Origin of the sequence: Planomonospora corallina (genome assembly GCF_042650625.1) — a bacterium.
GTDB classification, from domain to species: Bacteria; Actinomycetota; Actinomycetes; order Streptosporangiales; family Streptosporangiaceae; genus Planomonospora_B; species Planomonospora_B corallina.
The window spans coordinates 464771-520641 of the sequence record NZ_JBHSBM010000017.1 but is presented as its reverse complement, the minus strand read 5'-3'; the positions used below and the strand labels follow the sequence as shown (position 1 = coordinate 520641).

General features: G+C 74.2%; 46 protein-coding genes and 1 pseudogene. 22 read left to right on the top strand and 25 right to left on the bottom strand.

The features are described from left to right. Both ACFOWE_RS15510 and ACFOWE_RS15505 read right to left on the bottom strand, forming a co-directional pair. Nucleotides 1–563: hypothetical protein (locus ACFOWE_RS15510; RefSeq protein WP_377288235.1), on the bottom strand; the 563-nt coding region annotated here is incomplete at its 3' end. A 156-nt stretch (nucleotides 564–719) separates the two neighbouring features. Continuing rightward, on the bottom strand, nucleotides 720–1958 hold the full coding sequence (locus ACFOWE_RS15505; protein WP_377288233.1) for a serine/threonine-protein kinase: 1239 nt from the start codon (nucleotides 1956–1958) through the stop codon (nucleotides 720–722). Nucleotides 1959–2103: 145 nt separating this feature from the next. On the opposite strand from ACFOWE_RS15505, the gene ACFOWE_RS15500 reads away from it, so the two are divergent. The 4 genes from ACFOWE_RS15500 to ACFOWE_RS15485 all read left to right on the top strand — a co-directional run bounded on the left by ACFOWE_RS15500 (nucleotide 2104) and on the right by ACFOWE_RS15485 (nucleotide 5111). Continuing rightward, the gene (locus tag ACFOWE_RS15500) at nucleotides 2104–2961 is read left to right on the top strand and encodes a 3-methyladenine DNA glycosylase (RefSeq protein ID WP_377288231.1); all 858 of its coding nucleotides are present in this window, start codon (nucleotides 2104–2106) and stop codon (nucleotides 2959–2961) included. Nucleotides 2962–3025: 64 nt separating this feature from the next. After that, nucleotides 3026–4054, top strand: coding sequence for a DUF6745 domain-containing protein (locus tag ACFOWE_RS15495; protein ID WP_377288229.1), 1029 nt, complete (start codon nucleotides 3026–3028; stop codon nucleotides 4052–4054). Between the two features lie 10 nt (nucleotides 4055–4064). Next, on the top strand, nucleotides 4065–4502 hold the full coding sequence (locus ACFOWE_RS15490; protein ID WP_377288227.1) for a hypothetical protein: 438 nt from the start codon (nucleotides 4065–4067) through the stop codon (nucleotides 4500–4502). Between the two features lie 186 nt (nucleotides 4503–4688). Then, nucleotides 4689–5111: a PPOX class F420-dependent oxidoreductase gene (locus ACFOWE_RS15485; protein WP_377288225.1), complete on the top strand. Its 423-nt coding sequence runs from the start codon at nucleotides 4689–4691 to the stop codon at nucleotides 5109–5111. A 75-nt stretch (nucleotides 5112–5186) separates the two neighbouring features. Here the strand turns inward: ACFOWE_RS15485 and ACFOWE_RS15480 are convergent, their stop codons facing one another. From ACFOWE_RS15480 to glnA, 3 genes are all read right to left on the bottom strand, one after another. Next, complete coding sequence (locus ACFOWE_RS15480; RefSeq protein WP_377288223.1) at nucleotides 5187–5885, bottom strand: response regulator; 699 nt, start codon at nucleotides 5883–5885, stop codon at nucleotides 5187–5189. Beyond that, a complete protein-coding gene (locus tag ACFOWE_RS15475; protein ID WP_377288221.1) occupies nucleotides 5882–7093 on the bottom strand; it encodes a sensor histidine kinase in 1212 nt (403 codons plus the stop codon). The genes ACFOWE_RS15480 and ACFOWE_RS15475 overlap by 4 nt, the downstream gene beginning before the upstream one ends. A gap of 351 nt (nucleotides 7094–7444) precedes the next feature. Next, complete coding sequence (gene glnA, locus ACFOWE_RS15470; RefSeq protein WP_377288219.1) at nucleotides 7445–8806, bottom strand: type I glutamate--ammonia ligase; 1362 nt, start codon at nucleotides 8804–8806, stop codon at nucleotides 7445–7447. A gap of 252 nt (nucleotides 8807–9058) precedes the next feature. On the opposite strand from glnA, the gene ACFOWE_RS15465 reads away from it, so the two are divergent. Next, nucleotides 9059–10048: a hypothetical protein gene (locus ACFOWE_RS15465; protein ID WP_377288217.1), complete on the top strand. Its 990-nt coding sequence runs from the start codon at nucleotides 9059–9061 to the stop codon at nucleotides 10046–10048. On the opposite strand, the gene ACFOWE_RS15460 is transcribed toward ACFOWE_RS15465, so the two are convergent. Then, nucleotides 10003–11148 carry an ArsR/SmtB family transcription factor gene (locus tag ACFOWE_RS15460; protein ID WP_377288215.1) on the bottom strand — a complete coding sequence of 382 codons (1146 nt, stop codon included), beginning with the start codon at nucleotides 11146–11148 and terminating at the stop codon, nucleotides 10003–10005. The two genes, ACFOWE_RS15465 and ACFOWE_RS15460, sit on opposite strands and share 46 nt — an antisense overlap. A 48-nt stretch (nucleotides 11149–11196) precedes the next feature. Between ACFOWE_RS15460 and ACFOWE_RS15455 the strand changes: the two genes are divergently transcribed. From ACFOWE_RS15455 to ACFOWE_RS15425, 7 genes are all read left to right on the top strand, one after another. Next, the gene (locus tag ACFOWE_RS15455) at nucleotides 11197–12408 is read left to right on the top strand and encodes an MDR family MFS transporter (RefSeq protein WP_377288213.1); all 1212 of its coding nucleotides are present in this window, start codon (nucleotides 11197–11199) and stop codon (nucleotides 12406–12408) included. A gap of 84 nt (nucleotides 12409–12492) precedes the next feature. Next, on the top strand, nucleotides 12493–13818 hold the full coding sequence (locus ACFOWE_RS15450) for a sensor histidine kinase (RefSeq protein WP_377288211.1): 1326 nt from the start codon (nucleotides 12493–12495) through the stop codon (nucleotides 13816–13818). Between the two features lie 164 nt (nucleotides 13819–13982). Further along, nucleotides 13983–15458, top strand: a complete 1476-nt coding sequence (locus tag ACFOWE_RS15445; RefSeq protein ID WP_377288209.1) for a BTAD domain-containing putative transcriptional regulator — start codon at nucleotides 13983–13985, stop codon at nucleotides 15456–15458. 71 nt (nucleotides 15459–15529) lie between these two features. Further along, nucleotides 15530–17569 (top strand): sensor histidine kinase, encoded by a 2040-nt coding sequence (locus tag ACFOWE_RS15440; protein WP_377288207.1) that lies wholly within the window; start codon nucleotides 15530–15532, stop codon nucleotides 17567–17569. A 253-nt stretch (nucleotides 17570–17822) separates the two neighbouring features. After that, nucleotides 17823–18095: a hypothetical protein gene (locus ACFOWE_RS15435; protein WP_377288205.1), complete on the top strand. Its 273-nt coding sequence runs from the start codon at nucleotides 17823–17825 to the stop codon at nucleotides 18093–18095. A gap of 254 nt (nucleotides 18096–18349) precedes the next feature. Next, the gene (locus ACFOWE_RS15430) at nucleotides 18350–20134 is read left to right on the top strand and encodes an NAD+ synthase (protein WP_377288203.1); all 1785 of its coding nucleotides are present in this window, start codon (nucleotides 18350–18352) and stop codon (nucleotides 20132–20134) included. A gap of 61 nt (nucleotides 20135–20195) precedes the next feature. Continuing rightward, entirely contained in the window at nucleotides 20196–20843 is a 648-nt protein-coding gene (locus ACFOWE_RS15425) for a Uma2 family endonuclease (RefSeq protein WP_377288201.1), read from the top strand. 153 nt (nucleotides 20844–20996) lie between these two features. Here ACFOWE_RS15425 and ACFOWE_RS15420 read toward each other — a convergent pair whose 3' ends face one another. From ACFOWE_RS15420 to ACFOWE_RS15410, 3 genes are all read right to left on the bottom strand, one after another. Continuing rightward, complete coding sequence (locus tag ACFOWE_RS15420; protein ID WP_377288199.1) at nucleotides 20997–21614, bottom strand: TetR/AcrR family transcriptional regulator; 618 nt, start codon at nucleotides 21612–21614, stop codon at nucleotides 20997–20999. Nucleotides 21615–21621: 7 nt separating this feature from the next. Then, nucleotides 21622–23181 carry an MFS transporter gene (locus ACFOWE_RS15415; RefSeq protein WP_377288197.1) on the bottom strand — a complete coding sequence of 520 codons (1560 nt, stop codon included), beginning with the start codon at nucleotides 23179–23181 and terminating at the stop codon, nucleotides 21622–21624. Between the two features lie 119 nt (nucleotides 23182–23300). Beyond that, nucleotides 23301–24554, bottom strand: a complete 1254-nt coding sequence (locus tag ACFOWE_RS15410; RefSeq protein WP_377288195.1) for an MFS transporter — start codon at nucleotides 24552–24554, stop codon at nucleotides 23301–23303. 169 nt (nucleotides 24555–24723) lie between these two features. Here ACFOWE_RS15410 and panB point away from each other — a divergent pair, with 169 nt between their 5' ends. Continuing rightward, the gene (gene panB / locus ACFOWE_RS15405; RefSeq protein WP_377288193.1) at nucleotides 24724–25569 is read left to right on the top strand and encodes a 3-methyl-2-oxobutanoate hydroxymethyltransferase; all 846 of its coding nucleotides are present in this window, start codon (nucleotides 24724–24726) and stop codon (nucleotides 25567–25569) included. A 162-nt stretch (nucleotides 25570–25731) separates the two neighbouring features. Here panB and ACFOWE_RS15400 read toward each other — a convergent pair whose 3' ends face one another. Both ACFOWE_RS15400 and ACFOWE_RS15395 read right to left on the bottom strand, forming a co-directional pair. Next, nucleotides 25732–26697 (bottom strand): threonine/serine dehydratase, encoded by a 966-nt coding sequence (locus ACFOWE_RS15400; protein ID WP_377288191.1) that lies wholly within the window; start codon nucleotides 26695–26697, stop codon nucleotides 25732–25734. A gap of 33 nt (nucleotides 26698–26730) precedes the next feature. Further along, nucleotides 26731–27912 (bottom strand): trans-sulfuration enzyme family protein, encoded by a 1182-nt coding sequence (locus tag ACFOWE_RS15395; RefSeq protein WP_377288189.1) that lies wholly within the window; start codon nucleotides 27910–27912, stop codon nucleotides 26731–26733. A 9-nt stretch (nucleotides 27913–27921) separates the two neighbouring features. On the opposite strand from ACFOWE_RS15395, the pseudogene ACFOWE_RS15390 reads away from it, so the two are divergent. Beyond that, nucleotides 27922–29067, top strand: a pseudogene (locus ACFOWE_RS15390) (ATP-binding cassette domain-containing protein); the annotation flags it as partial. A 134-nt stretch (nucleotides 29068–29201) separates the two neighbouring features. On the opposite strand, the gene ACFOWE_RS15385 reads toward ACFOWE_RS15390, so the two are convergent. Then, the gene (locus ACFOWE_RS15385; RefSeq protein ID WP_377289136.1) at nucleotides 29202–30170 is read right to left on the bottom strand and encodes a TetR/AcrR family transcriptional regulator C-terminal domain-containing protein; all 969 of its coding nucleotides are present in this window, start codon (nucleotides 30168–30170) and stop codon (nucleotides 29202–29204) included. Between the two features lie 173 nt (nucleotides 30171–30343). On the opposite strand from ACFOWE_RS15385, the gene ACFOWE_RS15380 reads away from it, so the two are divergent. Then, nucleotides 30344–31978, top strand: coding sequence for a carboxylesterase/lipase family protein (locus tag ACFOWE_RS15380; RefSeq protein ID WP_377288187.1), 1635 nt, complete (start codon nucleotides 30344–30346; stop codon nucleotides 31976–31978). Nucleotides 31979–31995: 17 nt separating this feature from the next. Here the strand turns inward: ACFOWE_RS15380 and npdG are convergent, their stop codons facing one another. Beyond that, the gene (gene npdG, locus ACFOWE_RS15375; RefSeq protein ID WP_377288185.1) at nucleotides 31996–32661 is read right to left on the bottom strand and encodes an NADPH-dependent F420 reductase; all 666 of its coding nucleotides are present in this window, start codon (nucleotides 32659–32661) and stop codon (nucleotides 31996–31998) included. A 177-nt stretch (nucleotides 32662–32838) separates the two neighbouring features. Between npdG and ACFOWE_RS15370 the strand changes: the two genes are divergently transcribed. Then, complete coding sequence (locus tag ACFOWE_RS15370; protein WP_377288183.1) at nucleotides 32839–33429, top strand: hypothetical protein; 591 nt, start codon at nucleotides 32839–32841, stop codon at nucleotides 33427–33429. Nucleotides 33430–33483: 54 nt separating this feature from the next. On the opposite strand, the gene ACFOWE_RS15365 is transcribed toward ACFOWE_RS15370, so the two are convergent. Next, the gene (locus tag ACFOWE_RS15365; protein ID WP_377288181.1) at nucleotides 33484–33672 is read right to left on the bottom strand and encodes a hypothetical protein; all 189 of its coding nucleotides are present in this window, start codon (nucleotides 33670–33672) and stop codon (nucleotides 33484–33486) included. 65 nt (nucleotides 33673–33737) lie between these two features. Here ACFOWE_RS15365 and map point away from each other — a divergent pair, with 65 nt between their 5' ends. After that, nucleotides 33738–34586 (top strand): type I methionyl aminopeptidase, encoded by an 849-nt coding sequence (map, locus tag ACFOWE_RS15360; RefSeq protein WP_377288179.1) that lies wholly within the window; start codon nucleotides 33738–33740, stop codon nucleotides 34584–34586. A gap of 177 nt (nucleotides 34587–34763) precedes the next feature. On the opposite strand, the gene ACFOWE_RS15355 is transcribed toward map, so the two are convergent. The 4 genes from ACFOWE_RS15355 to ACFOWE_RS15340 form a co-directional block, all read right to left on the bottom strand. Continuing rightward, nucleotides 34764–35156: a sensor histidine kinase gene (locus tag ACFOWE_RS15355; RefSeq protein WP_377288177.1), complete on the bottom strand. Its 393-nt coding sequence runs from the start codon at nucleotides 35154–35156 to the stop codon at nucleotides 34764–34766. A 199-nt stretch (nucleotides 35157–35355) separates the two neighbouring features. After that, complete coding sequence (locus ACFOWE_RS15350) at nucleotides 35356–37449, bottom strand: cytochrome c oxidase assembly protein (protein ID WP_377288175.1); 2094 nt, start codon at nucleotides 37447–37449, stop codon at nucleotides 35356–35358. Nucleotides 37450–37563: 114 nt separating this feature from the next. Beyond that, the gene (locus ACFOWE_RS15345; RefSeq protein ID WP_377288173.1) at nucleotides 37564–38193 is read right to left on the bottom strand and encodes a copper resistance CopC family protein; all 630 of its coding nucleotides are present in this window, start codon (nucleotides 38191–38193) and stop codon (nucleotides 37564–37566) included. A 69-nt stretch (nucleotides 38194–38262) separates the two neighbouring features. Beyond that, complete coding sequence (locus ACFOWE_RS15340; RefSeq protein WP_377288171.1) at nucleotides 38263–39555, bottom strand: helix-turn-helix domain-containing protein; 1293 nt, start codon at nucleotides 39553–39555, stop codon at nucleotides 38263–38265. A 1012-nt stretch (nucleotides 39556–40567) separates the two neighbouring features. On the opposite strand from ACFOWE_RS15340, the gene ACFOWE_RS15335 reads away from it, so the two are divergent. Together ACFOWE_RS15335 and ACFOWE_RS15330 are read left to right on the top strand one after the other, a co-directional pair. Then, nucleotides 40568–42796: a molybdopterin cofactor-binding domain-containing protein gene (locus ACFOWE_RS15335; RefSeq protein ID WP_377288169.1), complete on the top strand. Its 2229-nt coding sequence runs from the start codon at nucleotides 40568–40570 to the stop codon at nucleotides 42794–42796. Between the two features lie 90 nt (nucleotides 42797–42886). Then, nucleotides 42887–44263: an NCS2 family permease gene (locus ACFOWE_RS15330; protein ID WP_377288167.1), complete on the top strand. Its 1377-nt coding sequence runs from the start codon at nucleotides 42887–42889 to the stop codon at nucleotides 44261–44263. Nucleotides 44264–44387: 124 nt separating this feature from the next. On the opposite strand, the gene ACFOWE_RS15325 is transcribed toward ACFOWE_RS15330, so the two are convergent. Then, nucleotides 44388–45377 (bottom strand): SecDF P1 head subdomain-containing protein, encoded by a 990-nt coding sequence (locus ACFOWE_RS15325; protein WP_377288165.1) that lies wholly within the window; start codon nucleotides 45375–45377, stop codon nucleotides 44388–44390. Between the two features lie 511 nt (nucleotides 45378–45888). On the opposite strand from ACFOWE_RS15325, the gene ald reads away from it, so the two are divergent. Next, entirely contained in the window at nucleotides 45889–47004 is a 1116-nt protein-coding gene (gene ald, locus ACFOWE_RS15320; RefSeq protein WP_377288163.1) for an alanine dehydrogenase, read from the top strand. Between the two features lie 18 nt (nucleotides 47005–47022). Here the strand turns inward: ald and ACFOWE_RS15315 are convergent, their stop codons facing one another. Both ACFOWE_RS15315 and ACFOWE_RS15310 read right to left on the bottom strand, forming a co-directional pair. After that, the gene (locus ACFOWE_RS15315) at nucleotides 47023–48057 is read right to left on the bottom strand and encodes a TerC/Alx family metal homeostasis membrane protein (protein WP_377288161.1); all 1035 of its coding nucleotides are present in this window, start codon (nucleotides 48055–48057) and stop codon (nucleotides 47023–47025) included. Between the two features lie 572 nt (nucleotides 48058–48629). Next, nucleotides 48630–49328, bottom strand: a complete 699-nt coding sequence (locus tag ACFOWE_RS15310) for a DUF3105 domain-containing protein (RefSeq protein ID WP_377288159.1) — start codon at nucleotides 49326–49328, stop codon at nucleotides 48630–48632. A gap of 120 nt (nucleotides 49329–49448) precedes the next feature. Between ACFOWE_RS15310 and ACFOWE_RS15305 the strand changes: the two genes are divergently transcribed. Both ACFOWE_RS15305 and ACFOWE_RS15300 read left to right on the top strand, forming a co-directional pair. Then, nucleotides 49449–50147, top strand: coding sequence for a DUF305 domain-containing protein (locus tag ACFOWE_RS15305; protein ID WP_377288157.1), 699 nt, complete (start codon nucleotides 49449–49451; stop codon nucleotides 50145–50147). Between the two features lie 111 nt (nucleotides 50148–50258). Next, nucleotides 50259–50555 (top strand): DUF3467 domain-containing protein, encoded by a 297-nt coding sequence (locus ACFOWE_RS15300; RefSeq protein WP_377288155.1) that lies wholly within the window; start codon nucleotides 50259–50261, stop codon nucleotides 50553–50555. Between the two features lie 121 nt (nucleotides 50556–50676). Here the strand turns inward: ACFOWE_RS15300 and trpS are convergent, their stop codons facing one another. From trpS to ACFOWE_RS15280, 4 genes are all read right to left on the bottom strand, one after another. Continuing rightward, nucleotides 50677–51642, bottom strand: a complete 966-nt coding sequence (trpS, locus tag ACFOWE_RS15295) for a tryptophan--tRNA ligase (RefSeq protein WP_377288153.1) — start codon at nucleotides 51640–51642, stop codon at nucleotides 50677–50679. Nucleotides 51643–51806: 164 nt separating this feature from the next. After that, entirely contained in the window at nucleotides 51807–52895 is a 1089-nt protein-coding gene (locus ACFOWE_RS15290) for a threonine aldolase family protein (RefSeq protein WP_377288151.1), read from the bottom strand. Continuing rightward, nucleotides 52892–53530, bottom strand: coding sequence for an SDR family NAD(P)-dependent oxidoreductase (locus ACFOWE_RS15285; protein ID WP_377288149.1), 639 nt, complete (start codon nucleotides 53528–53530; stop codon nucleotides 52892–52894). The genes ACFOWE_RS15290 and ACFOWE_RS15285 overlap by 4 nt, the downstream gene beginning before the upstream one ends. Continuing rightward, nucleotides 53527–55686 (bottom strand): DUF6421 family protein, encoded by a 2160-nt coding sequence (locus ACFOWE_RS15280; protein ID WP_377288147.1) that lies wholly within the window; start codon nucleotides 55684–55686, stop codon nucleotides 53527–53529. The genes ACFOWE_RS15285 and ACFOWE_RS15280 overlap by 4 nt, the downstream gene beginning before the upstream one ends. Nucleotides 55687–55871 lie beyond the last annotated feature (185 nt).

Here is a 55871-nt window from a genome sequence, read left to right as displayed (position 1 = left end):
ATCCGGCCGAGCAGCGCGGACTCGCCGGGACCGAAGTGGGCCCAGCCGGTGGCGCAGTCGAGCGCCGCCCAGACGATCGCGTCGGGGACGGAACCGCCCTCGTCGGCGGCGGTCATCGGCACGCGCCAGCCCGCGGCGACCAGCTCGGCGTCCCCCACCGGGCCGGGGAAGATCCGCAGGCCGTCCCCGGGGGCGCGCAGGCCGCAGACGAAGCAGTCGGGGAAGGCGTGCGCGGCCAGGCCGGGGAAGCCGAGCTCGGCCCGGGCCGCGTCGGCGAAGGGCACGAACTCGGGGGCCTCGATCTCCTCGGCGACGTCGATCGCCTCGACCAGGAGGGTCTCACCGTGGGTCAGCGTGGCGGTGTTGGCGAGCTGGCGCAGGTCCAGCGGGGTCTCCAGCGGCGTGGGGGCGTGGAGCGTGACCTCGACGGCCGAGCCGTGATCGGCGCCGTTCAGCGCCTCGGAGACCGTGCCCGCGATCCATCCGCCGTTCGCGATGCCCTCGGGCCCGCGGAAACGCGCCGGAACGGTCACCACGGTCTGCAGACCGGCAGCCGTCGTCATGCCGTACCTCCCTATAGCCACGTATGGCGTTTAAGTCTGAAATTTCAGAGTCATAGAGACCGACCGATTTTACCGAAGTGGTTGCACGTACAGCCAACCAGGGGGCTGTGGCGATGCTGCGGGCCACCGGTAACGGGGGTATGACGCCGTGCGAGCCTATCCGGAGCACACGCACCGGACGGCGTTTGCCGACACTTGCCGGAACGGAGGCCGGGGAACGACGGCCTCCGGGACGTCCCGGGCCGCCGTGGTCCCGGCGGCCCGCCCTCCCCCGGCGACGTGGCGCGCCCGGCTCGCCAGGAGCGCGGCCGCGACGACCGCCAGCGCCACCAGTGCCGCCAGTGCCGCCAGTGCCGCGGCGAGCAGCCGGCTCCGCCGTACGGCGCGCGGGGCCTCGGCCGCCCCCGGCCCGGCACGTCCTGCCCCCGGCGCGGCACGTTCGGCCTCCAGCCCCAGGTGGACCTCCTCGGCGATCTCGCCGAGCGTGCGGGAGGCGGTGAGCTGCGCCGCCACCGGGCCGGCGGCCGCCCGTGCGCCCTCTTCGAGCGCGGCCGCCAGAGCGTCCTCGCCGGGCAGGGCGTGCCCGCGGCGGCCGGGCGGCAGCAGGCCGAGCAGCAGGTCGCGGGAGGAGGGCCGGGCCTCGGGGTCCTTGTCCAGCGCGGCGGCGGCCAGCGAGCGCAGCGGCTCGGGCAGGACGTCGGTCGCGGGTTCGCAGGTGAGCACCCGCTGCAGGACCGCGCCCACGCTCCCGGCCTCGAACGGGCTGCGCCCGGTCGCGGCGAACAGCACCACCGCGCCCCAGGCGAAGACGTCGGCGGCGGGCCCTACCTGGGCCGCGGTCAGCGCCTCCGGCGCCATGTACGGCGGGGAGCCGACGAGCCGCACGGAGAAGGCGGCCGACGTCCCCTTCGTCCGGGTGACGCCGAAGCCGGTGACGCGGGGGCCGTCCGGGCCGAGCAGCACGTTGCCCGGTTCGAGGTCGCGGTGGACGACGCCCGCCTCGTGGACGGCGGCCAGCGCGGTCGCGATCGCCACGGCCAGCCGGACGAGCCGGTCCCCCGCCAGCGTCCCGCCGGCCGCCACGGCCTCGCGCAGGGAGGGGCCGTCGACGTACTCGCTGACGACGTACGGCTCCGGCCCGGCGGTGCCGGCCGCGATCAGGCGGGCCGTGCAGAACGGCGCGACCCGCTGCGCGGCGGCGACCTCCCCGGCGAAGCGCGCCCGGGCCCCGGACCCGGCGGCCACGCCGGCGTGGAACACCTTGACCGCGACCCGCACGCCCGCCTCGTCGTATGCCTCGTAGACGACCCCCCGGCCGCCCGCTCCGAGCCGCCCCGCCAGCCGGTAACCGCCCAGCCGCTCGGGATCCCCCGGAGCGAGTCCCGTCCGTCCCACCCGCGCACCTCCATGACATGGACCTGGTCCGGCTGTCTTGGACGCGCGGAATCACAGGTTTGTTCGGCCCCGGCGCCGCCGTCCTCGGACCACCGGCCACCACGCCGCCGTCCTCGGACCACCGGCGCGCGAATACCATTCGACGGTGGAGTTTCTGGAACCGGAGGTGTGGCTGGCCAGGGCACAGGCCCACCGGCGGCGGGTCGGGGCGTGGACGGAGCCGCACCTGGAGCGCAGGGCGCGGGGCGAGTCCCATCCCGTCGAGGACTTCCTGTTCACCTACTACGGGCACCGGCCTGCGCGGCTGCGGCAGTGGCATCCGGGCGCCGGGGTGGTGCTGAGGGGAGCGAGCGGCTTCGGCCGCGACTACCTCGACACCCCGGAGGGGGCGACGCTCGACACCGCGGCGCTGGCGGAGCGGCGCGGGTCGTCCATCGAGTGGATCGCGCGGCTGCTGGCCGCCACCGCGGCCCGCCCGGCGTACCTCGGCTGCTTCGGCCTGCACGAGTGGGCGATGGTCTACCGGACCCCGGAGGTACGGCACACCGCCTGGCCGCTCCGGCTCGGCGGGGAGGGGATCGCCCGGGTCGTCGAGGAGCGGGGGGTACGGTGCAGCCACTTCGACGCGTTCCGCTTCTTCACCCCCGAGGCGCGCCCGCTCAACGTGCTGCAGCCGACGCGGGAGCGGCAGCGGGAGCTGGAGCAGCCGGGCTGCCTGCACGCCAACATGGACCTGTACAAGTGGGCCTACAAGCTCTCGCCGCTGGTCAGCGGCGAGCTGGTGGCCGACTGCTTCGCGCTGGCCCGGGACATCCGCGCCGTGGACATGCGGGCGAGCCCGTACGACCTGAGCGCGCTCGGCTACCGGCCGATCCCGATCGAGACCCCCGAGGGGCGGGCCGAGTACGCCGCCGAGCAGCGGCGGTTCGCCGAGCGGGCGCGGCCGCTCCGGCAGCGCCTGCTCGACGCCTGCGAGCGGCTGCTCTCCGGCGCCGCCCGCTGAGGCGACTGTCGCGGAACCGGGTCAGGCCCTGCCGACCACGCTCGCGGGCTACCGGGAGAACGGCGTGCCGCGGCGCCCCGCCGGCTTCACCGCCGCCTGGTCGCTCGCGGCCGCCATCTCCGGGCTGTACCGCCTGATCGGGCTCGCCCCGCCCCGTTTCCACTGGGTCGCCTCACCGGCCGCGGCCGTGATGACCGTCCCCGTCGGCGTGCGCCCGCGGCCGTCGGAAGCCGTCGAGCGCATGGACGACTGGCCTCTGCCGCGCCGGTTCTCGTCGCTGACGAACCGGCTGTGCTGGGAACTCGACGCCCGGGTCGGCCGGGTCCACCGGCTGATGGAGCAGCTGATCCGCCGGCAGGTCCGCGACTCGCTCTCACGCTCCGCCGACCGTACGCTCCGCGGGGCGCTCCACCTGGCGCAGGGCCTGCCGTACCGCCTCAGAGGCGTCTGGGAGGCGCAGTGCGTCTCCTGGATCGCCCACTACGACGCCCTCCACCGCGTGGCGGGCGTGGTCTTCACCCCCGGGCAGACCCGGCGTCTCGGCCTGTGGGCGGCGGCGGCCCGGTCGTGCGGCCCGTGGTGGCCCCGCCAGGACGTGTGCGTCGTCTCCGAGCGGCCGGTCGCCGTGCACACGGAGGTGTGGGGCGACGACGGCGAGGTACGGCTGCACCGCCCGGACGGCCCCGCGCTGCGGTACGCCGACGGATGGGAGCTGTACGCCTGGCACGGCACGGACGTGCCCTCCTGGGTGATCACGGATCCGGGCGTCCGGCGGATCGAGCGCGAGCCCGACGTCGAGGTCAGGCGGTGCGCGATCGAGCGCATCGGCTGGGCCTCCTACATCGGCCGGGCCGGGCTGCGGCTGGTCGCGACCGCGCCGGACCCCGGCAACCCGGGTGCGGAGCTGCGGCTCTACGACATGCGGCGGGAGACCAGGGTGCTCCTCGCGGTCAACGGGTCCGTCGAACGCGACGGGCGCCGCCGCCGGTACGGGCTGACCGTTCCGGGATTCCTCGACGACCCGGTCGCCGCCGCCGGCTGGACCTACGGCCTCTCCGCCGAGCAGTACTCCCTTCTCGCCCGCCGAACCTGAGGTGATCCCCATGACCGTGACTCTCGCTTCGCTCTCCCGGCAGACCGGGCTCGCCGTGCTCGACCACCTCGAGCAGTCGGCGGGCATCCCCGTCGTCGACGGGCTCCAGGCCCAGGGCGACCTCATCGTCATCCCGCTCCCCGTCGTCGCGGCGTCCGTGCGGACCCGGCATGACCCCCGCTGGACGGACGTGCCCGGCGAGGGGGTCGAGCTGCTGCGCGACGGGTCCGGGAACAACCCGCACACGCTCGTCGCCGACCCGGGCACCTGCCGGTGGACGACCGACGTGCTGGACGCCGACAGGCTGGCGATCGGCCTCTTCGAGGCCTCGGCCGTCGTCTATCTGCTCCATCCCGAGCACGGGGCCACCGGCTGCGCGCCGGGCGCCTACGTCGTCCGGCGCCAGCGCGAGCAGGAAGGGCGCAGGGCCCGACTCGTCGAGGACTGATCCCCGGCGCGGCCGGTGGTGCCTCCCCGGCGCGTCGCCGGGGAGGCGCTCCGCCCGTGCCGCGGGCCGCACCGGCCCGGCCGCTCCCGCGCCTCCGGTGAAACGGGGAAGGCCCGTGGCAAGATCGTCCTTGTCCCGTGACGTCCCGCGACCGCCGTATCCCGTATCGCGCATCCCGGAGGAACCATGTCGAGGCCCCCGCTGCCCGCCGAGGCCGTGGCCATGCTCGCCCGGCCCAACCCGTGCACCGTCACCACGCTCCGCTCGGACGGCGCGCCCGTCTCGACCGCCACCTGGTACCTGTGGGAGGACGGCCGTGTCCTGCTCAACATGGACGAGGGCCGCGTCCGCCTGAACCACCTGCGCCGCGACCCCCGCCTGACCCTCACCGTCCTCGACAAGGACGACTGGTACACCCATGTGAGCCTGATCGGCCGCGCCGTCGAGCTCCGCGACGACGAGGACCTCGCCGACATCGACCGCATCGCCCGGCACTACACCGGCTCGCCCTACCGTGACCGGGTCCGCGCCAGGGTCACCGCCGTCGTCGAGATCGACCGCTGGCACGGCTGGGGCGCGTTCAAGGACAGCGGCCAGGCGTCCCCCTGACCGCCGGGGCGGCCGACGGTCCCGGGGGCCCGGCGGCCGTCCGCAGCGCCGCCGTCCGCGGGAAGGGCGGGCCGGTCACCGATGACCGTCCGGGGCGGCGACGAGCCCGCTCTCGTAGGCGGCGATGACGAGCTGGGCCCGGTCCCGGGCCTGCAGTTTGGCCAGGAGACGGCCGATGTGGGTCTTGACCGTACCGACGGTGAGGTGGAGGTGCTCGGCGATCTCGGCGTTGGACATCCCCCTGCCGATGAGGGTGAGCACCTCGCGTTCGCGCTCGGTGACGCCGCCGAGGTCCCGCACCGCCGGGGCGGGCCGGGGACCCTGCAGGAACTCGGTGATGAGCCGGCGGGTCACGGTGGGAGCGAGCAGCGCCTCGCCGGAGGCGACGACCTGGACGGCGGTCAGGAGCTCGGTCGCGGTGGCGCTCTTGAGGAGGAAGCCGCTGGCGCCCGCCCGCAGCGACGCGTACACGTACTCGTCCTGGTCGAACGTGGTGAGGATCAGCACGCGGACACCGTCGCCGTCCGGGTCGGCGCAGATGCGCCGGGTCGCCTCGATGCCGTCCATGTCGGGCATGCGCACGTCCATGAGGACGACGTCGGGGCGGTGCCGCCAGGCCAGGAGCACGGCCTCGGTGCCGGTGCCCGCCTCGCCCACGACGGTCATGCCCGGCGTGGCGTCGATGAGGACCTTGAAACTGTCGCGGATCAGCACCTGGTCCTCGGCGAGCAGGACCCGGATCGGCGGGCGGGACGGAAGGGCGCCGGCGGTCATGCCGTGGTCCCCTCCGGGTCGTAGGGCAGTCGAGCCGACACGTGAAAGCCTCCTTCGGGCAGGGGTCCCGCGCTGAACGAGCCTCCGTACATCCTGGCCCGCTCGCGCATGCCGATCAGGCCGTGACCGCCCCGGACGGCGCGGCCCGCCCGCGGCGGCCGGCCGGAGCGGGGACCGTCGTCGACGACCTCGATCACGGCCTCGCGCCCGCCGGCGTCCACGGTGACCGAGCAGCGGGTGGGCCCGGCGTGGGTGACGACGTTGGTCAGGGCCTGCTGCACGATCCGGTACACCGACAGCGCGACCGCGGCGGGCAGCCCGGCCTCCTGCCGGACGGTCAGATCCACCTCGACCCCGGCCGATCGGGCGTGCGCGACCAGCTCGGGCAGGCCCTCCATGCCGGGCGCGGGCAGACGGGCCTGCTGAGGATCGCCGTCGGAGCGCAGCAGGTCGAGCACCCGGTGGATCTCGGCGAGCGTGCTCCGGCTGGTCTGCTCGATGACGGCCAGCGCGGCGCGGACCTCCTGCGGGCGGGTGTCGGCGACGTGGTTGGCCACGGTGGCCTTGACGGCGATCAGGCTCATGCTGTGGCCGATGACGTCGTGCAGTTCCCGGGCGATGCGCCTGCGCTCGTCGGTCACCGCGGTCTCGGCGAGGTGGCGGACGAGGCGGGCGGTCGTCTCCCGCTTCCAGCGCACGACCGCCCCGGCGGCCCATGCGACGGCCAGCAGGACGGTGATCACACCGATCTCGATCGGCCAGGCCGGCGCTATCTCGCTGGGCGTGGCCGAGGGCTCGAGACCGGGGAACACCTGCGCGTAGAAGACCAGGACCGCGGTCACCGCGGTGCCCAGGCAGGCGGCCAGGCCCGCCGCCGACCATGCGATCGAGGTCGTGGTGGCCACCAGGTACAGCACGAGCACGGTGGGTGTGAACGTCAGCCAGATCGCGCCCGCCGCGGCGGCGCCGGCCATGGTCGCCGCCGCGGCCGTGGCGCACGCGAACGCGAGGACGGCGCGCGGCCGGCGCCGCCGGAGGGCGATCGGGGAGCTCACGGCCACCGCCACCGGCCAGGCCGACCAGGCGGGCCAGTGCGAGGACGGCCCCGGAGGGTCGACGAGGGCGTATCTCATGAGCAGCGCCACGGCGACCGCGACCACCGCGTCGGCGGCGTCCCTCGCGCGGAGCCGCCATCCAGCCCGTTTCATGATCGAACGTTATCGCCCCACCGGATCACGCGGCATCTGCCCACGGTCGGACATCCGCGTCCCTCCGAGGTCGGACTCCCGGCCCGCGCGCGCCGCGCCGGGGCTCCTTCCGGGCGGGACGCGCCCCGCCGTCTCGTACCAGCCCGCCGCCGGCGCCGGTGACCGCTCAGGGCCGCAGCGCGTGCCCCTGCCGATCATCCCGGGGCGTCGAGTCCCCACCGGTGGCCCCGGTCTTCCACCGCCTCCCGGAGTCCCCGCACGCGGGCGACCAGGAGCAGCACGGGGAGCAGGAGGACGAAGACCACCGCCGGATGCCACGCGCTTCCGGCGAGCGCGTCGGAGCCCGGCCGGTCAGAGCACCGGCAGGTAGCGGCCGAGCTCGAACTCGGTGACCTGGCGACGGTAGTCGTTCCACTCGGAGCGCTTGTTGCGCAGGAAGTAGTCGAAGACGTGCTCGCCGAGGGTTTCGGCGACCAGCTCGCTGCGCTCCATGACCGCGATGGCCTCGTCCAGCGACTGCGGCAGCGGCGCGATGCCCAGCGCGCGGCGCTCGGCGCTGGTCAGGGCCCAGACGTCGTCCTCGGCTCCCGGGGGCATCTCGTAGCCCTCCTCGATGCCCTTCAGCCCGGCGGCGAGGATCACCGCGAAGGCCAGGTAGGGGTTGCAGGCCGAGTCGAGGGACCGGAACTCGATGCGGGTGGAGCCGCCCTTGTGCGGCTTGTACATCGGCACCCGGACCAGGGCCGAGCGGTTGTTGTGGCCCCAGCAGATGTAGCTGGGGGCCTCGCCGCCCTGGCCGGCGATGGCCTCGGCCCCGCCCCACAGGCGCTTGTAGGAGTTGACCCACTGGTTGCAGACCGCGGTGATCTCGGCGGCGTGCGTGAGCAGGCCCGCGATGAAGGAGCGGCCGACCTTGGAGAGCTGGTACTCGGCGCCGGGCTCGTAGAAGGCGTTGCGGTCGCCCTCGAACAGCGACATGTGGGTGTGCATGCCGGAGCCGGGGTGCTCGGTGAAGGGCTTGGGCATGAAGCTCGCCCAGATGCCCTGCTCCAGCGCGACCTCCTTCATGACCAGCCGGAAGGTCATGATGTTGTCGGCGGTGGTGAGCGCGTCGGCGTAGCGCAGGTCGATCTCCTGCTGGCCGGGGGCGCCCTCGTGGTGGCTGAACTCGACCGAGATGCCCATCGACTCCAGCATCATGATGGCGTTGCGCCGGAAGTCGTGGCCGGAGCTGTGCGGGGTGTGGTCGAAGTAGCCGCCCTCGTCGATCGGCTCGGGCCGCTCGCCGTCCCCCGGCCGGTTCTTCAGCAGGAAGAACTCGATCTCGGGATGGGTGTAGAAGCTGAAGCCCATGTCGGAGGCCTTGGCCAGGGTCCGCTTGAGCACCCAGCGCGGGTCGGCGTGCGAGGGGGAGCCGTCCGGCATGAGGATGTCGCAGAACATCCGGGCCGCGGCGGGGTTCTCACTGCGCCAGGGCAGGATCTGGAAGGTCGAGGGGTCGGGCTTGGCCAGCATGTCCGACTCGTAGACCCGGGCGAAGCCCTGGATCGCGGAGCCGTCGAACCCGATGCCCTCGGAGAAGGCCCCTTCGAGCTCGGCCGGGGCGATGGCCACCGACTTGAGGAACCCGAGGACGTCGGTGAACCACAGCCGGATGAACCGGATGTCGCGCTCCTCGAGAGTGCGGAGAACGAACTCCTGCTGGCGGTCCAATGCTTCTCCTCCGTTGCCGACGTGGCACGGCACGTCCGGTCGCGTCCCAGTCTGCCTGCCGCGTGTTTCGCACACGTTACGAGGAATGGCGGTGAGATGCAGCATCGGGACCGCCGCCGCCCCGGGTTCCACCCCTCCGTCAGGCCTTTCCCGCTTTCTTCCCGTCGCGCCTCCACGGAACCCGCGTGATCGCCTCACTACAGTGAGCGACCGGGAAAGAGACCGTGACGTTCCATCCGGGGGAAGACCACGATGCGCACCGAGCTCCACACCCCGCCCGGCGCGGACGCGCCGCTGGCCCCGCTCACCGAGCGGCTCGCGGCGATGTCGGCTCCCTGCCCCATGCATCCGTCGGTCCACCGGATCGAGGCCGCCCTCCTGGAGTGGTCCCGCCGCCTCGGGCTGGAGGTCGACCGGGGCGCGGGCGTGCACCGCGTGGCCGGGCGGGCGATGGCCCGGTGCGACACCGGCGCGGCCGCGCTGTTCGCGCGCTGGCTGGCCTGGCTGCTCCGGTTCCGCGAGGAGTCGGACGCCTACGCCGGGGTGCTCGCGGTGGCCGAGGGCTGCGAGCCGGGGCCGCGGACCGTGGAGCGGGCCTTCGCGTCCCTGTGGCGGGAGTGCTCCCCGGGCATGAGCCGGCAGTGGCGGGAGCGGTTCCTCGCCCACCTGACCGCCCAGCGGGCGGCCCTGCTCGACACCGGGCGGACCCGGGGGGCCACCGCCCGCGGGGCCGTACCGGCGGCGCGCTCCTCCTCGGGCCTTCGGGCGGGCTCCCGGCCGGACCTGCGGGCCGGTCCTCCCCCGGGCTCCTCCGTACCGGTCCGGCCCCGGGACCGGACCGCCTGCGGCCCCTGCCTGTTCGACGTGGTGGAGCCCTGCCTCGGCGTGGAGGTCCCCGCCCGGCTCGCCGGCGACCGCCGCTGGCTCGCGCTGACCGAGGCCGCCGGCGACGTGGCCGCCTGGTGCGACGGCCTGGCCTCCGGGTACGGCCGGGCGCCCGCGGAGGAGGTGGAGCGGCTCGTGGTGCGGATGGAGGAGCTGTGGACGGCCGCCCGGGCGGTCCCGGTGCTCGTGGAGCGCCACGGCCTCGGCCTGGCCACCGGCCGCGACGTGACCAGGGTGGCCTGCGTGTTCCTGACCCTCTCCCGGGCGCACCTGGAGCGGCTCCTGGAGACCCGCCCTCAGGAGGCCCGCGCTCAGGAGGCGCAGACCAGGGAGTCCCCGACCGGGGTGCGGCGGTAGACGACCTCGCGGCCGAGGCGGTGGCGGGTGACCAGGCCTCCGTCGGCGAGGACCGACAGGTGCTGGCTGACCGCGCCCGCGGTCAGCTCCATGCGCCGGGCCAGGGCCGAGGTGGTCGCCGGTTCGGCGAGCGCGGTGAGGATCTGCGCGCGGCTCCGGCCGATCAGGGCGGCCAGCGCGCCGGGCGCGGGCGGCGGGCCCGCGGTCCAGAGCGTGCCGACGCCGCTCGCCGGGTAGACGAGCATCGGCTGGTACGGCTCGACCATCACGGCCGTGTCCGGCCACCAGAAGGCGGTGGGCACGAGCACCAGTCCGTCCCCGCCCAGCGGCGCGGAGTACTCCCACTTGCGCACGACCGCGAGCCGGTCGCCGTTCCAGCTCACGTTCGGGTGCAGGTCGGCGAAGAGCGCCCGGGCGCCGCCCGCGGCCAGCTGCCGGGAGCGGCGCATCACCTCGCTCTCCAGCAGCGCGTGCACGCGGGGCCAGCAGTCGGCGAAGACCGTGTCCCAGTAGCGCGCCAGGGTGTCGGCGACGCGCGCCACCCCGGCCTCCGGGTCCGCCCGGAAGCGCTCGACGACCTCCGGGTCGGTCCCCTCCACCCAGCCCGCCTCGGCGGCGGCCCGCTCGGGCGGCGTGCGCCGTACCCGCTCCAGTTCGGCGGCGAAGTCGGGCATCGGCGTGTCGGGGGTGGGCGTGAGGAAGTCCACGAGGTAGCCGCGCCGCGGGACCAGCGCGAACAGCTCGGTCAGGTCGAGGCCGGCCAGGCGCGGCCGTACGGCGCGCAGCCAGGGCAGGTGCAGGGAGTGCCGGGCCGGGTCGCGGAGCGTGCGCAGGCTGGCCACCAGCTCCCACAGCGGCGAGAAGGCGAAGCGGATGCGGGCCACGTCGTCGGGAGCGAAGATCCACTCGACGTGGCAGGAGTTCTTCCGCACCCCGCAGGGGACCCCGGACCCGCCCGTCCCGGACGCGGCGGACTCCACCGCGGCGGACTCCACCGCGGCGGACTCCACCGCGGCGGCCCGCGAGCCTCCCCACCGCGCGCCTTCCGCCCCCGCGCCTCCGGGCGCGGCGTCGCCGCCCGTCCCCGACCTTTCAGTCATGGCTAAAAGGTTCGCACCCGCGGGGCTCTCTGTCCAACGCTGTTCTCCATGACGAGCACCACCCTCACCAGGAACTCCTTCCTCCAGTCCAAGGTCGGCGGGCTTCCCCGGGCGTTCTGGGCCCTGTGGGCCGGGACCCTGGTCAACCGCGTGGGCATGATGGTCGAGCCGTTCATCGGCGTGTACCTGACGCAGGCGCGCGGCATGTCCCTGGCCGCCGCGGGCACGGTGATGGCGGTGTTCGGGGCGGGCTCGCTGCTCTCGCAGCTGCTCGCGGGGTGGCTGGCCGACCGGTTCGGGCGGCGGGTCACGCTGACCGGCGGCATGGTCGCCACCGCGCTCACCATGGGGGCGCTGGGGGCGAGCACCTCGCTGCCCGCGATCGCGGCGGCGATGTTCGTGCTCGGCGTGGCGGTCGACGCCTACCGGCCCGCCTCCAACGCGCTGGTGGCCGACCTGGTCCCGCCCGAGGACCGGCCGCGCGCCTACGGTCTGCTTTTCTGGGCGATCAACCTGGGCTTCGCGGTCGCCATGGTCGCCGGCGGCTGGTTCGCCGAGGCCGGGTACGGCTGGATGTTCGGCGTCAACGCCACCACCGCGCTGGTCTTCGGCCTGCTGGTGTGGCGGGCGGTCCCGGAGACGCGCCCGGAGCCGGGCGAGCGGGCGGGCGGCGGGTTCGGGGCCGTGCTCTCCGACCGTCTGATGATCGCCTACCTCGCCATCTGGACGCTCGCCAGCCTGGTCTACGCCCAGGCGTACACCACCCTGCCGCTGGCCATGACCGGCGCCGGGCTCCCGCCCTCCGCCTACGGCCTGGTCATGGCGGTCAACGGCGTCCTGATCGTCGTCGTCCAGCCGCTGACCGGCGGCTGGTTCGGCAGGCGCGACCACAGCACCGTGCTGGCGGCCGGGTTCGCGGTGATCGGCGCCGGCTTCGCGCTGAACGCCTTCGTCTCCGGCACCGCCGGGTACGCGGCCACCGTGGCCGTCTGGACGCTGGGCGAGATCGCCACCGCGGGCATCCCGGGCGCCATCGTGGCCTCGCTCGCCCCCGAGCACCTGCGCGGGCGCTACTCCGGGATGTTCGGCTTCGCCTGGTCGGCGGGGACCATGCTGGCCCCGCTGCTCGGCTCCCGGCTGCTGGCGGCGGGCCCGGAGGTGCTCTGGCCGGTCGTCGGGGCGGTCGAGCTGGTGGCCGCCGCGGGGCTGCTCGCGATCGGCCCGGCGCTGCGCAGGCGGGCCCGCGCCGCCGCGCGTTGATCGATCGTTTATCCGTTTTGATTCGTTTGTCGTCCGCGCCGGTTAAGGTCCTGGGAAGTTCCGATTCGGGGGAAGGACCAGGTCATGGACGGGCCGGACCAGCCGTCCGCGACGGCGGGCTCCGCGGTGGCGCGCCTGCGGCGGCGGCTCCACGGCATGGACACGCTGATCACCCGCACGCTGGTCGGCGCGGGCATGGTCGGCGTGATCGGCGGCGTCTACGTCGCGGTGGGCGCCGCCTCCAGCCTGCTGCTGTCGGACGTGGACCGGATCGGCGGCCTGGTCGCCGCGCTCTGCGCGGGGGCGTTCTTCCAGCCGCTCCGCACGCTGCTCCAGCGCGCCGCCGACCGCCTGCTCTACGGGAGCAAGGGGGACCCGGTGGCGCTGGCCGCGGAGCTGCGGCGGCGCCTGCAGCGAGCCGACCCCGCCGAGGGCCTGCAGGTGGCCCTGGAGGTGCTGCGCGAGGGGCTCTCCGCCACCGGGGCGGCCGTGCGCTTCTCCTCCGGGCCCGCGGACCGGGCCTCCGGCGCGCCGCCGGAGGAGACGGTCGCGGGCGAGCTGCGCGGGGTGGTCAGGGAGGTGCCGCTGGCCTGGCACGGTGAGCCGGTCGGCCGTCTGCTCATCGGCCCGCCGGGGGCCCGGCGGCTGCCGGCCGCGCACAACGAGCGGGTCATCGCCGCGCTCACGCCGCACATCGCCGACGCCGCCCACGCGGTCCGGCTGGTCGGCGCGCTGCGGCGCTCACGCGAGCGGATCATCGCCACCCGCGAGGAGGAGCGCCGCCGCCTCCGCCGCGACCTGCACGACGGCCTCGGCCAGTCGCTCAGCGGCATGGCGATGTCCATCAACGCGGCCCGGATCTCCCTGCGCACCTCCCCCGAGACCGCCGAGCAGCTGCTGGAGAGCCTGCGCTCCGGCATGGACAGCGTCACCAGCGACATCCGGCACCTGGTGTACGGCCTGCGCCCGCCGGCCCTGGACGACCTCGGCCTGGCCGGCGCGATCCTCCAGATGGCCGGGCCCGGGGTCGGGGTGGAGGTCCGCGGCCACCTGGGCGACCTGCCGGCCGCCGTCGAGGTCGCCGCCTACCGGATCGTGCAGGAGGCGCTCACCAACGCGCGCAGGCACGCGCGGGCCGGGACCGTGCGGGTGGTGCTGGAGCGCGCCCCGGAGCGCGAGGGCCGCCTGGACGTCCGGGTGAGCGACGACGGGGTGGGCGTGCCCGCGGACCGGCGCTCCGGGGTCGGTCTGGCGTCGATGCGCGAACGCGCCGCCGAACTCGGCGGCACGTGCGTGATCACCTCGCCCCCGGAGGGCGGCACGGTGGTCGAGGCCGTCCTCCCGCTGGCCCTCGGCGGCGGCGCGGACCCGGCCGCGGCGGCCTCCGGCACGGGCGCGGGCGCGGCGTGAACCCCGCCCCGGGCGCGGGCGTGAACCCTGATCCGGCGCCGACCTGGGCGGCCGCGGGAGCGCCGGCGCGGCGTCCGCGCGATAACCGATTCCTTACGGCATGCGAACGATGGTGAATGTTGCCGTATTTCCCTAGCTCAGGTGCCCGTACTCTTACCACTGCGATGCTGACTTTCCGTTCCCTCGGACCGTTCCAGGCCTGCCACGGCGACGTGGCGCTCGACCTCGGCGGTCAACGCCAGATGGCGGTGCTCGCCCGGCTCCTCGTGGCCGGGGGCCGTGCCGTCCCGGTGAGCGTGCTCATCGACGAGCTCTGGCCCGGCGAGCCCCCCGCCCAGGCGCTGTCCACCATCCAGGGATACGTCTCGCGGCTGCGGCGCGTGCTGGAGCCCGGCCGCGCGCCCCGCGAGGAGGCGGCGGTGCTGGTCTCGGCCCCGCCGGGATACGCGCTGCGCGCCTCCACCGGTCAGGTCGACTCCTGGCGGTTCGAGAGCGCCGTCAAGGCGGACGGCGACCCGGCCGAGGTCTGGGAGCGCCTGGAGGAGGCGCTCTCCCTGTGGCGCGGGCCCGCCCTGGCCGAGTTCTCGGACCTGTCGTGGGCGGCGACCGAGGCCGGCCGCCTGGAGGAGCTGCGGCTGATCGCGGTCGAGCGCCGCGCCGGCGCGGGGCTGGCCCTGGGCCGCTCCTCCGCCCTGGTCGCCGACCTGGAGGCGCACGTGGCGGCCCATCCCCTCCGGGAGGAGGCCTGGCGGCTGCTCGCCCTGGCCCTCTACCGGAGCGGCCGGCAGGGCGACGCCCTGGGCGCGCTCCGCCGCGCCCGGGCGGTGCTCCGCGACGAGCTCGGCCTGGACCTCGGCGCCGTCCTGCAACGCCTGGAGTCGGACATGCTCGTCCAGGCGCCCCACCTGGACGAGCCCGGCCGGCCCGGGGAGAGCCTCCGGGGCACGGCCGCGGATCCGGTCCCGCCGGGGCCGGACCCGCAGACGCTGCGCGTCGTCGTGGTCGACGACCAGGCGCTGGTCCGCACCGGTCTGCGGGTGGTGCTGGAGAGCGAGCCGGGCTTCGAGCTCGCCGGAGAGGCGGAGAACGGCGAGCAGGCGATCGCGGTGGTCCGCGAGACCCGTCCGGACCTGGTGCTGATGGACATCCAGATGCCCCGGCTGGACGGCCTGACCGCCGCTCGCCGCATCCTCGCCGACGAGAACCCGCCGAAGGTGATCATGATGACCACGTTCGGCACGGACGACAACCTCTACTCCGCGCTGCGCGCCGGGGTGAGCGGCTTCGTGCTCAAGACTTCGGCCCCCGAGCGGCTCATCGTCGCGATGCGCGTCGCGCACGCCGGCGACGCGCTGATCGACCCGGCCGTCACCACGCGGCTGATCGCGGGCTTCGCGGGCCACGCCGACCCCGCCGCGCCGCCGGCGCTCGCCGGGCTCGGCGACGCCGAGCTGGACCTGATGAAGCTGATCGCCCGCGGGCTCACCAACCGGCAGATCGCGGCGACCCTGTCGGTCACCGAGACCTCCGTGACCGAGTCGGTGAACAAGATCCTCGACCACCTCGGGCTGTTCGACCGCGCGCAGCTCGTCGTCGCGGCCTACGAATCGGGCCTGGTCAACCCGGGCGACACGAGGTAGCGGTGCGGGCACAGGGGCCGGGGCCGCGAGGGCCGCGAGGGCACAGCGGCGTCGTCCCGGGCGTCGGCGGCGTGCCCCGCCGCGTCGTGGGCGCCGTCGTCCTCGACCTCCCGCGCCCGAACCCGGCGGTCGCGCTGCTGACCTCGCCGCGCAAGCTGGCCGCCGTCGCCTCCGCCGTGCTGTCCGTCGGGCTCATCGCCACCGCCGTCGTCGTGTACGGCGGCCTGCCGCCCGTCTGGGCGCGGGACCCGATCCTCTCGCCCGGTCTCGCCGCCGGGCTCACCTTCCCCCTGGTCGGCGCCTTCCTCCTGGTGCACGACGCCCGCCCGGTCACCGGCCGGCTGATGTGCGCCGGAGGCCTGATCTACTCGGCCGGCGTCCTCTCCACCGTGATGATGCTGCACGCCGCGTCCGCCGGGGAGCTCACGGCCGCCGCCTGCCTCCGCTGGGCCGGCGTCGTGGGCGAGGGCCTCGGCGGCCTGCTGCTGGCCGTCCTGCTCCCGCTCCACTCCCCCGACGGCCGCCTGCCGTCGGCGCGCTGGCGGCCCGTGGCGGTGCTGGCGGTGGTCGTGATGACCGCGCAGGCGGCCGTCCGCGTCCTGCGGCCCGCGCCCCGCCCGGACGGCTACCCCTACCCGCAGGTGATCCCCAACCCCCTCGCGGTGGAGGCGCTGCGCCCCGTCCACCACCCCCTGCAGGACGCCCTGGCCGGCGCGGTCAGCGTTCTGGTCGCCGCCACCGTGCTCTCCCTGGTCCTGCGCCTGCGCCGGGCCGACCCCGCCGGACGCCGCCAGATCGCCTGGCCGCTGACCGCCTTCGCCGTCTACACCTGCTTCCTGATCGCCGGGCCGGACTGGTGGCTCGCCGCCTCGGTCTCGGTCGGGCTGATCCCGGTGGCCATCGCCTTCGCCGTGCTGCGCTACCGGCTCTACGGCATCGACACCGTGATCAGCCGGGCCTTCGTGGCCGCCGGGCTGGTCGCCGCGGTCAGCGTCGTCTACTTCGGCGTGGGCGCCCTGGCCGGGCTCGCCCTGTCGGACTACGACCGGATCGGCGGCCTGGCCGCCGCGCTGTTCGCGGGCGCGTTCTTCCATCCGCTCCGCCGCCTGCTGCGACGCCTGGTCGACCGGCTCATGTACGGCACGCACGGCGACCCGGCCGTCCTGGCCGCCCGGCTGGCGCGGGAGGTCGGGCAGGCCGAGCCCGCGGGCGCGCTGGCCGCCGTCGCCTCCGTGATCCGCGACGGGCTCGGCGTCACCGGCGTCACGGTCGAGGTCCGCGGCCCCGGCCCCCGGACGGCGACGGTCGGGCTGCCGGGCCCCTCCCCCCGGGCGGTGCCGCTGGTCTGGCACGGTGAGCCGGTGGGCCGCCTGCTGCTGGGCCCGCCGGGCCCGCGCCGGTTCGCCGCGGCCCACAACGAGCGGCTGATCGCCGTGGCCACGCCGTACGCGGCCGACGTGGCCCACGCCGTACGGATGACCGCGGATCTGCAGCGCTCGCGCGAGCGCATCCTGTCCGCCCGCGAGGAGGAGCGCCGCCGCCTCCGCCGCGACCTGCACGACGGCCTCGGCCACGCGCTGACCGACATGGCCATGTCGATCAACATGGCGAGGATCAGCCTGCGCACCGCGCCCGCCTCGGCCGACCGGCTCCTGCTGGAGCTGCGCAGCGGCATGGACTCGGTCAGCCAGGAGATCCGGGAGCTGGTCTACGGCCTGCGCCCGCCGGCCCTGGACGAGCTGGGCCTGGCCGGCGCGATCCGGGCACTGGCCGCCGAGGCGGGCCCGCCGGTGACCGTGGAGGCCTCCGGCGACCTGGTGGAGCTGCCCGCCGCGGTGGAGGTGGCGGCCTACCGGATCGCGCAGGAGGCGCTGACCAACGTGCGCAAGCACGCCCGTGCCTCCGGCGCGACCGTGCGGCTGGGGCGCGAGGACGCGGCGCTGGTGGTGCGCGTCGGCGACGACGGGTGCGGCCTGCCCGAGGCGGCCCGTTCCGGCATCGGGCTGGTCTCGATGCGCGAGCGGGCCGCCGAGCTGGGCGGCAGCTGCGCGGTGGGCCCGGGCCCGGACGGCGGCACCGTCGTGGAGGCCGTCCTCCCCCTGCCCCGCTGACCTTCCGCCCCGCGGGGGAGGGCCGCGCGGGGAAGACGCGCCGGACGGGGCGCAAGGGTTGATCAATATGTTTACCGATCATGTCAATCAGTAGTTAGATCATCACGCTCCGTGTTTTCGATCGAGGAGGGCACGGGGAATCAAGCTGGCGTATGACGGTCCCGGCAGCATCGGAGACCTGTCATGCAGGCCCATCCGGGTGATCCATCCCATGCGCCGGCCCGGCCGGCGGAACAGAGAGGAAACATCCACTATGACCATGACGAAGCTGCGGCGTGCCCTGGTTGTCGCGGGAACCGCTACGGCCCTGGGTCTGGCCTGGCAGACCGCCGCCCTGGCCGGCGGCGGCACCAACTTCGAGCAGAACTCCAGCAGCGCCGGCAAGTTCGGCGCCTTCAACAACAGCGTCAAGTCGGGCGCCGACGGCCACGGCCACGGCGGCTCGGGCGTCTTCTTCAAGCAGTCGTTCAGCCAGGCCGGCCCGGCCGGCGCGAGCAGCAACACCACCTCCAGCGGCGCCAACTAGGCGCCGGCCGGCCCCGGGGCCCCGGTGACACGACCGGGGCCCCGGGGCCGGGGTGCGACGTGATCCCGGCGATCCCGCCGGGCGCTCCGGGCCGTGCGCGCCCGCGGTCCGGAGCGGTCTCCCTCCGGCAGGGCAGTGGCCGGGGGAGGCCCGGCCCCCCTCCCCCGCCGCGCCGGTCCCCGCGCCGGAGCCGGCGGCACGGCCGCCTCCCGCCCCGGAAACGGCCGCCTCCCGCCCCGGAATAGGGTGTGCACGTGGCTCAACTCCGAATCGCACTCGCCCAGACCAACCCCGTCGTCGGCGACCTGGCGGCCAACACCGGCAAGCTCGTCGAGTGGACCCGCCGCGCGGCCGGCCGCGGCGCGCACCTGGTGGTCTTCACCGAGATGTTCCTCACCGGCTACCCGGTCGAGGACCTGGTCCTGCGCACCTCCTTCGTGGAGGCGTCCATCGCCGCGGTCGACGCCGCGGCCCGGCGCCTGGCCGAAGAAGGACTCGGCGAGACCCCCGTGGTCGTCGGCTACGTCGACCGGGCGGACCTCGCCCCGCGGGTCGGGCAGCCCAAGGGCGCTCCGCTGAACGCGGTGGCGCTGCTGCACCGCGGCCGGGTGGTCACCAGGACCGCCAAGCACCACCTGCCGAACTACGGCGTCTTCGACGAGTACCGCTACTTCGTCCGCGGCGACCGGTTGCCGATCTTCCGGTTGCACGGCGTCGACGTAGCGATCGCGGTCTGCGAGGACCTGTGGCAGGACGGCGGGCCCGTCGCGGTGGCGGGCAGGGCGGGCGCCGGGCTGCTGGTCGTGCCGAACGCCTCGCCGTACGAGCGGGAGAAGGACGACGTGCGCCTGGAGCTGGCCGCCCGGCGGGCCCGGGAGGCCGGGTGCGCCCTGGCCTACGCCAACCAGGTCGGCGGCCAGGACGAGCTGGTCTTCGACGGCGACTCGCTCGTCGTCTCCGCCTCCGGGGAACTCGTCGCGCGGGCCGCGCGGTTCACCGAGGAGCTGCTCGTGGCCGACCTGGACCTGCCCGAGGGCACCGGACGGCTCGGCGCGCGCGACCAGGTGGACGCCGGGGACGGCACCCTCATCACGGCGGAGCGGCTGGAGCTGTCGTCCCGCCCGCTGGAGCCGTACGAGCCGGAGCCCGCGACGATCGCCCCGCACCTGGACGACGTCGCCGAGGTCTACGCGGCCCTGGTGCTGGGGGTGCGCGACTACGTCGCCAAGAACGGCTTCCGGTCGGTCATCCTCGGCCTGTCCGGCGGCATCGACTCGGCGCTGACCGCCACCATCGCCTCCGACGCGATCGGCCCCGACCGGGTCCACGTGGTGATGATGCCCTCGCGCTACTCCTCCGACCACTCCCTGAGCGACGCGCAGGAGCTGGTGGACCGGCAGGGGGTCAACGCCCGGACCGTGCCGATCGGCGGCATGGTGGACGCCTTCGAGAAGGAGCTCTCCCTGACCGGCCTGGCGGCGGAGAACCTCCAGGCCCGGGTCCGCGGCATGATCCTGATGAGCCTCTCCAACGAGCACGGCCACCTGGTGCTGACCACCGGGAACAAGAGCGAGCTGGCCACCGGCTACTCGACGCTCTACGGCGACTCCGCCGGCGGCTACGCGCCCATCAAGGACGTGCTCAAGACCCTGGTGTGGGAGCTGGCCCGCTGGCGCAACGCCCAGGCGGGCGTCGCCGACCACTTCCTGCACGGTTTCGCGGTCCCGCCGATCCCGGAGAACTCCATCACCAAGGAGCCCAGCGCCGAGCTCCGCCCCGGCCAGCGCGACACCGACTCCCTGCCGGAGTACGACGTGCTGGACCGGCTCCTGGACGACTACGTGGAGAAGGACATGGGCTCGGCCTCGCTGGTCGCCGCCGGGCACGACCCGGAGCTGGTCGCGCGGGTCATCCGCCTGGTCGACCTGGCCGAGTACAAGCGCCGCCAGTACCCGCCGGGCCCGAAGATCACTCCGAAGAACTTCGGCCGGGACCGCCGCCTGCCCATCACCAACCGCTGGCGGGAGAGCGCCCGCTGACGATCTCGACGTGACCGCTCCGCTCCTGGCCCACCGTGAACGGCGGTGCCAGACTGGCGGCATGGAAGGCGAGGAGCAGGAGATGAGCGCACTGCCCGATACGGAGCGGTCAGAGGCGGAGCCGCAGGAGCGGTATCGCTCGCTGATCCCGCTCCCGCGGCACCCCGGGGCCTACACCGTCGAGGACTGGCTGGCGCTCCCCGAGACCAGGGAACGCATCGAACTCATCGACGGGAGTCTCGTAGTGAGCCCTGCCCCCGCCACCGGCCACGCGCTCTGCGCCCAGCGGCTGGTCCGCATCCTCCTCGACTCCGCCCCGGACGACGTCGAGGTGGTGGAGGCGGCGAACGTGCGGGTCCGCGAGGAGGGGTTCATCCCGGACATCGTGGTCGCGTGGGCGGAGCCCATCCTCGCGAACGAGGTACTGCTGGACTCCGGTGACCTGCTCATGGCCGTCGAGATCGTCAGCCCCGGCAACCGGAAGCGCGACCACCTCGTCAAACCCTCGTCCTACGCCGCCGCGGGCGTGCCGGTGTTCATGCGGGTGGAGCTCCACGGGGAGGGCGTGCTGCCGCTCGTCGAGGTCTTCACCGCCAAGGAGGGCGAGTACGTCAAGATCGCGGCGGCGCGGGCGGGGCAGACGCTCTCCCTGACCGAGCCGTACGAGATCGCCTTCGACCCCGCCGTCCTCACCGGTCCCCGCCGCTGACGGCCCGGGTCCCGGCCGGCTCCGCACGGCGGGACCCGCCCGGCCGGAGCCGCCGGAGCCCGCGGACGCAGGTGACGGCCGGTGGGGGCCGCCCCGCTCGATGACCCGGCGGAGGCGGCCGGAGGGCCCGGAGGGAGGGCTCAGCGGGAGGGCTCAGCGGGGGGCGAGACCGGCCATGAGGTGGTCGAGGACGCGGCCGACGACGTCCTCGGAGTGCTCTCCGCCCTCTCCGAAGCCGGCGGACTTGACGTACCACATCATGGTGCCGACCACCATCGCCATCGCGACCGGGACGTCCAGGTCGGCGCGGAGCTCGCCGGACTCGACGCCGCGCCGGAGCAGGGCCGCCAGCGCCTCCTGCCGCGGCCGGATCGCCGCCTGGCGGATGCGCGCCACCAGGTGCGGGTGCCGGTCGGCCTCGTTCATCGCGATGTTCATCACGCACCGGCTCCGCACGTCGCCGGACTCGCGCTCGAGCATCTCCAGGTACACGACGAGGTTCTCCCGCACGGTCGGCGCCACCAGCGGGGGCGGCGGCGCCTTGAGCGTGGCGAGCGCGTCGACGACCAGGTCCTCCTTGTTCGACCAGCGCCGGTAGATCGTCGTCTTGCCGACGCCCGCGCGGGCGGCGACGGCCTCGATCGTCAGCTCGGAGAGGCTGACGCTCTCGCCGATCAGGTCGAGGGTCGCCTCGATGATGGCCTTCTCCGCCTTCGCGCTGCGCGGGCGGCCCGCGGGGCGGGCCGTCCGCGTCTCATCCGTGGTCGACATATCGGGCCTACACTACCGCCGGTTCCTTCTCCTCCTCGCGGCCCGCGCCGGTGGCGGGGGCCTGCCGGCCGGGCAGCCACCTGAGGGCCACCCCCGCCCCGGCCAGCGCGATCACGGCCGCGACCAGCGCGGTGACGTGCATGCCGTCCAGGAAGGCCCGCACGGCGGGCCCGACCAGCGCGGCGCCCCGCTCGCCGAGGGATCCGGCGACGGCCATCGTGCCGGGCAGGGACTCGCCGGCCTCGTGCCGCAGTTCCTCCGGCAGGCCCGCCAGCGCGGGGGTGATCCCGTCGCGGTAGGTGGCCGAGAGCAGCGAGCCGAGCAGCGCGACGCCGAGCGCGCCGGCGACCTGGCGGACGGTGTTGCTCATGGCCGAGCCGACGCCGGCCTTCTCGCGGGGCAGCGCCTCCATGATGGCGGTGGTCGCGGGCGGCATGATGGTGGCCATCGCCGCGCCCTGGACGAAGAACAGCACCTCCAGCGCCACGACCGGGGTGCCGGTGTCCACCAGCGCGTAGGCGGCGAGGGTGGCGGCCACCACGACCATGCTCGCGGTGGCGGTCCGCCTGCCGCCGAAGCGCGCGGTCAGCCGCTGGCTCAGCGGGGCGAAGACGAGCTGCGCGGCGGCGAACGGGATCATCAGGGCCCCGGCCTGCAGCGCGCTGTAGCCGAGCACGATCTGCAGGTGGAAGACCAGGAAGAACATCGCGCCCATCATCGCGAAGAAGACGATGCCGATCATGCCGACCGCGGTGGAGAAGCGGGCGTCGCGGAAGTAGGTGACGTCGAAGGCCGGGTGGTCGATGCGGCGCTCGTACCAGACGAAGGCCGCCAGCACGGCCGCGCCCAGGAGCACCGGGCCGAGGACCTCGACGTCGGCGACCGTGGCCAGCTCGCCGCCCCGGATGATGCCGTAGGTGAGCGCGACCAGCCCGATGACGGACAGGAGCACGCCGATCGGGTCGAGCCTCGACGGCCGGGGGTCGCGCGACTCGGGCACGGCCAGGGCGATGAGGACCATGCCGACCGCCACGATCGGCAGGTTGACCAGGAAGATCGAGCCCCACCAGAAGTGCTCGATGAGCAGGCCCCCGGTGATGGGGCCGATCGCCACGGCCAGGCCGACGCCGCCGGCCCAGACGCCGATCGCCTTGCCGCGCTCGGCGGGCGGGAAGACGTTGGAGATGATCGCCAGCGTGGCGGGCATGATCGCGGCGCCGCCGACGCCCATGAAGGCCCGGGCGGCGATCAGCTGCATCGGGTCCTGGGCGTAGGCGCCGGCCAGCGAGGCCAGGGCGAACAGGACCATGCCGATCATCAGCATGCGCTTGCGCCCCGTCCGGTCGCCGATCACCCCGAAGGTGAACAGCAGGCCGGCGAAGACGAGCGTGTAGGAGTTGATCGCCCACTCCAGCTCGCCCTGGGTGGCGCCCAGCCCCTTCACCGGGTCGGCGATCGTCTTGAGCGCGACGTTGAGGATGGTGTTGTCGAGGACGACCACCAGGAGGCTGAAGACCAGCACTCCCAGGATCTGCCACCGTCTTGGGTGGCCCGGTTCCCGCTCCATGGGAGACCCCCGTTTTTCGATACGCTTCAGTTTCGCAACGGGATCGTATCGTTAGTGGTTTCGATACGCAACGGTCTCGTTTCGTATTACTGCGCCGAGGCCCGCTGCGCCGCCGAGGCTCACTGCGCCGCCGAGGCCGCCGCCTCCCGGTCCCCGCCCTTCCCCGGCTCCCGCGGGCCCGCGTCCGCCCCCGACCGCCGCCAGAACGGCAGGGCCAGCAGCACCATCGCCACGCCGACCAGACCGGCGACGGCGAACGCCCAGCCGGGGCCGGGACCGTCGATGACCGCGCCGGCGAGGGGGGCGGAGACGGCCCCGCCCACCAGGAGCGCGGTGCCGTGCAGGCCCATCGCCTCCCCCCGCGCCCGGGCCGGCACCCAGCGGCTGAGCGTCTCCACCGTGGAGGACAGGCCCGGGGCGCAGAGCAGCCCGGCCGGGAGCAGCGCCACGACCAGCCAGCGCCAGTCGTCGCCGACCAGCCCGACCGGGACGGTGAACAGGCCCATCGCGCCGATCAGGAGCAGCGGGGAGAATCCCCGGGGCAGCCCGCCGTACACGAAGCCGCCGACCAGCGAGTACAAGCACCAGACGCCGATCGCCAGGCCCGTCCACGCCGTGTCGCCCGCGTTCTTCATGGCCGCCACCAGGGACAGCTCGCCGGCGGTCAGCACGAAGGTGGCGGCCGCGGCGGTGCCGAGCAGGGTGACCAGGGACGGGGTCAGCCACATCCGCCGGGGAAGCCGCCCGCCGGCCCCGCCGCCCTCGCCCGCGGCGTCCTCCTCGGCGGCGTCCTCCTCTGCGGAGCGGAGCGGCGGGTTCAGCAGCAGGAGCGCCGTGCCCGAGCCGACCAGGCCGCCCGCCACGATGCCCATCGCGGCGCCGCTGCCCAGCGCGGTCATCCCGGCCACCCCGAGGGCGGGCCCGGCCATGTAGGAGAGCTCGACCAGCATCGAGTCGAGGGAGAAGGCGATCCGGCGCTGCTCCACCGGGACCAGCGCCGCCAGGCACTGGCGGACGACGCTGAAGACCGGCAGGCCCAGCAGGCCCGCCGGCACGGCGGCGGCCAGGAGCACCGGGAACGGCATGGCCCACGCCGTGGCCCAGAACAGCGCCTGCGCCGCGGTGGTCACCAGCAGCACCGGGCGCAGGCCGTAGGAGTCGGCGAACCGCCCGGCCAGCGGCGACCCGAGGGCCATGCCCACCGTGCAGGCCGCGGTCACCAGGCCCGCCTTCGTGAAGCCGAGGCCCATGCTCTCGGCCACGTGCAGGGTGAGCGTGATGTTCACCGCGGTGGTCGGGATCCTCGCGAGCAGTCCCACCACCAGCAACGTCCGGACACCCGGAAGGGCCAGCAGGCGACGGTAAGGCTCCATTGCCATTTTCGTTGCTTACCTCCGTCCTGCATTGTGCCGTACGGACCCGACCTCTCCACCACCGGATTACCGGCGGGTCAAGGGGTGTTTAACCGAGCGGGCGCATGCCATCATCGAAGACGTCCGGGGACGCCACAGGGGCGCCTCGAGACCACCAGGAGGCTTTCCCATGTCCTCTTCCGCGACCGTCCCGGGCTCCGCTCTCTACGGCGGGCAGTCAGGGCGCAGGATCACCGTGCGCGACATCGCCGCCGCCAAGGAACGCGGTGAGAAGTGGCCGATGGTCACCGCGTACGACGCGATGACCGCCCGGATCTTCGACGAGGCGGGCATCCCCGTCCTGCTCGTCGGCGACTCGGCCGCCATGGTCGTCTACGGCTACGACTCGACGCTGCCGGTCTCCGTCGACGACCTCATGCCGCTGACCGCCGCGGTGGTCCGCGGCTCGTCCCGGGCGCTGGTCGTCGCCGACCTGCCGTTCGGCTCCTACCAGGCCTCGCCCCAGCAGGCCCTGGAGACGGCCGTGCGGTTCATGAAGGAGGCCGGCGCCCACGCGGTCAAGCTGGAGGGCGGGCGCCGGGTGCTGCCCCAGGTCGAGGCCCTGGTCTCGGCCGGCATCCCGGTCATGGCCCACCTCGGCCTGACCCCGCAGTCGGTCAACGTCTTCGGCGGCTACCGGGTGCAGGGCCGCGGCCAGTCCGGTGACGAGCTGATGGCCGACGCGAAGGACCTGCAGGCCGCCGGGGCCTTCTCCGTGGTGCTGGAGTGCGTCCCCGCCGACCTGGCCGAGCGGGTCACCACCTCCCTGTCGATCCCCACGATCGGCATCGGCGCCGGTCCGGCCACCGACGCCCAGGTCCTCGTCTGGCAGGACCTGATGGGCCTCACCGCCCGCCCGGCCAAGTTCGTCAAGAAGTACTCCAACCTGGCCGAGGAGATGGACCGCGCGGTCCGCGCCTTCGCCGACGAGGTGACCGGCGGGACCTTCCCCTCCGCCGAGCACGTCTACCACTGATCCCATCGGCCGCGGCCGTGCCGGAGCCCCGTGGACACCGGGCGCCGGCGCGGCCGCGGCGTGTCCGGGGCATGCCGTCGCCCGGCGTGGCCGCGGCCCGGATCCGGGCCGCGGCGGAGGAAGGGGCCGGATCGGGGCGGGGCAGGGCGGAGGCGGCCGCCGTCAGGCGAGCGTGGCGGGGTCGGTGTTGGCGCCGCAGACGACGACGGCCACCCGCTCCCCGGGAGCCGGGACGTAGGCGCCGCAGCGCAGCGCCGCGAGGGCGGCGGCCCCCGCGTGCTCGGCGGCGACCCGCCAGGATCTCCACAGCTCGCGCCTGGCCTCGACGATGGCCTCGTCGGTGACCAGGACGCTCTCGACCCCGGCGGCGCTGGTGACGCCGTAGGCGATGCGGCCGATCCGGCTGGCGCCGAGCGCGTCGGCCCCCACCCCGCTCACCTCGACCCGGACCGGGCCGCCCTCGGCCAGGGCGCGGTTCAGGGTCGGGATCAGCTCCGGCTCCACGGCCACGACCCGGGCCCGGCCGCCGAGCGCGGCCGTGACCCCCGCGACCAGCCCGCCGCCGCCCACCGCGACCAGGACCGTGTCCACTCCCCCGGTCTGCGCCAGCAGCTCCAGCCCGACCGTGCCCTGCCCGGCCACCACCTCGGGCTGGTCGTAGGCGTGGATCTCCAGCGCGCCGGTCTCCGCGGCCCGTTTGGCCGACGCCTCGTAGGCCTCGGCGTAGATCGAGCCGGTCTGGGTGACCTGCGCGCCCAGTGCCCGCAGGCCGGCGACCTTCACCGGGCTCGACACCGTCGGCACGAAGATCTCGGCCCGCACGCCCAGCGCCCGGGCGACGTGCGCCACCGCCAGGCCGTGGTTGCCGCCGCTGGCCGCGATCACCCCCGCCTCCGGCAGCTCCCCGGCCTCCCGTGCCGCCAGGACGCGGTTGAACCCGCCCCTGACCTTGAACGAGCCGGTGTGCTGCGTGCCCTCCAGCTTCAGCAGCAGCCCCGGCGACGCCTCCAGCACCGGGGTACGGCGGGCATGCCCGGCGATCCGCGCCGCGGCCCGCTCCACGTCGTCGACCGTCACGCTCACCAGCGGCTCCCCCTCGTCCACGTCCCGGCTCCCACGCTCACCCACGGCCCGTCCTCATCCGCTCCCCGGCCCTCTCGCTCATCCCTGGCTCGCCTCGATCGCCTGGGCGAAGTCGGCCCACAGGTCCTCGACGTGCTCGATGCCGACCGCCACCCGGACGGTCCCCTCGCCGATCCCGTGCCGGGCCAGCTCCTGGGCGGTCAGCGACTTGTGGGAGGTGGTCGCCGGGTGCAGGACGAGCGTCTCCACGCCGCCGAGCGAGGGGGCCAGCAGCGCCAGCCTGATCGAGCTCATGAACCGCTCCCCCGCCGGGCGCCCGCCGGCGAGGTCGAAGGAGAAGACCCCGCCGAAGTCCGGCAGCAGCTTGGCCGCCAGCGCGTGCGACGGGTGCGAGGGCAGGCCCGGCCAGTGCACGGCCGCGACCGCGGGGTGGGCGTCCAGGCGGAGCGCCAGCTCGCGGGTGTTGGCGCAGTGCCGCTCCATGCGCAGCGCCAGGGTCTGCATGCCGCGCAGGGTCAGCCAGGCGGCGAACGGGTCGGCGGTCGCGCCCAGGCTCGTGGCGAACTTCCACACCTTCCGGTACAGCCCGTCGTCGGCGAAGACCGCGATGCCGCCGAGCACGTCGCTGTGGCCGCTGAGGTACTTGGTCGTGGAGTGGACCACGACGTCGGCGCCGTGCTCGATCGGCCGGCACAGCACCGGCGAGGCGAAGGTGTTGTCCACCACCGAGAGCAGGCCCGCCTCCCGCGCGGCGGCGCACATCCCCGGCAGGTCCGCCACCTGGGTCACGGGGTTGGCGATGGTCTCCAGGTAGACCAGCTTCGTGGCGGGCCGTACGGCGGCGCGCAGCGCGGCGGGGTCGTCCTCGGGGACGTAGGAGACCTCGACGCCGAACCGGGCGGTCAGGTCGTTGAGCATCGCGGCGGTGCCGCCGTAGATCGCCTTCTGCGCGATCACGTGGTCGCCGGGCCGGAGCAGGCCGAGCAGCACGGAGTTGATCGCGCCCATGCCGGAGCCGGTCGCCACGGCGGCGACGCCGCCCTCGAGGCCGGCGACGGCCTCCTCCAGCGCGCGCACCGTCGGGTTCGACAGCCGGCCGTAGACGAACGCCTCGGGGCTGTTCATGCCGGCGGCGAAGACGGCGGGGTCGTCGAAGGCGAAACCGGAGGTCTGGTAGAGCGGCACCGCGATCGGCCGGCTGCCGTTCAGCGGCGGCTGGGGAAGACGGACGGTGCGGGTCTCCGGGCGCAGCTCAGTCATGTGTCAACGATGTCCGCTCAGGCGAGGCGTGGCCAGATCCAATCACCACGATTGGTCCGATATCCCATCCAACCTAACCGAACCGGATTCCCTTCCCACCCGGCGGGCGCGCCGATGCCCACCGGGGCCGTCACCGGCCCCGCCGGACCTCGACATCGTGAATTTCTCACTGTGACCGGACGCGGCCGCGCTCCAGGATCTATGAGCATGACGACGGTCCAGGTGGACGGGCTCTGCAAGAGGTACGGGGAGTTCCAGGCGGTGCGGGACGTCTCCTTCGCCGCCGGGGAGGGCGAGGTCCTCGCCCTGCTCGGGCGGAACGGCGCGGGCAAGACGACGACGGTGGAGGTGCTGGCCGGTTTCCGGCGGCCCGACGCCGGGACCGTGCGGGTGCTCGGGCTCGACCCGGTGAAGGACCGCGTCCGGTTGCGCAGGCGCGTCGGGATCATGCTCCAGGAGGCGGGTTTCTTCCCCGACCTGACGGTGGCGCGGACCGTGGACTCCTGGCGGGACTTCGTCTCCGCGCCCCGCCCCCGCGGCGAGGCGCTGGAGCCCGCCGGCCTGGGCGCGAAGGCGGACACGAAGGTGCGCCAGCTCTCCGGCGGCGAGAAGCGCCGCCTGGACCTGGCGCTCGTCGCGCTGCTCCGGCTGGAGTCCGACATCGAGGTGGTCGCCGAGGTCGTCCGGGGCGACGAGATGGTCCCGGCGGCGGTGCGGGCCCGGCCGGACGTGGCGGTCCTGGACATCGACCTGCCGGGTGTCGACGGCATCACGGCCTCGGTGGAGCTGCGGGAGCGGCTGCCCGGCTGCCGCGTCCTGGTCCTCACCGCGCTGGGCAGGCCCGGCCAGGTCCGCCGGGCGCCGGCCTGCGGGATCGAGGCGTTCCTGGTCAAGGACGCCCCCGGGGACCGGCCGGCCGACGCGATCCGCCGCACCGCGCGGGGCCTGCGGGTGCTCGACCCGGAGCTGGTCGCCGCCGCCATGGAGTACGGCGCCGGCCCGCTGACCGCGCGGGAGCGCGAGGTGCTCGCCGAGGCGGCGCGCGGCGCCTCGGCTGAGGAGATCGCCGCCCGGCTGCACCTGTCGGCCGGGACCGTGCGCAACTACCTGACGAACGCCGTCACCAAGACCGGGGCCCGCAACAAGGTCGACGCCATCCGCATCGCCGAGGACGCCGGCTGGATCCGACCCGGCGCGCGGAGGGTCCGTGCGGCGCCCGCCGTACACGCCGCGGACCCCGAGGGCCCGGACGGCGCCGGTGGCCTCGCGGCCGGCCCGGCCCGCGCGTCCTACGTCGTCTCCCCGCCGGCGGTGTCCGGGCTCCGCTGCCGGCCGCCGGTCTCCCGCCGGGTGCCGCACAGCGGTGCGATGCCGTCGAGCATGCGCTGCAGCCCGAACTCGAACAGGGTGTCGAGGGTGAGGTCGACGTCGTCGCGGGCGGAGATGCGGGCCAGGATGGGGAAGGACCCGCTGCGCAGCGTGGCGGTGAGCGCGTCGCTCTGGGCGTGCAGCCACTCGTCGTCGGTGAGGCCGGTGTCCTGCTCGGCATCCGCCTCCGGTTGCAGGTTGACGGCGGTGCCGCGGACGAAGTTGGCGACGGTGGCGGCCACGTGGATGAGGGTGCCGGGGGCGAGCCCCCGATCGGCGACCGCGCGCATGGCCCATTCGGTGTGGGCGAGGACGTGCGGTGCGAGCAGGGGCCTGGTGAAGGACACGGCGTGGGGCAGCCACGGGTGTCGCCGGTACATGGCCCACTGGGTGCGGCACAGCAGTTCCAGCTTGGCGCGCCAGTCCCCGGCGGGCCGTTCCGGCAGAGGGTGCTCGGCGAACGCCGCGTCGGCCATGAGCGTGACGAGCTGGTCTTTGCCGCGTACGTGGCGGTAGAGGGCCATGGTGGCCACGTCCAGCTCGGTGGCGATGCGGCGCATGGTGGTGGCGGCGAGACCTTCGGCGTCGGCGATCGCGGTGGCGGTGCGCACGACGTGATCGCGGAAGACGCCGGCGTCGCCGCCGCCGGCGCGCCGCCCGGGGCGCGGGTCGCCGGTGCGGCGTGCCCGGCGGGCCGCGACGACGGTGCCCACCCCGGGCACGGTCTCGGTGAGCCCTTCGTGCCGGAGCGCGGCGAGCGCCCTGCTGGCGGTGGCCATCGCCACGCCCCATTCCCGGACGAGCTGCCGGGTGGAGGGCAGGTGGTCGCCCGGCAGGAGTTCACCGGTGGCGATGCGCCTGCGCAGTTCCGCGGTGATGCGTGCGGACACCGGCCCGGTCTCGCTGGACGTCACGCCGTCCCCCTCCAGGTGCACTAGTGCGCCATGCCGCCGTCCAGCCTAGCCGACGGGGTGCACTAGTGCCCTGGTTGAGGAGATCGGCAGGTTCCTGAAGGCTCGGCCTGGAGCGCGTACCGCGTTCACAACGACACTGGAGGCAATGGATGGACGGATCGACAAGGCGCTGGCGGGTCGTCACGGCCGTCACGGCCGTCGCGGCCACGGCGCTGGTCCCGGCGGGGACGGCGGTGGGGACGGCGGTGGCCGGCACGAACGGTCCGGAGCGCGGGGCGGGCGTGGTGCGCACCGGCCAGGGGCTGGTGCGGGGCACGGTGGCCGCGGACCACCGGTCGTTCCTGGGCATCCCGTACGCGGCCGCACCGGTCGGCGAACTGCGCTGGCGGTCGCCCCGACCGGCGGCGGGGTGGCGCGGGGTGCGGGACGCGACGCGGCCCGGTCCGGGATGCGCCCAACCGGCCGGCATGCCGATGGACCGGCCCAGCGGCAGCGAGGACTGTCTGTACCTGAACGTCACGACACCCCCGGCCCGTCAGGGAGGCGAGCCGCTTCCGGTCGTGGTGTGGCTGCACGGCGGGCACTTCTTCGTCGGCCAGGGCGACACCTGGGGCGGCCGGACGATGGCGGTCAAGGGCGACGCGGTCGTGGTGACGGTGAACTACCGCCTCGGCCCGCTCGGCTTCCTGACCCATCCCGGTGTGGGCGGGTCCGGAAACTTCGGGCTGGAGGACCAGCAGGCGGCGCTGCGCTGGGTACGTGCCAACGTGGCCGCGTTCGGCGGCGACCCGCGCAACGTCACCCTCGCAGGGCAGTCGGCCGGCGCCACCAGCGTCTGCGCCCACCTGGCGGCGCCGGGCTCGGCGGGGCTGTTCCACCGCGCGGTCCTGCAGAGCAACTCGTGCAGCACGCCGCTACGTTCCCGGAAGGAGGTGACGGCCGGCGTGGACGCGCTCCTCGCGGCGGCCGACTGCGGTGGCGGCGCGGCGAGCGCCGGCGCCTGCCTGCGCCGGCGGTCCGCGCGGGAGCTGGTCGAGGCGGCCGGCTATCCCGGGCAGTCCGCGTGGGAGGCCGGCCCGGTCGCCGGCGGATCGGTGCTGCCGGTCGACCCGGCGGAGGCCGTCGCAGCGGGCCGGTTCCACCGGGTACCGGTCCTCGTCGGCGCGACCAGGGACGAGTACCGCGCGCAGGTGTGGGGCATGGAACGCACGGGCATGCTGTGCGCGCCCGGCCAGGCGACGCCCTGCCCGCTCACCGCGCGGCAGTACCGCGAACAGATCGAGACCGCGTTCGGGAAGCGGGCGCGGCAGGTGCTCGCCCGCTACCCGCTGGCCCGCTACGGCACGCCGTCGGAGGCGCTGTCCGCGGCGATGACCGACTTCCAGTACGCGCGGCCGGTCCTGGACACCGCGGCGGTCCTCAGCCGGTACGTGCCGACGTACATGTACGAGTTCGCCGACCGGGAAGCGCCCTTCTTCACCGGGGTCGCGCCGGTGAGCTTCCCGACCGGCGCCTACCACACCGCCGAACTGCCGTACCTGTTCGCCGCCGGCTACGTACGGCCGCCGTCCGCCGCGCAGCGACGGCTGTCCGAGGTGATGGTCGGCTACTGGACCACGTTCGCGCGGCACGGCGACCCCAACCGGAGCGGGCTGCCGTCCTGGGCCCGGTACGGCACCCGGTCCGGCCACGTGCAGCGGCTCGCCACCGGGGACGCGGGCATCGGCCGCACCGACTTCGCCCGCGGGCACCAGGTCGCGTTCTGGCGCTCCGTCACGGGCTGAGAGCCGGGGGCGCCTTGCTACACGTCGGTGAGGCGGATGCCGGCGTGGGCCTTGTAGCGGCGGTTGACGGAGATCAGGTTGGCGGTCAGCGCCTCGACCTGGTGGGCGTTGCGCAGGCGCCCGCCGTACACGCCGCGGACCCCGGGGATCCGCCCGGCCAGGGCCTGGACGGTGTCGGTGGCCTCGCGGTCGTCGCCCAGGACGAGCACGTCGAGGTCGATCTCCTCGACCTCCGGGTCCAGCAGCAGGACGGCCGAGACGTGGTGGAAGGCGGCGACCACACGGCTGCCGGGCAGGACGGCCGCGGCCTGCTGGGCCGCGCTGCCCTCCTCGACGGGCAGGGCGTAGGCGCCCTGCTTGTCGAAGCCCAGCGGGTTGACGCAGTCGACGACGATCTTCCCCGCCAGCTCCGCGCGGAGCGACTCCAGGGTGGCCCTGTGGCCGTCCCACGGCACCGCCACGATCACGACGTCGGCCTCGGCCGCCACGGTCGCGTTGTCCGCCCCGCGCGCCGCCGGGCCGATGGACCCGGCCGCCTCCTGCGCCCGCTCCGGGCTGCGCGAGCCGATCAGCACGGTGTGGCCCGCCAGGGCGAACCGCCGGGCCAGTCCCTTGCCCTGGTCGCCGGTGCCGCCCAGGATCCCGATGGACAGCCCGCTCACGTCCGGAAGGTCGGTGCTCATTCGTCGCTCCTCGTCACTGTCGGCCGCCGCGGGGCCGGGCCCACCGGCCTCGGCGCGTGCGGTCACGCCCTACCCGGGCGACCGGCCCGCCTCGGGGGCCGGTCCGCCTCCACGCCAGATGATGCCAGGTCCGGGTTCCGCGGACGAACCCAGGGTCTCTGGGGCACGATGGGGCGCATGGACGGTGGATCGGTGGCACTGCTCCGGGAGATCCTGGAGTCGACCGGGTGGGTGGAGCGCACGCGGGAGCTGGGACTCGCCCTGCGCGCGACCCGCTCCCCCGGCGGCCTGCTGGTGGTCGGCACTCCCGCGGAGGAGCCCTGGCACCTTGCGGCGCACCTCGGTGACGAGGCCCGGCTCTCCGGGCTGTCCCAGCTCACGCCGACGCTGGTCCGCTGGTCCCCGCCGCCGGACGCCCCGCCCCATCTGAGGACCGGCCTGGAGCGCATCGAGCAGGCCCGGCGGGGGGAGACGCTGTTCGTGGTGGCGCAGGAGCGGGCGCCCGAGCCGCTGCTGGAGCGGGTGGACGACGCCCGCCGCACCGGGGCGACGATCCTCGCCCTGGACGGCGGCGACCCGGAGCTGGAGGGCCTGGCCCACGACGCCCTGGCGGTCACGGCCGCCGACCCGCTCTCCTTCGACGGCGCCCAGCACCTGGTGAGCGCGGCGGCGGGCGAGGCGGACGCCCCACGCGGCCGCCCCGCCGGCCTGCGCGCCCGCCTGGCCCGCCTGCTGGAGCGCCTCAGCGGCCCGCACGTCCCCGACTGAGGTCCGCGCCGGCCTCCTTCACCGAGGTCCGCGGTCCCGCGGCACCTCCGGGCCTCAGTCCTCCTCGTCGCCCTCCCACTCCCGCTCGGCGTCCTTCCACCGCTCGTTGCGGTCCGCCGCGGTCCTCAGCGCGTCGGCCGCGGCCTGGCGGGTCTCGTACGGTCCCATGCGGTCCTTGTTCGGGCAGCCCTGCTCGGGCTCGACCGCCATGTGCTTCAGGCAGAACCACCATTGATCACCCATGACCGCAATCCTGCCCGGTACGGACGGCGAGTAGCCGGTACGGACGGCAACTAGACTGTGGACCCATGACGACAGTGCTCCAGCCCGGGCGGGTCTCGCCCATGCGCAAGGTCCCCTCCCACATCGAGCGGCCGGAGTACGTCGGGAAGAAAACTCCCCGGACCGGCGAGCCCGACGTGAAGACCCCGGAGATCATCGAGCGGATGCGGATCGCCGGCCGGATCGCCGCGCAGGCCCTCGAGGAGGTCGGCAGGCACGTGGAGCCGGGCGTGACCACCGACGAGCTCGACCGGATCGGCCACGAGTTCCTGCTCGACCACGGCGCCTACCCCAGCACCCTCGGCTACCGGGGCTATCCCAAGTCCCTGTGCACCTCGATCAACGAGGTGATCTGCCACGGCATCCCGGACGACACGGTGCTGCGCGACGGCGACATCGTCAACGTCGACATCACCGCCTTCATCGGCGGCGTGCACGGCGACACCGACGCCACCTTCCTGGTCGGCGAGGTCGACGAGGAGTCGCGCCTGCTGGTCGAGCGGACCCGCGAGGCCACCCAGCGCGCCATCAAGGCGGTCGCCCCCGGCCGGCAGCTCAACGTGGTCGGCCGGATCATCGAGGCCTACGCCAAGCGGTTCGGCTACGGGGTGGTCCGCGACTTCACCGGCCACGGCATCGGCACGACCTTCCACTCCGGCCTGATCGTCCCGCACTACGACGACCCGTCCCTGGCGGTCACGATGGAGCCCGGGATGACGTTCACCGTCGAGCCCATGCTGACGCTCGGCACCATCCAGTACGACATCTGGCCGGACGGCTGGACCGCCGTGACCAAGGACCGCAAGCGGACCGCGCAGTTCGAGCACACCGTGCTCGTCACCGAGACCGGCCACGAGATCCTGACGCTGCCCTGAGGGGCTGAAGGGCCGAGGGGGCCCTGAGGGCCGCGCCGAGGCCCTGAGGCTGAGGCCCTGAGGGCGGTCCTGGGGCCCGGCGGGAGCCCCCTCCCCCGGAGGGCGGCCGTCCGGGCATACGGGGCCGTCCGGCGTACGGACCGCCCTCCCCCGCGGCGGGCCGCCGGGGGGGCGGGCTCAGACCCGCCCGCGCGGCACGATCGCGGTCACGGTGGTGCCGCTGCCCGGCACCCCCTTGACGGTGAGCGCGCCGCCGATCTCCGCCAGGTGGGCCCGCATGGCGGCGACGCCCCGCCCCGCGGGCGCGCCGTCGAAGCCGATCCCGTGGTCGCTCACCGTCATGCGCAGGCCGCCCCCGCCCAGCGTCACCGCGACCGAGACGAGCTTGGCCCGGCTGTGCCGCTCGACGTTCGACAGCGCCTCGGCCAGGGTGTCCAGGACCGCGCGGACGACCAGGTGGGAGGCGTCGCGCGCGGGCAGCGCCCAGACCTCCACGGCGATGCCGGTCCGCGCCGACCAGTCGGAGAGGCGCTCCTCCAGAGCCTGGGCGAGGCTCTGCCCCCCGCGCATACGAAGCTCCTCGGACATTCAAACCCCTCCTGACGCGCGCACGGCGATCACCGGTCCCCCGACCGGGCACGTGGACGAACACGGTGCGCGACGGACGACCGGCGCACCGCATGGGATGACTACCCATTCCCCCTGCCGGAAAGGCTACCCGGACGCGGATAAGGCGATGATGAGGGGATAGGGGGCCGTAACGGCGGGGCTACTCGGCGCGATCACGCCTGTCCAGCCTCGCCAGATAGTCGTTGTAGGCGTCGAGCTCGGCGTCCCCGCTGCCGCCCGTGCGGGCCGCCGCGGCGTCGGCCCGCCGGTCGGCCCGGCGCGCCCTGCGGTCGTCGTCCCGCCACCACTGCGCGGCCAGCGCGAGCAGCACGATCAGCGTCGGGACCTCCCCGAAGCCCCAGGCGATGGCCCCGCCGGTCTGCTGGTCGGCGAGCGACGAGACGCCCCAGGTGCGGCCCAGCTGGTCGTACCAGCCCTGCGCCAGCACGGTGCCCATGCTCATCAGCGCGATGCCGAAGAACGCGTGGAAGGGCATCGTGGCGAACAGCACGAGCAGCCGGCCGACGTACGGCAGCCGGTGCGGCGCCGGGTCCACCCCGATGATCACCCAGAAGAAGAGGCAGCCGCTGACCAGGAAGTGCACCGTCATCGCGATGTGCCCCAGGTGCTCCTCCATCGCGGCCTCGAACAGCGGCGTGAAGTACAGCGCGTAGGTGGAGACGATGAAGACCGTCGTGGCGATCGCCGGGTGGCCGACGAAGCGCATGTACCGGCTGTGCAGGATCACGGTCAGCCACTCGCGGGGGCCGCGGTCGCCCCGGCGGGCGGCGGGCTTGAGCGCGCGCAGCGCCAGGGTCACCGGGGCGCCGAGCACCAGGAAGATCGGGATCAGCATGGAGAGCGTCATGTGCTCGGCCATGTGCACGCTGAACAGCACCTTGGCGTAGCGGGCGACACCGCTCTGCGTGGCGACGACCAGGATCAGCACGCCGGTGCACCAGGCCGCGGTCCGGCCGGGCGGCCAGGCGTCGCCGCGCCGGCGCAGCCGTACCACGCCGGCGAGGTAGAGGCCGCCGAGCAGCGCGGCCAGCGTGCCGGAGAACAGGTCGAGCCACCAGAGCGAGGCCAGGTTCGCCAGGGAGATCTCCGGCGGCAGGGTGTAGCCGAGGAGCTCGAAGGCCCGGTCGACCGGGGTGATCGCCGGGGGCGGCGCGGTGCGGGACAGCGCGACCGCCAGGCCCACGGCCATCCCCATGATCACGATCTCCCCGGTGGCGAACCGGGCGAACGCGCCGCTCCCGCCGGCGGCCAGGCGCGGCAGGGTGCGCCTGCGGTGCCACCAGCCGACGGCGCCGAGCACCGCGAACAACGCGACCTTGGCCAGCAGGAGCAGGCCGTAGGCGGAGGTGAACAGCTCCGAGACCGAGGTGAGCCGGGCCACCGTGCTGAACAGGCCCGAGAGCCCGACCCCGGCGAAGCACCACAGCGCCAGCGCCGAGAAGCGGGCGGCGGCGACCTCCAGATGCGGCTGCCGGCGGAGCGCGTGCGCGCAGAGCACGGCGAGCCCGCCCACCCAGAGCGCGAGGACCAGCAGGTGCACGGCGACGCCGGTGGTGGCCAGGTCGTGGTTGGGGGCGGAGGCGGAGTGGCCGGTCAGCGCGGGCGGGAGCAGGGTGACCAGCGCGAGCGCGAGCAGGCCGCCCGCCGAGCCGACGGTGATCGCCCCGCGGGCGAACAGCGCGACGGCCACCGCGAAGAGCACGACCAGGGTGAGCCCTATGCCCTGGGAGACCTGGCCGGCGTAGCTGGTGAGGTAGTTCCCGAACGCGGGATCGGCCACCAGGTCGGTGAGGGGCATGCCGAACGCGTCGGAGAGGCTGAAGAGCATCGCGGCCGCCGCGGCGGCCGCCCAGGCGAGCGCGAGCCACGAGGCCGCCCTGACGTAGGCGAGGGCGGGCCTGCCGAGCAGGCCCTTGTCACTGGGGAGCAGGACCACCGCGGCCAGCAGGGCGCCCACGGTCAGCACGCCGGCCGCGTCCAGCGCCAGCTTGGAGACCGGCAGCCCCCAGCGGGTGAGCATGCCCTCGTCGGGCAGGCCGGGGATGATGCGCGGGGTCGCGGCCCCGCCGGCGACCATCGCCGCCACCAGGGCGGCCACGGCCGCGCCGGCGCCCGCCAGGGCGAGTCTCACGGTCCGGCCGGTCCCGTCCGGCGCGGGCCCGTCCGCCGTGCTCCCCGCCCGGCGCGCCGGCTCCTTGCCACGGCCGGTCCCGGCCTTCTCCGCGGTGCTCATGCGATCTCCTCCGCCGGCCGCGCGAACGGCTCCGCCGCGCCCGTGGTCCGCCCGCTCACTCCGCCTCCTCCGCCGGCCGCATGGGCGATGCCGCCGTGCCCGTGGCCCGCCCGCTCACGGCTGCTTCTTGTTCCGCATGCTGATGAACAGGCCGATGCCGATCCCGGTGACGCCGCCGAAGACGAGCCAGGCCCAGCCGGGCACGCCGCCGGACTCCTGCGCGCCGGCCGCGGGGACCGGGGAGACGTCCGCGGGAGCGCCCGCGCCGTTCTGCCCGCCGGTCGCGGTGGCCGTGGGGCTCGCCGCCGCGGCGCTCTCGGCCGGGGCCGCGCTCCCGTCCGGGGCCGCCTCGGGGGAGGCGTCCGGCGCCCCGGTGAGGGTGAACGGGATCTCCCCCGCGATCGGGTGCCCGTCGGAGGAGACCACCCGGTAGGCGATGACGTACTTGCCCGGCGGGAGGCCGTCCTTGACCTGCTGGGTCACCACGGGGCCGTCCGCGGCGGGCTTGCCCTCGTGGTACGGCGTGCCGTCCGCGGAGAGCACGACGACGTTCGGGAAGCGCACCCGGGCGGTGAAGGTCAGCTTCACCTGCTCGAGGCTCTCGACCTTCGCGCCCTCGGCGGGGTCGCTGCTCTTGAGCGCGTCGTGGGCGAGGGCGGGCGAGGCGAGCGCCGTGCCGAGGACCGTACCGAGGAGCAGGGCCGCGAGCAGCGCCAGGACGGCCGCGTATGGGGAAGTCTTCATGGCACCCCAAGGCTACCGACGCCTGCGCGCGGTCCCCACCTCCGTACCCGATCTCGTCCCGGCGCCGCCCTACAGGCCCACGCTGGCGAGAGCCCGCTGGTAGACGCCCACGCTCCGGTCGTGCTCGTCGAGGCTCTCCAGGAGCTGGGCCGCGGTGAGCCACGAGCGGGCGGTGTAGCGGGTGGCCGGCAGCGGCTCCAGCAGTTCGGCCGCCGTGGCGACCTCGTGCACGGAGTCCTCCGTCCTGCCCAGCTCGGCGTAGATCTGCGCGGCCAGGAGGTGCGCGTCCGCCTGCAGGTCCTCCGGCATGCCGTCGACCATGGACAGGAGCGGCCGGATGTGCAGCTCGGCCTGGCGGGGGGAGCCCAGCAGGAGCTCGGCGCGGGCCAGGCCCATGGCGCAGCGCATCTTGTCCATCGGGTTGGCGGAACTCTCCGCGAGCTCCTTCTCGACCTTCGTCAGCAGGCCGCGCCAGGTCTCGGCCTCCGCCGGCCGGAGCTCCAGCATGACCGCCGCGTAGTCGCCCCGCAGGCGCGCGTAGCGGCGGGCCTCGCCGTACTCGGACTGGATGGCCACGGCCCGCTCGAAGTGCGCGGCGGCCTCGTCGTCGCCCCCGGTCTCCGAGGTCAGGATCGCCGCCTGCCAGTGCGCCAGGGTCAGGGCCAGCGGGGTGCCGAGCGTCTCGGCCGCGGCGACGAGCTCGGCGGAGAAGTGCCGGGCCCGCAGGAGATCACCCCGGTCGATGTAGGCGGCGAGCGCCTGCACTCCGAGCCTGATCAGGCCGTCGGTCCAGGCGGGCCGCGTCTCTCCGCACAGGATCTCCTCCACGATCCGCACCGCCTGTGACAGCTCTCCCTTCTCCCGGTGGCAGCGGGAGAGCTGGGTCATGATGTCGATGCGGCGCTCGGGAGAGATCTCCGAGTCGTCGCGCCCGCGCAGCCCGTTCAGCAGGGTGATCGCCGCGTCCAGGTCACCGCAGGCCTGGGAGGCGAGCGCCAGGCCGTACTCGGCCTCCTGGCGGAGCTGGGGCAGGCCGGCCAGGCCGTCGCCGGCGAGCAGTTCCGTGTAGCGGGTCCGCGCCTCGACGACCTCGCCGTTCTCCATGGCCAGGCGGGCGTAGCCCAGCCCCAGCTCGATCTCGCGCATCTGCTCGGCGGTCACGCCGTTGACCAGGTAGGTGAGAGAGCAGTCGAGTTTCCGGGCCAGCAGTTCCAGCACCGCGGGAGTCGGGGTGCGCTTGCCGCTCTCGATGAGGGAAACATAGCTGTCGGACAGTTCGGGATGCGCGAGCTGCGCCTGGGAGAGACCACGCTGACGGCGCATGGCCTTGATACGCTGTCCGACCAAGTCTTGACCAGCCACGTTGCTCCTTGAAAGATATTGGTCGAGCAGCAGAACCTACGACAGGAGTCTCCCCGTGCGTCGACGTCTTGCCATCTCCGCCCTCGCCACCTTGTCCACGGCTCTAATCGCCGTTTCGGTCAATGCTACGGCCGCCAGCGCCGCCCCGTCTGCCTCCTCCGGGGACGGAGCCGCTGTTCAGGTGCAGTTCTCGCCCCGGAACAACGCCGAGTAGACCCGCCGCGGCGGCTCGCGGCGAGCAGGACATCCTCTGACCTGCCGTCGCGAAGCGCGGCGTGCGACGCCGGCGTATGACAGGGACGCCCGGCACACGTCCTGCGACCCTTTCCTTCGGGTTTCCCAGCAGGGTGTGCCGGGCGTCCGCCCGCCTCGTGCTCCTCATCTTCCACCCCCGTCCTCGCCCTTCCCCACGGGACGCCGCCTCTCGCGACGGCAGCGGTCTGGCGAGAGAGAACCACATTTCACTGCCGGGCACAAGAGCGCGGTAAAACCGATTTCCGGCCTCTCAGGACGCCCGATCTTTTCCACGGCCGCCTCGCCGCCGTAATCAGCCGTGAAAGCTCCTGAATGCTCTCGTCGCGGCTCCGGCGGACCCCGCGCATTTCCCGCCGCCCCTTCCCTCCGGAAATCCTCCGGCCGCACACCGGCGCCCGGATGACGGCTCTCCGGCCGAAGGATTTCTCCCCGGGAGATTCGACGTCCGGAACGAAGAGTGACGGTTCTTTCACGAACGGGACGACCGTCCCGGCCTCTCCCGCCCGCCCGCGCGTGCGGCCATTCACCGCAGGGCCCCGCCGCGCCGCCCCGCATTACGGAGCCGCACACGCGTGGAGCCGGCGAGAATGCGGGGGCGGCCGAACGCCATTTCCTCCGGGTCGTTCGCCGGAGGCCGTTCCGGAACGGCCCGCGCGCCGCCCGGTGCGCAGAAGCGCAACAGTCGCCAACAGCGGGCCCCCGTGTTCCGCGCTGTCTGCCATGGACCCGCTCTGAACTGCGCTGATGTACTGCGGTCGTGAGTGGAATCGAGACACGGCACAGCCGCGGGGTCGGGGAGAGCGTGCTGCGCCCCGACGGGACGCTGAAGGTGACGGGTGAGTTCGCCTACTCCTCCGACCTGTACCTGGCGGGCATGGTCTGGGGCGCGACCCTGCGCAGCCCGCACCCGTCGGCGTGGATCCGGTCGATCGACATCGGTCCCGCCCTCGCCATGCCGGGCGTGGTCGCGGTGCTCACCCACGAGGACGTGCCCGGCGCGAAGTTCTACGGCCTGGAGCGCGCCGACCAGCCGGTGCTCGCCGTGGATCAGGTCCGCTACCAGGGCGAGCCGGTGGCGCTGGTCGCCGCCGACCACCCGGAGCGGGCCCGGCGCGCGGCCGCGGCGGTCGTCGTGGAGTACGAGGTCCGCGAGGCGGTGACGGACCCGCGCCGGGCCGCCTTCAACCCGGACTGCCCGCAGGTCCACGAGGGCGGGAACGTGCTCCGCCACCAGCCGGTCCGGACCGGCCTCGACCCCGCCGAGGTCGCCGCCGAGGTCGTGGTCACCGGCGAGTACGAGGTCGGCATGCAGGACCAGGCGTTCCTCGGCCCCGAGTCCGGCCTGGCGGTGCCCGCCGAGGACGGCGGGGTGGACCTGTTCGTCGCCACCCAGTGGCTGCACGTGGACCGCGACCAGATCGCGCCCTGCCTGGGCCTGCCGCCGGAGAAGGTCCGGCTGGCCCTGGCCGGGGTGGGCGGCGCGTTCGGCGCCCGCGAGGACCTGTCCATGCAGGTCCACGCGTGCATGCTGGCGCTGCGCACCGGCCGGCCCGTGAAGATGGTCTACACCCGCGAGGAGTCGTTCTTCGGCCACGTGCACCGGCATCCGGCCCGCATGCGCTACGAGCACGGCGCCACCCGCGACGGGAGGCTGCTCTACGTGAAGGCGGAGATCCTGCTCGACGGCGGCGCCTACTGCTCCTCCTCCCCCGCCGTGGTCGGCAACGCCGCCTCGCTCGGCGTCGGGCCGTACGAGGTGCCCAACGTCCGCGTCGACGCCTACGGCGTCTACACCAACAACCCGCCCTGCGGCGCGATGCGCGGCTTCGGCGCGGTGCAGGCCTGCTACGCCTACGAGTCGCAGATGGACAGGCTGGCCGCGGCGTGCGGCCTGGACCCGGTCGAGGTCCGCGTCCGCAACGCCGTCTCGGCGGGTTCGGCGCTGGCCACCGGGCAAGTCATCGACTCTCCCGCGCCGCTCGCCGACATGCTCCGCGAACTGGCCGCGCTGCCGCTGCCGCCCGAGTCCCCCGGCGGGCTGTTCGACCTGCCCGGCGGAGCCGGGCGGACCACCCGGGGCGAGGGCGTGCGGCGCGGCGTCGGGTACGGCGTCGGCATCAAGAACATCTGCTTCTCCGAGGGCTTCGACGACTACTCCACGGCCCGGATCCGCCTGGAGCTGCTGGGCGGCGAGCCGCACGCGCTGGTGCACACCGCGGCGGCGGAGGTCGGCCAGGGCCTGGTCATGGTCCAGGAGCAGATCGCCCGCACCGAGCTGGGCGGCCTGGGCGTCGAACGGGTGACGATCGCGCCCGCCGACACCTCGGTCGGCTCGGCGGGCTCGTCGTCGGCCTCCCGCCAGTCCTACGTCACCGGCGGCGCGGTCCGCGCGGCCTGCCTGGCCGTACGGGAGCGGCTGGAGACCCTGCTGTCCGGCGGGGCCACGCTCGCGGAGGTCCTCGACCGGCACGGCCCGGTGGAGGAGACCCGCGAGTACCGCCACCGGCCGACCTTCCCGCTGGACCCGGTCACCGGGCAGGGCGACTCCCACACCCAGCTCGCGCTCTGCGTGCACCGGGCGGTGGTGGACGTCGACGTCGAGCTCGGCCTGGTCAAGGTGGTGGAGCTGGCGGCGGTGCAGGACGTGGGCAGGATCCTGAACCGGCTCGCGCTGGAGGGGCAGATCCACGGCGGCTCGGCGCAGGGGCTGGGGCTGGCGCTGATGGAGGAGATCCAGGTGCGCGGGGGGCGGGTGCTGAACCCGTCGTTCACCGACTACCTCATCCCGACCATCCTGGACATGCCGCCGATGCGGCTGTCGATCCTGGAGAACCCCGACCCGCACGCCCCGTACGGCCTGCGCGGCGCGGGCGAGCCGCCCACGCTCTCCTCGACCCCGGCGGTGGCGGCGGCCGTGCGGGCGGCGACCGGCAGGGAGCTGCCCCGGGTGCCGATCCGTCCCCATGACATCGCGTTGAGCGGGTAGGAAGCGGTCGTCCCCCGCGTGCCGGAGGGCGACCCGTACGGCCGTGCGCGCCGAGGAGAGGGCCGTCCCCGCGGGTTAGAGAGGGGAGCCGTGGACCGTCTGTTCGAGCTGTCCGCGCGGAGGACGACCGTCGCCCGGGAGGTCAGGGGCGGCGTCACCACGTTCATGGCGATGGCCTACATCATCCTGCTCAACCCGATCATCCTGGCCGGCGCCGCCGACGTCACCGGGGCGCGGCTCTCGATCCCGCAGCTCACCACGGCGACCGCCCTGGTCGCCGCGGTGAGCACCCTGCTGATGGCCGTGGTCGGCAACGCCCCGTTCGGCCTGGCGGCGGGGCTGGGGCTGAACGCGGTGGTCGCCTACCAGGCCGCGCCGCACATGACCTGGCCGCAGGCCATGGGACTGGTCGTGCTGGAGGGCCTGGTGATCGTGCTGCTGGCCGTCTCCGGGCTCCGGCAGCTCATCATGAACGCCATCCCGCTGGCGCTGAAGCACGCGATCAGCGTGGGCATCGGCATGTTCATCGCGCTGATCGGCCTGGTGGACGCCGGGTTCGTGGCCCGCGGCACGGGCACGCCCGTGCAGCTGGGCGCGGCCGGGCACCTGACGGGCTGGCCGGTGACGCTGTTCTGCCTCGGGCTGCTGCTGATGATCGTGCTGTACGTGCGCCGGTTCCCGGCGGCCATCCTGGTGAGCATCGTGGTCACGGCCGCGGCCGCGGTGGCGGTGAACGCGGTGGCCGAGGTCGACCCGGCGAGCTGGGGCGTCGTGGTGCCGCACCTGCCGGAGGCGGTGGTCTCCGCACCCGACTTCGGGCTGGTCGGCCAGGTGGACCTGTTCGGCGGGTTCGCCCGGGCGGGAGCGGTGACGGCCACGGTGGTGCTGTTCACGCTCGTGCTGTCGGGGTTCTTCGACGCGATGGGCACCATCATCGGAGTCAGCGACGAGGCCGGGCTGGTGGACGAGCGCGGCCGGGTCCCCCGGCTGGGGGCCGTCCTGACGGTCGACGGCGTCTCCGGGGCGATCGGCGGGCTCTGCAGCGCCTCGGCCGGCACGGTCTTCGTCGAGTCGGCGGCCGGGGTCGGCGAGGGGGCCCGGACCGGTCTGGCCTCCCTGGTCACCGGCGCCCTGTTCGCGCTCTCGCTGCTGTTCACCCCGCTCGCGGCGGTGGTCCCGGCCGCGGCGGCGGCGCCCGCGCTGGTGCTGGTGGGCGCGCTGATGATGGTCCAGGCCAGGAACGTGCCCTGGGGCGACCTGTCCATGGCGATCCCGGCGTTCCTCACGATCGTGATCATGCCGTTCACCTACGGCATCACCAACGGCGTCGGCGCGGGGGTGATCGCGTACACGGTGATCCAGGCGGCGCTGGGCCGGGCCCGGACGGTCCCGTGGCTGCTGTGGGTGGTCGCGCTGGTCTTCGCCGTGTACTTCGGCATCGGCGCCGTCGAGCAGGTCCTCGGCTGACCGGCCGCCGAGCAGGTCCCGGGCCGGCCATCGAACAGGCCCCGGGCCGGCCGCCGAGCAGGCCCCGGGCCGGCCGGCCCGGGAGCCGGGCTCTCCGGGGAGGCGTTCCCCTGCGTCCTCGCTGTCAGCCCAGGTCGCCGTCGTCGCAGGCGACGCCGTCCCGGTCCTTGTCGGTGTACCAGGAGTACTCGGTGTGCGTCTCCTTGTAGTAGGGCCCGAGGCCCTCCTCGACCGCCTCCCGGCAGGTGCGGTACTGAGGGTCGTTGCCGCCCGCGGCCGGTCTCAGCGGGGTGGGGCGGGCGGCGGTCCCGCCCGTGGGAGCCGCGCCGGTCCCACCCGTGGCGGCCGTCGTGGGGCCGGTCGTGGGGCCGGTCGTGGGGCCGGAGGTGGGAGCCGTGCCGGGAGGCGCGGTGGCCTGGCCTCCGGACGTCGGGGCGGCCGGGGCCGTCGCCGCGGGCCCGGTGGACCCGGTGGACCCGGTGGCCGGGGCCGTACCGGCGGTGGGGGCCGTACCGGTGGGCGGCGTCGCGGCCGGATCCCCGGTCGGCGCGCCCGCGGGCGGCTGCGAGGAGGCGGCGGTGCCGCCGCGCAGCCTGGCCACCATCGCCTCCGCCTGCTCCCTGCTGAAGGAGCCGGCGATCAGCATGCTGTCCTCGGTGACCTCCTCGTCGACCCGGGGCGCCGCCACGACCCTGCCGCCCACGACGATGGCGATCTGCCGGTCGACCGCCTCCCGGGTCAGGCTCTTGATCTGCTCCTGGAAGGCGGGGGCGAAGGTGACGCGGACCGCGTAGGCGCCGTTCGCCTCCCGGACCGGCTCGATCCCCCGCACCGCGGTCACGTCGACCCCCGGGTCGACCTCGTAGCACGTCTGCCCGGTGTCGTCGGGGACGCCCTCGGCCGTCGCGCAGGGCCCCGGCTGCGCGGCGGCGACCGGGGCGAAGTGGATGGGCGCGGGCAGCCGCTGGGGCGGCGGGGCGCCGAGCGGCACGCCGGGGTTGCGGGTCATGAGCACCGCGATGGAGGCGAGCACACCGGTGGTCAGCACCACCAGGACCAGCGCGACGACGAGGACGGCGGTGGTGGCCCGGCTGGCCCGCGGCCCGTCCGGCACGCCTGGGACCGGTCCGGCTCCGGGCCGCCGCGCCTCCGCCGGGCCCTGGGGGCCGCCGGGCCCGTGCGGCCCGCGCGGCGCATGCGGCCCGCGCGGCGCATGCGAGCCGTGCGGCATGTCCGGGCCCTGTGGCGTGTGCGGGCCGTGCGGCATGTCCGGGCCGTGCGGTTCCCGCAGGGGCTCCCCGGCACCCGGAACGGCCTCCCGGCGCCCGCCCGCCGGCGCTGTCGAGGACGGCCCGGCGGGAGCCGGTGGCGGCTCGGGCGGTCCGGCGGGACCCGAGTGCTTTCCCATCGTCAATCCCCGCGTCTTCAGGTGTGCTGGCGTGAGCCTACCGATCTCCGCAAAGAGTGCGTAATCGGCCGGTCAAGCTCCGTCACGGAGATCACCGTACGCGGTGGAATCCGACACTCCGTAACCGACGGCGAGTGATCCCTTCCTCTGTGGGCATGGTGACCTGCTGCCCGGGAACGCACAGTGAGGAGGACTGCCGGCGACCCCTGGAGGCGTTGTGAAGATCGCAGTTCCCCGCGAGCTGAAGAACCACGAGTACCGCGTGGCGCTCACCCCCGCCGGAGCCCACGAGCTCGTCCGCCAGGGCCACCAGGTCTTCGTCGAGAGGGACGCCGGGGCCGGCTCCTCCGTCCCCGACGCCGACTTCGCGGCCGTGGGCGCGACCGTCCTGCCGAGCGCGGACGACGTGTGGGCCGCGGGCGACCTCGTCCTCAAGGTGAAGGAGCCCGTCCCCGAGGAGTACCACCGGATGCGCAAGGGGCAGGTCCTCTTCACGTACCTGCACCTGGCCGCCTCCGCGGACTGCACCCGCGCCATGCTGGAGTCCGGCGTCACGGGCCTGGCCTACGAGACCGTGCAGACCCCGGACGGCCGCCTGCCGCTGCTGGCCCCGATGTCGGAGGTGGCCGGCCGGCTCGCCCCGCAGGTCGGCGCCTACCACCTGATGCGGCCGAGCGGCGGGCGCGGTGTGCTCATGGGCGGCGTGCCGGGAGTGCGCGCCGCCCGGGTCGTGGTGATCGGGGCGGGCGTGTCCGGCATGAACGCCGCGGTCATCGCGCTGGGCATGCACGCCGAGGTGGTGCTGCTCGACAAGAGCGTCGACCGGCTCCGCCAGGCCGACGCCGTCTACCGGGGGCACTGCCGTACGGTCGCGTCGAACAGCTACGAGATCGAGCGCGCCGTCCTGGACGCCGACCTGGTCATCGGCGCGGTGCTGGTGCCCGGCGCGAAGGCTCCCACGCTGGTGGGCAGCGACCTCGTCGCCGCGATGCGGCCCGGCTCGGTCCTGGTGGACATCTCCATCGACCAGGGCGGCTGCTTCGCGGACTCCCGGCCGACCACCCACGCCGAGCCGACCTACCGCGTCCACGACTCGGTGTTCTACTGCGTGGCCAACATGCCGGGCGCGGTCCCGCACACCTCGACCCACGCGCTGACCAACGTGACCCTGCCCTACGTCCAGGCCCTGGCCGGGCTGGGCTGGCGGGAGGCGCTCCGCCGCGACCCGGTGCTGGCCCTCGGGCTGAACACGCACGAGGGGCACCTGACCAACCGGCCGGTGGCCGAGGCCCACGGCCTGGAGGCGCTGCCCCTGGAGCAGGTGCTCGTCTGAGGACCGCGCCGGGAGGAGTCAGCCGCCCACCGGCGAGGGCGGCGGGGAGCCCGCCTGGCGGGCCCGCCGCTCGTCGCGGCGGTTGGCGTACACGCTGGTGGCCGTGACGGCGGCCAGGACCGCGACGATGAACCCCAGCGAGAGCGGGGTGGGGATCTCCGGCACCTGCGTCCAGATGCCGTGCGCCCAGTGCAGGACGAGCTTGACGCCGATGAAGGCCAGGATGAGGCTGAGCCCGTGGTTGAGGTGGCGCAGTTTCGTCAGGATCCCCTGCATCACGAAGTAGAGCGCCCTCAGGCCCATCAGCGCGAAGGCGTTGGTGGCGAAGACGAGGTAGGGGTCCTCGGTCACGCCGTACACCGCGGGCACCGAGTCGACGGCGAAGACGATGTCGGTGGCGAAGACGGCCGTGACGGCCACGGCGAGCGGGGTGAGGGCGCGGCGCCCGCCCTCGTGGACGACCATGCGGAAGCCGCGGTAGTCGTTCGTGACCGGCATGAAGCGGCGCAGCAGCCGGACCGTGCGCATGGAGGAGATGTCGACCTGCTGCTCGTGGCCGCTCAGCGCGTCCCGGAGGATCTTCACCGCGGTGACGATCAGGATCCCGCCGAACAGCAGGAACGCCCAGGTGCCGCTCTGCAGGACGGCCGCCCCGAGCGCGATGAAGACCGCGCGCAGCACCAGCGCCCCGATGATGCCGTACAGCAGGACCCGCTGGGCCAGGGCGGCCGGGACCGCGAAGGCGGCCAGCAGCAGCATGAACACGAACAGGTTGTCCACCGAGAGCGACTTCTCCACCACGTAGCCGGTGAAGAACTCCACCGAGACGGTGGAGCCGTGGGCCGCCCACAGGTAGAAGCCGAACAGCACGGGCAGGGCGATGTAGAAGACCGACCAGCCCACCGCCTCCCGCATCCGCACCTCGTGCGGGCGCCTGGTCAGGACGGCGTCCAGGGCGAGTAGGAGCAGCAGGACGACGATGCTGATCGTCCACATCTTCGGTGAGCCGATCGTGTGGAGATCGGCGGCGAGCAGGTGTGTTCCAGCGGGCATGAGTCTCCCCGAACGCGCGTGGCCGTTCGAGGTCTCCTTCACCCGCGCCGCGCGGGCGGCCGCCCGGGGATGCCTCTGAGCATCCGTACTGACCGGGAGCGGCGCTTGGGAAGTACTCCCCTCGCCCCAACAGGGTATGCGCTGCCGGGGGTTCCGTTAAGCCCGGGCCGGGGGTTCCGTCGGGCTTAACGGAACCCCCGGCCCGGGCGCGGCCGCGCCGGCGCCGGCGTCCCTCCCCGCGTCCGGCGGGTGCGGCCCCGCCGCGCGGGCGGCCGGCCCCGCCGGAGTCGTGGGCGTTTGACCAGTTCACCGGGGTGCGCGGACACTGGAACCGTACGGAGACAATCCCGTCTACGGTGAGATCGAGGCGATCTCCATGTCGATCACCGTGCTGGTCGAGATCCTGCTGGGCGTCCTGCTGACGGCCTCCGCGGTCGTCACCGCCGCCGTCCTGTGGCCGGGGCGGCCCCGGCCGCCGTCCGCCCCCGGCCCTCCGCCCCCGTGCCGCCCGTCTCCGGGGGGCACGGGGCGTCCGCCGCGCCGTGGCTGCGCGGCGCCTCCCACCCGGGGGGTCAGGAGGTCGGGGTGGCGCTCGGCGTCGCGCTCGGGCTCGCGTGGGGATCCGGGGCGGGCGTGCTCGGGACCGCCGTCGGGATCGGCGCCTGGTCGGTCGTGGTGACCACGTCGCTGTCGCAGGACGCGCCGAGCTCGGGCGTCTCCGGCCCCTGCTTGTACTTCTTGATGAACCTGGGCAGGCGCGGGTCGTCCGCGCTGTCCAGCTTGAGCTGCTTGTTCCAGGAGCTCACCACGACCTTGGACGGCAGGCCGGGGTACGGGCTCAGCAGCATGAAGTCGGCGGAGGCCAGCTTCTTGAGGGTCTCCACCTGGTCCTTGGGCAGGTCCGGCTGGTAGGTGATCCAGACGGCGCCGTGCTCCATCGAGTGCACGGCGTTCTCGTTGTTGATCGGGGCGTCGTAGACGCCGCAGTTCTGCCACGCCGGGTGGTGCTCCCCGCCCATCGGCGGGTTCTCCTTGTAGGAGACCTTGGTCTGGACGTGCTGGCTTCCGGGGTACTTGGCGCTGACGACCGCGTCCAGCGAGGTCTTCCCCGACTGGCCGACGAGATAGAAACCGACCACACCGACGAGCAGGAGGATGACGGCGCCGCCGCCGCCCCACATCAGGAGCGCGGTCCGCCGCTCCTTGGCCTTCTGCTCGGCGCGCATCTTGGCGAGCGTCTCCCGCCGCGCCTGCGCCTTGTCCTTCGACATCGATCCTCCACCCGGCGACAACTCCGGGTCACCTTATTCCCTAGTGACGTATGTGGAGAATAAGGGATCGGCGATGGGCGACAACGCGGACTTGGCTGGGATGAGTAGGCTTGACCGGCAATGGAGACCTCCGCTGAGAAGATTCCCACTCCGTCGGAGCCCCGGCGACGCCGGGTGGCCGTCGCGGTGCTGGCCTGCCTGGCCGCGGCCGTCGCCGCGGTGCTGATCCTGGGCAGGACCGGCGAGCCGGCCGACGCCTCCGCCGAGGCCGGGTTCGCCCGTGACATGGCCGTCCACCACGCCCAGGCGGTGGAGATGTCGTTCATCGCCCGGGACGGCGGCACCGACGAGGCGCTGCGGCGCCTCGCCTACGACATCATCGTCACGCAGACCGCCCAGCGCGGCATCTTCATGGGCTGGCTGCAGCAGTGGGAGCTCACCCAGGCGTCCGACCGCCCGCCGATGGCGTGGATGGCCGGGCACGGCCACGGCGGCGGCGCGTCCACCGCGGCGTCTCCGGAGGCCTCCCCGGGGTCCGCCTCCGGGGAGGCCGCGATGCCGGGCATGGCGAGCGAGGAGGAGCTCCAGCGACTCCGCGAGGCCACCGGGAAGGAGCAGGAGGTCCTCTTCCTCCAGCTCATGATCCGCCACCACGAGGGCGGTGTGGAGATGGCGGAGGGCCTGCTGCGGCTCTCCGATCGTGACGAGGTGGTCACGATGGCCCGGCACATCGTGAACAGCCAGAGCGGAGAGATCAAACTGATGAAGGACATGCTCGCGCAGCGGGGCGCCCAGCCCCTGCCGTCCATACGGCAGTAGCCCCGCGACCAGTCCCGCCACCCGCGTCTGAACAGCGTCAGCGCGTCCCCCTGCGCGGCCGGACCCCGGCCAGGGCAGCACGGAACCGACCTGGCCGGAGGAGATCGAATCATGAACGACGAGCCGGAGAACCGCCTGGAGGTGAGCATCTCCGCCGAGGTCGAGATGGGGCAGTACGCCAATTTCGCCTCGGTCTGGCACACCCAGGATGGCTTCGTCCTGGACTTCGCGGTGATCACTCGACCGCCGCAGCTGGCCAACGACCCGTCCTCGGGCCAGCACTTCGTCAGCGTGCCCACCCGGATCGTCAGCCGGATCCGCATCCCGCCGAGCCAGGTGTTCGAGCTGATGAAGGCATTGGAGCAGCAGCTGACCCAGTACGAGCAGGAGACCGGCCGCAAGCACTGACCCGCCCCGGGGGCCGTGCCGCCGGTCCGGCTCCCCGCCCTCCCCCGCCCCGGGACCGTGCCGCCGGTCCCGCTCCCGTCCCGGGGCCCCGGGGCCCCGGACCGGCCCGCCCGCCGGCTCCTCAGGCCAGGCCGATGGCCCTGCGGGCGGCGTCCAGCACCTCCGCGCCGCGCCCGGCCGCCTGGGCTGCGTGGGCCGCCAGGACCCGGTCCAGCTCCGCAGGGTCGGCGGACAGCTCGGCGAACCGCCGCCGGATCGGGGCCAGCGTCTCGGCCACCGCCTCGGCGGTGTCCTTCTTGAGCGCGCCGTAGGAGGGATGGGAGAGCGAGCCGACCGGCCGCCCGGTGCAGGCGGCGAGGATGGTGAGGAGGTTCGACACCCCCGGCTTGTGCTCGGGGTCGTGGCGGACCTCGGTCCCGGAGTCGGTGACCGCCCGCATGATCTTGCGTCTGACGGCGGCGGGCTCGTCCAGCAGATAGACCGTGCCGGCCGCCGATCCCTCGGACTTGCCCATCTTGGAGGCGGGGTCGGACAGGTCCATGACGCGGGCGGCCAGCGGCGGGTGCACGGCCTCGGGCACGGTGAAGGTCTCGCCGTAGCGGTGGTTGAAGCGCGTCGCCAGGTCGCGGGTGAGCTCGAGGTGCTGGCGCTGGTCCTCGCCCACCGGCACCAGCTCCGCCCGGTGCAGCAGGATGTCGGCCGCCATGAGGGCGGGGTAGGTCAGCAGCGAGAGCCGTACCTCCGCCTGGGCCGCCGACTTCTCCTTGAACTGGATCATCCTGCGCATCTCGCCCTCGTGGGCGGTGCTCTCCATCAGGTAGGCCAGCTCGGTGTGGGCCGGCACCCGCGACTGGACGTAGACCCCGGAGCGGTCCAGGCCGCAGGCGAGCAGCAGGGTCGCCGCCTCCCGGGTGCGGGCGCGCAGCTCCGCGGGGTCATGCCTGATCGTCAGCGCGTGCAGGTCGGCGACGGCGTAGACGCAGTCGGCCTCCTCCTGGAGCCGTACGGCGGGCAGGATCGCGCCGAGGTAGTTGCCGAGCGTCAGGTGGCCGGTCGGCTTGAAGGCCGAGAAGGCGCGCTTGGTCATGGGTCTCTCCTCATCGGTGTGGTCGAAGAGGACCGCCGGATCCGCCGGCCGTGAGGAAAACGAAAAAGGCCGCCGGTGAACGGCGGCCGTTTTCTTCTGCGCAGTCGGGGCTGGCTAGCGGATCCGCCGGAAGGCGGCCCGCCACAGGCCCAGGCTGCGGTGATTCATGCGGAGAATTCTACTTCCTCCGCCAGAGCGGCGGCAAAGGCGTCCACGTCCGCCTCGGTGGTGTCGAACGCGGTCATCCAGCGGACCTCGCCGGTGGCCTCGTTCCAGGTGTAGAAGCGGAAGCGCTTGCGCAGCCGTTCGGCGGCGTCCCCCGGCAGGATCGCGAAGACCGCGTTGGCCTCGACCGGGCGCGGGATCTCCACCCCGGGCACGTCCCGGACCGCCTCGGCGAGCCTGCGGGCCATCGCGTTGGCGTGGCGGGCGTTGCGCAGCCACAGGTCGCCGGCGAGCAGCGCCTCGAACTGCACCGAGACGAAGCGCATCTTGGAGGCCAGCTGCATCGCGCTCTTGCGCAGGTAGCGCAGGCCGCGCACGGCCTCGGGGTCGAGCACGACGACGGCCTCGCCGAACATCAGCCCGGCCTTGGTCCCGCCGAAGGAGAGCACGTCCACCCCGGCGTCGGTGGTGAACGCCCGCAGCGGCACGTCCAGCGCGGCGGCGGCGTTGGTGATGCGGGCGCCGTCGAGGTGGACGAGCATGCCCAGCCCGTGGGCGTGCTCGCAGATCGCCCGGATCTCCTCCGGCGTGTAGAGCGTGCCCAGCTCGGTCGTCTGGGTGATCGAGACGACCTTCGGCTGGGCGCGGTGCTCGTCGCCGAAGCCCCACGCCTGCCGGTCGATCAGCTCGGGGGTGAGCTTGCCGTCCGGGGTGGCCACCGGGAGCAGCTTGAGCCCGGCCGTGCGCTCCGGCGCGCCGCCCTCGTCGGTGTGGATGTGCGCCGACTCGGCGCAGACCACGGCCTCCCAGTGCGCGGTCATCGCGCGCAGCGCGACCACGTTGGCGCCGGTGCCGTTGAAGACCGGCCACGCCTCGGCCGCCGGGCCGAAGTGCTTCCTGAACGTCTCCTGCAGCGCCTCGGTGTAGACGTCGTCGCCGTAGGCGATCTGGTGGCCGCCGTTGGCGAGCGCGATCGCCGCGAGGACCTCCGGGTGCACCCCGGCGTAGTTGTCGCTGGCGAAGGTCTTCAGGGAGGGGTCGTGCCTGCGCACGGCGTCGGTCCGGACGCCGCTCGTCGCGTCTGTCACTGGGTGAGGTCCATTCGGGTGCCGTTGGCGTCGGTGTCCCACAGGCCCTCGATCGCCGCGGCGAGGTCGTCGACGTCGGTGAAGCCGGGGAACGTCTTCTCGGGGCTCGCCGCACGCATGCCCTCGTGCACGAGCGCCTTGACGACCAGGATGTTCGCGGTCGCGGGTGTGCCCTCCAGCGCGTCGGCGAAGGCGAGCGTCCACGCCTCGGCGGCGGCCTTGGCGGCGCCGTACGCGGCGTTGCCCTGGGTGGGCCGCTCGGCGGCCTTGGCGGAGACGATCGCGAAGCGGCCGCGCCCGCTCGCCTTCAGCAGCGGCTCGAAGGCGAGGGTGACGTGCTGGAGGGTGCGCACCAGCAGGTCGTGCAGGAGCGCCCAGTCCTCCAGCTCCGCCTCGGCGAACGTCTTCGACCCGCGCCAGCCGCCGACCAGGTGGAACAGGCCGTCGACGCGGCCGTGCTCCGCCTGGAGGTCGGCGGCGAGCTTCCGTACGGCCTCGTGGTCGAGCAGGTCGACCGCGAGGGTGCCGTCGGCGCCGGTCTTGTCGACGCCGATGACGGTGTGGCCGGAGGCGGTGAGGCGGCGGACGGCGGCCCGGCCCGCGGGGCCGGCGGCGCCGGTGACGACGATGATCATGCGCGGATTCCCTTCGTGGAGTCGACGACCTCGCCGAGCTTACGGCGCAGGGCCTCGTAGAACATGCTCAGGGGGAACTCGTCGGGCAGCACCGCGTCCACCACGGCCTTCGGGAAGCCCTCCACCGGGAGCGCGTCGACGCCCTTCGCCCAGACGGAGGCCGGGTGCGGCTCGACGTAGGCGGCGACGAGCTCGTGCGCGGCCAGCCAGTGGGCGAGCTTGGAGCGGTCGATGCCGTCGCGGTAGAGCTTCTCCACCTCGCCGCGCAGGTCCGCGACGCCGTCGGCGAGCCGGGACCAGTCGACGCTGAGCCGGTTGTCGGTCCACCGCACGATGTCGTTGCGGTGCAGGTAGGCGAAGAGCAGCTGGCCGCCGAGGCCGTCGTAGTTGCGGACCCGGTCACCGGTGATCGGGAAGCGGAAGAGCCGGTCGAACAGGATCGCGTACTGGACGTAGCGGGCGTGCGGCACGCCCTCGGACTCGAGCTTCACCGCCTCGCCGAACGCGGTCAGGTCGCAGCGGAGCTCCTCCAGCGCGTACAGCCAGTACGGCATGCGCTGCTTGATCATGAACGGGTCGAACGGCAGGTCGCCGTGGCTGTGGGTGCGGTCGTGGATCAGGTCCCAGAGCACGAAGGTGTCCTGGGCCAGCTCCTGGCCGGCCAGCAGCCGGGCGGCGTCCGGCGGCAGGGCCAGCTTGAGGGTGTCGGCGGCGGCGCGGCTGACCCGGCGGAAGCGGGCGGCCTCCCGGTCGCAGAAGATCGCGCCCCAGGTGAAGCGGGCCGGGGTCTCGCGGACCGCGACGGTCTCCGGGAAGAGCACCGCGCAGTTGGTGTCGTAGCCGGAGGTGAAGTCCTCGAAGGCGACGGGGACGAACAGCGGGTTGTCGTAGCGGGTGCGCTCCAGCTCGGCCAGCCACTCCGGCCAGACGGTCCGGATCCAGACGGCCTCGATGTGCCGGCGGGCGCTGCCGTTCTGCGTGTACATCGGGAAGACGACGAGGTGCTCCAGGCCGTCGATCCGCTGGGTGTCGGGGTGGAAGGCGTCCAGCGAGTCGAGGAAGTCGGGCACGCCCAGGCCCTGCCCGACCCACTTGCCGAAGTCGGCGGCGACGGCGTCGAGGTAGGCGGCGTCGTGCGGGAAGCGGGGGGCCAGCTCCGCGATCCGGCCGGTGATCTCGCCGACCAGCGCGGTGGCCAGGTCGCGGTCGCCCTCGATCGAGCCGTCCTTCGCCTGGAGCGGCTGGAGCCGCTCGACGGCGTCCTTCAGCGCGGCGAAGGCGGCGCGGGCCCGCTCCTCCGCGGCCTCGCCCGCGCTCTCGGAGGTCCCGGTGGCGGGGGTCCCCGCGGCGGAGACCCCGGTGGCGGGAACCCCCGCGGCGGAGATCCCGGCGTCCGCACCGGCGCGCCCGGGCACCCGGGCGGCCCAGGTGACGAGGTTGCCCCAGAGCGCGGCGTGGTCGTGGTCGCCGATCGAGTCGTCGCCGAACAGGTCGGAGTCGGCGAGCACGACGACGCGGCCGGCGCCGTGCCGTACGGCCAGCGCGAGCGGCGCCCCGGCGGGGTCGGCGGTCGGGGAGGTGGAGAACAGGACGGTCGCGTCCTCGGGGCCGGTCAGCGTGCCGGCGCGGTAGAAGCAGGCGCGGCGGGCCCCGGCCAGCAGGTCCTCCTCACCGGTCTCGCCGGGCACGCCCATGACCCAGGAGGCCACGCCGTTGTGGGCGTTGCGCACGTCCTGGACGGTGGTGTGCGCGACGCGGACGCCGAAGACGTCGAGGAGGTCGGCGAGGTTGCTGCCGTACTTGTCCTGCTCGCACTCGGCCAGGACGACCAGGCCGCCGCCGCCCGCCACGTAGGCCTCGATCGCGTCGAGCTCCTCGGCGGGGAAGAAGGGACTGCCCAGGCCGGTGGTGCGCTCCCAGCGGCCGTCCGAGGGGTGGGCGATCACGAGCACGTCGGCGGCGTCGAGCACGGCCGGGGTGAGAGCGCTTTCGACGTGCGCGGTGACGGTGCAGCCCAGGCGGCGGAGCAGCCCGGCGGCGCGGGCGTAGCTGTTGTCGTCGGGGTGGCCCGGGTTCATCGCCTCGGCCGCCTCCCGCCGGATGGTCCACGACTCGCTGTGTGCCTCGTCGAACAGCACCCGCGGGAATGCCCTCACGACAAATCCTCCTTCAGACCGGACGTATCGGAGGAAAATATACACATCCTTTCCCATCTGCCACACGTGTCTTGCCGTACGGCCGGCGCTCGGCCGGACGTCTTCCGGCGGCCCCTGCCTGCGGGCGGCGGGCGCGGGCATCCGCGGGCCCGGACGGCCGCGGCGCGGGACGGGTGCCGCGGCAC

Bases quoted from the DNA above. Each gene is read 5' to 3' on its own strand.
- ACFOWE_RS15490 (WP_377288227.1), top strand. From the start codon at position 4,065: ATGACCGTGACTCTCGCTTCGCTCTCCCGGCAGACCGGGCTCGCCGTG.
- ACFOWE_RS15485 (WP_377288225.1), top strand. From the start codon at position 4,689: ATGTCGAGGCCCCCGCTGCCCGCCGAGGCCGTGGCCATGCTCGCCCGG.
- ACFOWE_RS15480 (WP_377288223.1), bottom strand. From the start codon at position 5,885: ATGACCGCCGGCGCCCTTCCGTCCCGCCCGCCGATCCGGGTCCTGCTC.
- ACFOWE_RS15475 (WP_377288221.1), bottom strand. From the start codon at position 7,093: ATGAAACGGGCTGGATGGCGGCTCCGCGCGAGGGACGCCGCCGACGCG.
- ACFOWE_RS15465 (WP_377288217.1), top strand. From the start codon at position 9,059: ATGCGCACCGAGCTCCACACCCCGCCCGGCGCGGACGCGCCGCTGGCC.
- ACFOWE_RS15460 (WP_377288215.1), bottom strand. From the start codon at position 11,148: ATGACTGAAAGGTCGGGGACGGGCGGCGACGCCGCGCCCGGAGGCGCG.
- ACFOWE_RS15455 (WP_377288213.1), top strand. From the start codon at position 11,197: ATGACGAGCACCACCCTCACCAGGAACTCCTTCCTCCAGTCCAAGGTC.
- ACFOWE_RS15450 (WP_377288211.1), top strand. From the start codon at position 12,493: ATGGACGGGCCGGACCAGCCGTCCGCGACGGCGGGCTCCGCGGTGGCG.
- ACFOWE_RS15445 (WP_377288209.1), top strand. From the start codon at position 13,983: ATGCTGACTTTCCGTTCCCTCGGACCGTTCCAGGCCTGCCACGGCGAC.
- ACFOWE_RS15435 (WP_377288205.1), top strand. From the start codon at position 17,823: ATGACCATGACGAAGCTGCGGCGTGCCCTGGTTGTCGCGGGAACCGCT.
- ACFOWE_RS15425 (WP_377288201.1), top strand. From the start codon at position 20,196: ATGGAAGGCGAGGAGCAGGAGATGAGCGCACTGCCCGATACGGAGCGG.
- ACFOWE_RS15420 (WP_377288199.1), bottom strand. From the start codon at position 21,614: ATGTCGACCACGGATGAGACGCGGACGGCCCGCCCCGCGGGCCGCCCG.
- ACFOWE_RS15415 (WP_377288197.1), bottom strand. From the start codon at position 23,181: ATGGAGCGGGAACCGGGCCACCCAAGACGGTGGCAGATCCTGGGAGTG.
- ACFOWE_RS15410 (WP_377288195.1), bottom strand. From the start codon at position 24,554: ATGGAGCCTTACCGTCGCCTGCTGGCCCTTCCGGGTGTCCGGACGTTG.
- panB (WP_377288193.1), top strand. From the start codon at position 24,724: ATGTCCTCTTCCGCGACCGTCCCGGGCTCCGCTCTCTACGGCGGGCAG.
- ACFOWE_RS15395 (WP_377288189.1), bottom strand. From the start codon at position 27,912: ATGACTGAGCTGCGCCCGGAGACCCGCACCGTCCGTCTTCCCCAGCCG.
- ACFOWE_RS15380 (WP_377288187.1), top strand. From the start codon at position 30,344: ATGGACGGATCGACAAGGCGCTGGCGGGTCGTCACGGCCGTCACGGCC.
- npdG (WP_377288185.1), bottom strand. From the start codon at position 32,661: ATGAGCACCGACCTTCCGGACGTGAGCGGGCTGTCCATCGGGATCCTG.
- ACFOWE_RS15370 (WP_377288183.1), top strand. From the start codon at position 32,839: ATGGACGGTGGATCGGTGGCACTGCTCCGGGAGATCCTGGAGTCGACC.
- ACFOWE_RS15365 (WP_377288181.1), bottom strand. From the start codon at position 33,672: ATGGGTGATCAATGGTGGTTCTGCCTGAAGCACATGGCGGTCGAGCCC.
- map (WP_377288179.1), top strand. From the start codon at position 33,738: ATGACGACAGTGCTCCAGCCCGGGCGGGTCTCGCCCATGCGCAAGGTC.
- ACFOWE_RS15355 (WP_377288177.1), bottom strand. From the start codon at position 35,156: ATGCGCGGGGGGCAGAGCCTCGCCCAGGCTCTGGAGGAGCGCCTCTCC.
- ACFOWE_RS15350 (WP_377288175.1), bottom strand. From the start codon at position 37,449: ATGAGCACCGCGGAGAAGGCCGGGACCGGCCGTGGCAAGGAGCCGGCG.
- ACFOWE_RS15345 (WP_377288173.1), bottom strand. From the start codon at position 38,193: ATGAAGACTTCCCCATACGCGGCCGTCCTGGCGCTGCTCGCGGCCCTG.
- ACFOWE_RS15315 (WP_377288161.1), bottom strand. From the start codon at position 48,057: ATGCCCGCTGGAACACACCTGCTCGCCGCCGATCTCCACACGATCGGC.
- ACFOWE_RS15310 (WP_377288159.1), bottom strand. From the start codon at position 49,328: ATGTCGAAGGACAAGGCGCAGGCGCGGCGGGAGACGCTCGCCAAGATG.
- ACFOWE_RS15305 (WP_377288157.1), top strand. From the start codon at position 49,449: ATGGAGACCTCCGCTGAGAAGATTCCCACTCCGTCGGAGCCCCGGCGA.
- ACFOWE_RS15300 (WP_377288155.1), top strand. From the start codon at position 50,259: ATGAACGACGAGCCGGAGAACCGCCTGGAGGTGAGCATCTCCGCCGAG.
- trpS (WP_377288153.1), bottom strand. From the start codon at position 51,642: ATGACCAAGCGCGCCTTCTCGGCCTTCAAGCCGACCGGCCACCTGACG.
- ACFOWE_RS15285 (WP_377288149.1), bottom strand. From the start codon at position 53,530: ATGATCATCGTCGTCACCGGCGCCGCCGGCCCCGCGGGCCGGGCCGCC.